This is a genomic window from Micromonospora sp. A200, from assembly GCF_029893845.1.
Lineage (GTDB): Bacteria > Actinomycetota > Actinomycetes > Mycobacteriales > Micromonosporaceae > Micromonospora > Micromonospora purpureochromogenes.
This window is the reverse complement of record NZ_JARXXY010000012.1, coordinates 56774-114444: the sequence shown is the minus strand read 5'-3', so window position 1 is coordinate 114444 and position 57671 is coordinate 56774. Positions and strand designations below refer to the sequence as shown.

42 protein-coding genes (2 of these 42 running past the window's edge) are annotated in these 57671 nt (G+C 71.8%); 19 read left to right on the top strand and 23 right to left on the bottom strand.

Going from position 1 to position 57671, the window contains the following annotated elements; genetic code table 11:
- Both M2302_RS14115 and M2302_RS14110 read right to left on the bottom strand, forming a co-directional pair.
- A protein-coding gene (locus M2302_RS14115; RefSeq protein ID WP_280838347.1) for a nitrate- and nitrite sensing domain-containing protein crosses the window boundary here: on the bottom strand, positions 1-2269 show its 5' portion. 275 nt of this gene lie to the left of the window's left edge; the window shows 2269 of its 2544 coding nt (coding positions 1-2269); the start codon lies at positions 2267-2269; the stop codon falls past the left edge of the window.
- 97 nt (positions 2270-2366) lie between these two features.
- Entirely contained in the window at positions 2367-3767 is a 1401-nt protein-coding gene (locus M2302_RS14110; RefSeq protein WP_280838346.1) for an FGGY family carbohydrate kinase, read from the bottom strand.
- 270 nt (positions 3768-4037) lie between these two features.
- Here M2302_RS14110 and M2302_RS14105 point away from each other — a divergent pair, with 270 nt between their 5' ends.
- Positions 4038-5957, top strand: coding sequence for an anthranilate synthase family protein (locus M2302_RS14105; protein WP_280838345.1), 1920 nt, complete (start codon positions 4038-4040; stop codon positions 5955-5957).
- Positions 5958-6024: 67 nt separating this feature from the next.
- Here the strand turns inward: M2302_RS14105 and wrbA are convergent, their stop codons facing one another.
- Positions 6025-6645, bottom strand: coding sequence for an NAD(P)H:quinone oxidoreductase (gene wrbA, locus M2302_RS14100; RefSeq protein ID WP_280838344.1), 621 nt, complete (start codon positions 6643-6645; stop codon positions 6025-6027).
- Between the two features lie 219 nt (positions 6646-6864).
- Here wrbA and M2302_RS14095 point away from each other — a divergent pair, with 219 nt between their 5' ends.
- Together M2302_RS14095 and M2302_RS14090 are read left to right on the top strand one after the other, a co-directional pair.
- A complete protein-coding gene (locus M2302_RS14095; RefSeq protein WP_280838343.1) occupies positions 6865-7755 on the top strand; it encodes an LLM class flavin-dependent oxidoreductase in 891 nt (296 codons plus the stop codon).
- A gap of 109 nt (positions 7756-7864) precedes the next feature.
- Positions 7865-8752, top strand: a complete 888-nt coding sequence (locus M2302_RS14090; protein ID WP_280838342.1) for an alpha/beta hydrolase — start codon at positions 7865-7867, stop codon at positions 8750-8752.
- 217 nt (positions 8753-8969) lie between these two features.
- Here M2302_RS14090 and M2302_RS14085 read toward each other — a convergent pair whose 3' ends face one another.
- Positions 8970-9344 carry a hypothetical protein gene (locus M2302_RS14085; RefSeq protein WP_210776482.1) on the bottom strand — a complete coding sequence of 125 codons (375 nt, stop codon included), beginning with the start codon at positions 9342-9344 and terminating at the stop codon, positions 8970-8972.
- Between the two features lie 173 nt (positions 9345-9517).
- Between M2302_RS14085 and M2302_RS14080 the strand changes: the two genes are divergently transcribed.
- Both M2302_RS14080 and M2302_RS14075 read left to right on the top strand, forming a co-directional pair.
- Complete coding sequence (locus tag M2302_RS14080) at positions 9518-10240, top strand: YsnF/AvaK domain-containing protein (protein ID WP_280838341.1); 723 nt, start codon at positions 9518-9520, stop codon at positions 10238-10240.
- 168 nt (positions 10241-10408) lie between these two features.
- Positions 10409-11470, top strand: coding sequence for a winged helix DNA-binding domain-containing protein (locus M2302_RS14075; RefSeq protein WP_280838406.1), 1062 nt, complete (start codon positions 10409-10411; stop codon positions 11468-11470).
- Between the two features lie 359 nt (positions 11471-11829).
- Here the strand turns inward: M2302_RS14075 and ugpC are convergent, their stop codons facing one another.
- Genes ugpC through M2302_RS14055 form a run of 4 tightly spaced genes read right to left on the bottom strand, consistent with a single transcriptional unit; the run spans position 11830 to position 16229 of the window.
- Positions 11830-13038, bottom strand: coding sequence for a sn-glycerol-3-phosphate ABC transporter ATP-binding protein UgpC (gene ugpC, locus M2302_RS14070; protein ID WP_280838340.1), 1209 nt, complete (start codon positions 13036-13038; stop codon positions 11830-11832).
- A 9-nt stretch (positions 13039-13047) separates the two neighbouring features.
- Entirely contained in the window at positions 13048-13881 is an 834-nt protein-coding gene (locus M2302_RS14065; protein ID WP_280838339.1) for a carbohydrate ABC transporter permease, read from the bottom strand.
- A 1-nt stretch (position 13882) separates the two neighbouring features.
- On the bottom strand, positions 13883-14878 hold the full coding sequence (locus M2302_RS14060; protein WP_280838338.1) for a sugar ABC transporter permease: 996 nt from the start codon (positions 14876-14878) through the stop codon (positions 13883-13885).
- Positions 14879-14936: 58 nt separating this feature from the next.
- Positions 14937-16229 carry an ABC transporter substrate-binding protein gene (locus tag M2302_RS14055; protein WP_280838337.1) on the bottom strand — a complete coding sequence of 431 codons (1293 nt, stop codon included), beginning with the start codon at positions 16227-16229 and terminating at the stop codon, positions 14937-14939.
- 233 nt (positions 16230-16462) lie between these two features.
- On the opposite strand from M2302_RS14055, the gene M2302_RS14050 reads away from it, so the two are divergent.
- The 4 genes from M2302_RS14050 to M2302_RS14035 all read left to right on the top strand — a co-directional run bounded on the left by M2302_RS14050 (position 16463) and on the right by M2302_RS14035 (position 18967).
- Positions 16463-17041 carry a DsbA family protein gene (locus M2302_RS14050; RefSeq protein WP_280838336.1) on the top strand — a complete coding sequence of 193 codons (579 nt, stop codon included), beginning with the start codon at positions 16463-16465 and terminating at the stop codon, positions 17039-17041.
- 253 nt (positions 17042-17294) lie between these two features.
- Complete coding sequence (locus M2302_RS14045; RefSeq protein ID WP_280838335.1) at positions 17295-17999, top strand: VOC family protein; 705 nt, start codon at positions 17295-17297, stop codon at positions 17997-17999.
- A gap of 213 nt (positions 18000-18212) precedes the next feature.
- Complete coding sequence (locus M2302_RS14040; RefSeq protein WP_210776490.1) at positions 18213-18644, top strand: hypothetical protein; 432 nt, start codon at positions 18213-18215, stop codon at positions 18642-18644.
- A gap of 47 nt (positions 18645-18691) precedes the next feature.
- Positions 18692-18967: a hypothetical protein gene (locus tag M2302_RS14035; protein WP_280838334.1), complete on the top strand. Its 276-nt coding sequence runs from the start codon at positions 18692-18694 to the stop codon at positions 18965-18967.
- A 34-nt stretch (positions 18968-19001) separates the two neighbouring features.
- Here M2302_RS14035 and M2302_RS14030 read toward each other — a convergent pair whose 3' ends face one another.
- Entirely contained in the window at positions 19002-20891 is a 1890-nt protein-coding gene (locus tag M2302_RS14030; RefSeq protein WP_280838333.1) for a BTAD domain-containing putative transcriptional regulator, read from the bottom strand.
- A 600-nt stretch (positions 20892-21491) separates the two neighbouring features.
- Between M2302_RS14030 and M2302_RS14025 the strand changes: the two genes are divergently transcribed.
- Positions 21492-22067, top strand: coding sequence for a hypothetical protein (locus tag M2302_RS14025; protein ID WP_280838332.1), 576 nt, complete (start codon positions 21492-21494; stop codon positions 22065-22067).
- A complete protein-coding gene (locus tag M2302_RS14020; protein WP_280838331.1) occupies positions 22024-22149 on the top strand; it encodes a hypothetical protein in 126 nt (41 codons plus the stop codon). The genes M2302_RS14025 and M2302_RS14020 overlap by 44 nt, the downstream gene beginning before the upstream one ends.
- 47 nt (positions 22150-22196) lie before the next feature.
- Here M2302_RS14020 and M2302_RS14015 read toward each other — a convergent pair whose 3' ends face one another.
- The 9 genes from M2302_RS14015 to M2302_RS13975 all read right to left on the bottom strand — a co-directional run bounded on the left by M2302_RS14015 (position 22197) and on the right by M2302_RS13975 (position 39714).
- A complete protein-coding gene (locus M2302_RS14015; RefSeq protein ID WP_280838330.1) occupies positions 22197-22709 on the bottom strand; it encodes a hypothetical protein in 513 nt (170 codons plus the stop codon).
- A gap of 188 nt (positions 22710-22897) precedes the next feature.
- Positions 22898-23122, bottom strand: coding sequence for a hypothetical protein (locus M2302_RS14010; protein ID WP_280838329.1), 225 nt, complete (start codon positions 23120-23122; stop codon positions 22898-22900).
- A gap of 566 nt (positions 23123-23688) precedes the next feature.
- Positions 23689-24063, bottom strand: a complete 375-nt coding sequence (locus M2302_RS14005; RefSeq protein ID WP_280838328.1) for a hypothetical protein — start codon at positions 24061-24063, stop codon at positions 23689-23691.
- A gap of 69 nt (positions 24064-24132) precedes the next feature.
- Positions 24133-33249 carry a DNRLRE domain-containing protein gene (locus tag M2302_RS14000; RefSeq protein WP_280838327.1) on the bottom strand — a complete coding sequence of 3039 codons (9117 nt, stop codon included), beginning with the start codon at positions 33247-33249 and terminating at the stop codon, positions 24133-24135.
- Between the two features lie 159 nt (positions 33250-33408).
- Positions 33409-34110 carry a L,D-transpeptidase family protein gene (locus M2302_RS13995; RefSeq protein ID WP_210779498.1) on the bottom strand — a complete coding sequence of 234 codons (702 nt, stop codon included), beginning with the start codon at positions 34108-34110 and terminating at the stop codon, positions 33409-33411.
- 466 nt (positions 34111-34576) lie between these two features.
- On the bottom strand, positions 34577-35368 hold the full coding sequence (locus M2302_RS13990; RefSeq protein WP_280838326.1) for a DUF4184 family protein: 792 nt from the start codon (positions 35366-35368) through the stop codon (positions 34577-34579).
- Between the two features lie 28 nt (positions 35369-35396).
- On the bottom strand, positions 35397-36095 hold the full coding sequence (locus M2302_RS13985) for an HAD family hydrolase (RefSeq protein WP_280838325.1): 699 nt from the start codon (positions 36093-36095) through the stop codon (positions 35397-35399).
- Between the two features lie 109 nt (positions 36096-36204).
- Positions 36205-36960 carry a TetR-like C-terminal domain-containing protein gene (locus tag M2302_RS13980; protein WP_280838324.1) on the bottom strand — a complete coding sequence of 252 codons (756 nt, stop codon included), beginning with the start codon at positions 36958-36960 and terminating at the stop codon, positions 36205-36207.
- A 45-nt stretch (positions 36961-37005) separates the two neighbouring features.
- Positions 37006-39714 carry a glucosidase gene (locus M2302_RS13975; protein ID WP_280838323.1) on the bottom strand — a complete coding sequence of 903 codons (2709 nt, stop codon included), beginning with the start codon at positions 39712-39714 and terminating at the stop codon, positions 37006-37008.
- Positions 39715-39759: 45 nt separating this feature from the next.
- On the opposite strand from M2302_RS13975, the gene M2302_RS13970 reads away from it, so the two are divergent.
- The 6 genes from M2302_RS13970 (at position 39760) to M2302_RS13945 (ending at position 48846) form a co-directional block, all read left to right on the top strand.
- A complete protein-coding gene (locus tag M2302_RS13970; protein ID WP_280838322.1) occupies positions 39760-41700 on the top strand; it encodes an amylo-alpha-1,6-glucosidase in 1941 nt (646 codons plus the stop codon).
- Positions 41701-41842: 142 nt separating this feature from the next.
- Entirely contained in the window at positions 41843-43174 is a 1332-nt protein-coding gene (locus M2302_RS13965; RefSeq protein ID WP_280838321.1) for a glycosyltransferase family 4 protein, read from the top strand.
- A gap of 78 nt (positions 43175-43252) precedes the next feature.
- Positions 43253-45136: a serine/threonine-protein kinase gene (locus M2302_RS13960; protein WP_280838320.1), complete on the top strand. Its 1884-nt coding sequence runs from the start codon at positions 43253-43255 to the stop codon at positions 45134-45136.
- Positions 45137-45222: 86 nt separating this feature from the next.
- Positions 45223-47013, top strand: coding sequence for a serine/threonine-protein kinase (locus M2302_RS13955; RefSeq protein ID WP_280838319.1), 1791 nt, complete (start codon positions 45223-45225; stop codon positions 47011-47013).
- Positions 47014-47113: 100 nt separating this feature from the next.
- Positions 47114-47923 carry a metal-dependent hydrolase gene (locus tag M2302_RS13950; protein ID WP_210779445.1) on the top strand — a complete coding sequence of 270 codons (810 nt, stop codon included), beginning with the start codon at positions 47114-47116 and terminating at the stop codon, positions 47921-47923.
- The gene (locus tag M2302_RS13945) at positions 47920-48846 is read left to right on the top strand and encodes an amidohydrolase family protein (protein ID WP_280838318.1); all 927 of its coding nucleotides are present in this window, start codon (positions 47920-47922) and stop codon (positions 48844-48846) included. The genes M2302_RS13950 and M2302_RS13945 overlap by 4 nt, the downstream gene beginning before the upstream one ends.
- 55 nt (positions 48847-48901) lie before the next feature.
- On the opposite strand, the gene M2302_RS13940 is transcribed toward M2302_RS13945, so the two are convergent.
- Together M2302_RS13940 and M2302_RS13935 are read right to left on the bottom strand one after the other, a co-directional pair.
- On the bottom strand, positions 48902-49495 hold the full coding sequence (locus M2302_RS13940) for an NTP transferase domain-containing protein (protein ID WP_154936119.1): 594 nt from the start codon (positions 49493-49495) through the stop codon (positions 48902-48904).
- A gap of 133 nt (positions 49496-49628) precedes the next feature.
- Positions 49629-51338, bottom strand: a complete 1710-nt coding sequence (locus M2302_RS13935; protein ID WP_280838317.1) for a bifunctional 3'-5' exonuclease/DNA polymerase — start codon at positions 51336-51338, stop codon at positions 49629-49631.
- Positions 51339-51573: 235 nt separating this feature from the next.
- On the opposite strand from M2302_RS13935, the gene M2302_RS13930 reads away from it, so the two are divergent.
- Together M2302_RS13930 and M2302_RS13925 are read left to right on the top strand one after the other, a co-directional pair.
- The gene (locus M2302_RS13930; RefSeq protein ID WP_280838405.1) at positions 51574-53301 is read left to right on the top strand and encodes an ABC transporter ATP-binding protein; all 1728 of its coding nucleotides are present in this window, start codon (positions 51574-51576) and stop codon (positions 53299-53301) included.
- Positions 53298-55028 carry an ABC transporter ATP-binding protein gene (locus tag M2302_RS13925; RefSeq protein WP_280838316.1) on the top strand — a complete coding sequence of 577 codons (1731 nt, stop codon included), beginning with the start codon at positions 53298-53300 and terminating at the stop codon, positions 55026-55028. The genes M2302_RS13930 and M2302_RS13925 overlap by 4 nt, the downstream gene beginning before the upstream one ends.
- Before the next feature lie 98 nt (positions 55029-55126).
- On the opposite strand, the gene M2302_RS13920 is transcribed toward M2302_RS13925, so the two are convergent.
- The 3 genes in view from M2302_RS13920 to ngcE are tightly spaced (at most 22 nt apart) and all read right to left on the bottom strand, a layout consistent with a single transcriptional unit that may run on beyond the window.
- Positions 55127-56083 carry a carbohydrate ABC transporter permease gene (locus M2302_RS13920; RefSeq protein ID WP_280838315.1) on the bottom strand — a complete coding sequence of 319 codons (957 nt, stop codon included), beginning with the start codon at positions 56081-56083 and terminating at the stop codon, positions 55127-55129.
- A gap of 13 nt (positions 56084-56096) precedes the next feature.
- The gene (locus M2302_RS13915) at positions 56097-57038 is read right to left on the bottom strand and encodes a sugar ABC transporter permease (protein ID WP_210777556.1); all 942 of its coding nucleotides are present in this window, start codon (positions 57036-57038) and stop codon (positions 56097-56099) included.
- 22 nt (positions 57039-57060) lie between these two features.
- Positions 57061-57671, bottom strand: the final stretch of a protein-coding gene (ngcE, locus tag M2302_RS13910; protein WP_280838314.1) for an N-acetylglucosamine/diacetylchitobiose ABC transporter substrate-binding protein. 802 nt of this gene lie beyond the right edge of the window; 611 of the gene's 1413 nt are visible here — the last part of the coding sequence; its start codon lies beyond the right edge, outside the window — the gene reads right to left on this strand; it ends in the stop codon at positions 57061-57063.

Here is a 57671-nt window from a genome sequence, read left to right as displayed (position 1 = left end):
GCACCGCGGCGGACGATGCGGGCCCCTGGCGGGACCACCAGCCGCCGCCGGCCGCCGGGGCGCCCGCGGCCGGCGACAGCACGTCCTCGGCGCGGACCGGCACCGGCCGCCCCTGCACGGGCACCACCGGAGCCGGGTCGGGACGACGGCCGGCCACCGGCAGCTCCGTCGGCGCCGGCGCGCCGGCCGGCCGTCGCGGCCCGCCGGGCCGGGTCGCGCCGGCGACCGCCGTGGTCAGCATCCGCGGTGAGACCGGCCCGTCCAGCTCCGCCGGGGGCGCGGCGGCCAGCAGCGCGGCGGGCAGCTCGATCCGGGCGAGCAGGCCCTGCGCGCCACCGCTGAGGCGTACCCGGATGCCGTGCCGGGCGGCGAGGTGGCTGACCACGAACAGTCCCATCCGCTCCGAGGCGGCCACGTCGGCGGCCGGCGGGGAGGCCAGCACGATGTTGGCCTGTTCCAGCGCCGCCGGGCTCATCCCCAACCCCTGGTCGACGATCTCCACCACCGCGCCGCCGCCCTCGGCCCGGGCGCCCACCCGGACCACGGTGTCGGGCCGGGAGAAGGCGGTGGCGTTCTCCAGCAGCTCGGCCAGCAGGTGCACCAGTTCGCCGACGGCGTGCCCGACCACGTACAGGTCGGCCACCGACTCGCGGCGGACCCGCTGGTACTGCTCGATCTCGGCGCTGGCGGCCAGCAGCACCGCCCCGAGACCGACCGGGCGGTTCCACCGTCGGGTGGACTCCGTGCCGGCCAGCACCAGCAGGCTCTCGTCGTTACGGCGCATCCGGGCGGCCAGGTGGTCCAGCTTGAACAGGTTCTCCAGCTGGTCCGGGTCGGCCTCCTCCCGTTCCAGGTCGTCGAGCAGCTCCAGCTGCCGCTCCACCAGCACCTGGCTGCGTCGGGCCAGGTTGACGAACATCGCGTTGACGGTGCGCCGCGTCTCCGCCTGCTCCACCGCGACGCTGACCGCGCTGCGGTGCACCGCGACGAACGCCTCGGCCAGCTCGCCGATCTCGTCGGAGGAACGGACGACCGGGGGCGGCACATCGATGGTGGGCACGCCGCCCTGCACCGAGCGGAGCCGGTCCAGCGCGTCCGGCAGCTCGACCTGGGCGATCCGCAGGGCCTGCCCGCGCAGGCGCTGCATGGAGTTGGCGATGGACCGGCCGATGAGGAGGGCGAGCAGCACGGCGAGCCCGAGCACCACCACGATGCCGCCGACCACCAGCAGGGTGGTGCGCAGCCGGTCGCCGCTGACCGTGTCGGCCCGGGTCACCGCGTCGTCCAGCACCCGCGCCTCCAGCTGGCGCAGCAACTCCTGGCGCTGCTCGCTGGCGGCCCACCACTGTGGCGCGGGCAGCACCTCCGCGCGGGCACCGCCGGTGGGTAGGCTCTTCTCCTCCAGCCTCATCGCCGCGACGAACGCCGGGTCGACCGAGGTCCGGTCGTAGAGCCGGACCTGATCGTTGGTGGCGGCGACCCGGAACGCGCCGAGCGCGGCCAGCTGCTGCGCCCGCAGGTCGGTGAGGGTCACCTGGTCGTCCAGGTCGTAGCGGCCGGCCCGGGCGGCGGCGTAGAGCTGCCCGCGGATCCGCGACGACAGCTCCTTGACCCGGGCGAGCTGCACGTACCGCAGCACGGCGTCGGTGAGCACGGGCTGCTGCTCCCCCGGCGAGGGCTCCGCCAGCAGGTTGAGCAGCGCCTCGATGGCCCGGTGGTAGTTGCTCAGGATGGTGTCGCTGTTGAGCACCGCCGGCGGCACCGCGGCCCGGATGTAGACCACCTGGTCGTACGCCTCCAGCGCCTCGCCGTACGCCACCCGCCAGGACGCGTCGGCGTCGACCAGCGGCTGCGCGGCCCCGCGCAGCTCACTGACGGCCTGGTCGGTGGCCGCCTGCAACGGCCGCAGCGCGCTGACCGCCGCGACCCGGTCGGCCTCGCTCCCGGCCCGGCGCAGCTCGGCCAACTCCCCCGCGGAGCGGTCCCGCTCCTGCTGGAGCCGGTCCACCACGCCTGTGATCTGCCGGCCGATGCCGACCTGCCGGGCGAAGTCGCTCAACGCGGTGGTCTGCCCGACCAGCGCCGCGGTCTGCACGCCGGCCAGCACCAGGAAGGCCACGGACGGGATGACCAGCACGGTGGCGAGCTTGGTGCGCATCCGCCAGTCGCGCAGCCGGAACGGCGAGCGCCGCCGGTGGGGTACGACCCGGACGGCCCCCCGGCTCCGACCACCCTGCTCGCCCTGCCTCGGGTCGGGACCTGCGCCCACACCTGCCTCCTCGGTCCCCCGCCTCCCCCGCGTCAGGGAGCGGGGTCCATCCAACCAGGCCCGCGAGCTGTGTCAACGGGCTGTGCCACCGCTCCGGTCAGGAAGCGGCGCCGGAGGGCTCCGGCGAGGATCCCTCGTCGGGCGGCTCGGTCATCGCCAGCCGCCCCGCCTCGGCCACCCGGCCCAGCGCCACCAGCGCCGCGCCGATCGCGCCGATCTCCGGCTCGGCACGGTGCCGCACCGGGCGGGGCGCCAGCGCCGTGGCGAACGCCGAGCGCCACCAGGCGGAGGCCGCCATCGCTCCCCCACCCAGCACCACCTCCATCGGCATCTCGACGGTGGACTCCAGCACGGCCAGATCGTCGGCGACCATCCGGCACAGGCCGGCCATCAGTCCGGCCAGGATCTCCACCCCGGTGGTGGCGAAGCCGACCCCGCGCAGCTCACCGGCACCGGCCGGAGCGAAGCCGGGTGGCCGGTCGCCGCCCAGGCGGGGGTCGGCCGTCACCTCGCCGCCGTCCGGCGGCACCCGGGCCAGCGCGGCCGCCAGCTCCGGGCCCTCGGGCAGCCGCAGCTCCCGCTTGGCCCAGGTGTAGAGGTTGCCGCCGCAGGAGTAGGCCGCCCCGGTCACCACGTACTCGTGGTCCACCCGGTAGCGCCAGAGTTCCTCGGGCAGCGGCGGCAGCGGCTCACCGGCCGGCAGCCGATGCAGCAGCCGGACCGCCGCGGAGGTGCCCACGGTCACCGCCGCGCGCCGCCCGTCCACACAACCGGAACCCACGTTGGAGGCCGCCCCGTCACCGACCGGGACGGACCAGGTCACGCCGGCCAGCTGCGGCCACCGACCGGCGTGCTCCGCGCGCAGTCGCCCGTTCCACCCCGTCGGCGCCAGCTCGGGCAGCTCGCCCGGCCGGACCCCGGCCAGCTCGCAGGCCTCGGCGTCCCAGGCCAGCGTGCGCAGGTCGAGCAGTCCCGTGCCGGAGGCCATGGAGACCGACATCGGCGCGGTGTCGAGCAGCTGGCCGAGGACGTACTCGGCCAGGCCGACGAACCGGGCGATCCGGCTGCCGCACCGCGCCCGGAGCCAGGGCAGCCGGAGCGGCCAGTAGCCGCGGTGCCACCACCCACCGGTCCGTTGGTGGTAGGCGTCCGGATCGGCCGGGCCGGCGTTGCCGGGGGCCGCCATGGCGCGGGTGTCCAGCCAGGTCAGGACCGGCCCGAGCGGCGCACCCGCGTCGTCGAGCGGCACCACCGAGTGCCACTGCGCCGAGACCGCGACCAGGTGCACGTCGGCCAGGTGCCCGGCGGCGGCGAGCTCGTCCAGGCACTCGACCAGGCAGGCCAGGTACTGCGCGGGGTCGAGGGTGCCCGAGCCGCGGTCGCCGATGCTCACGTGCACCTTGCGCCGCGCCAGCGCACCCGGCCGCGGGCCCGCGTCGGCGTCGAGCACGAGCCCGCGTACCGAGGAGGTGCCGAGGTCGAGAGCGAGAATGTTCATCGCCGGTCACGGTACCCGCCGACCGGCCCCGCGAAGCCTCGATCGCGGGCGGGCGCGCGACGCGTACCTCGGACGGCTTCCGCGACCGGCGGCGGCCGCGTAGGGTGGTCGACATGCTCGCGCACCTGTCCTGCTGGTGGCCCGCCGACCCGGCGGCCACCTTCCGCGCGTAGCTTTCCACGCGGCCGCCCGACGAGGCGGCCGCCGGTCTCTCCCCCGGCTCCCGGGCCGCCCCGACGGGCGGCGCCGACGGCCCGGAGGAGACACCGAATGAACCGCCCGCACGACCTGCTCGCCGCCCTCGCGCACGACGCCGACCCCGGCCCGTTCGCGCTCGTCCGTCGCGAGGGCGCCGCGCACCTCGACCTCTTCACGGGTACGGTCCGCACCGCCGACCGGCTCGCCGACCTGCCGCTGCCCGACGGGGCGGCCGGCCCGCGCACGCTGGCCCTGGTGCCGTACCGGCAGATCGCCGAGCGGGGCTTCGAGTGCGTCGACGACGGCACGCCGCTGGAGTACCTGGAGATAGCCGGGCACGCACGGATCGCCCTGGCCGACGCGCTCGCCGCGCTCCCGCAGGCCCCGGTGGTCACCACGGGCGCCGGATTCGACGTCGCCGACGAGGAGTACGCCGACACCGTCGAGCGGGTGCTGGCCGAGGAGATCGGCCGCGGTGAGGGCGCCAACTTCGTCATCCACCGCACCCTGCGGGCGACGGTGCAGGGATCGCCGCTGCGGGCGGGGCTGGCGGCACTGCGCCGGCTGCTGCTCGGCGAGCGGGGCGCCTACTGGACGTTCCTGGTGCACACCGGGCACCGGATCCTGGTCGGCGCGAGCCCGGAGCGGCACGTCAGCGTCGACGACGGGCTGGTGATGATGAACCCGATCAGCGGCACCTTCCGGCACGCCGGCGCGACCCCGGACCGCGCCGCCCTGCTGCGCTTCCTCCGCGATCCCAAGGAGGTCGAGGAGCTGTACATGGTGCTCGACGAGGAGCTGAAGATGATGGCCACGGTCGCCGAGCACGGCGGCCAGGTAATCGGGCCGTACCTGAAGGAGATGGCGCACCTCGCGCACACCGAGTACCTGCTCGCCGGGCGCGGCTCGAAGGACGTCCGGGAGGTGCTGCGGGAGACGATGTTCGCCCCGACGGTCACCGGCAGTCCGATGGAGAACGCCTGCCGGGTGATCGCCCGGCACGAGCGCTCCGGGAGGCGCTACTACTCCGGCGTGCTGGCCCTGCTCGGGCGCGACGACGAGGGCCGGCAGACGCTGGACGCGCCGATCCTGATCCGGACGGCGGAGATCTCCCCCGCCGGTGAGCTGCGGGTGCCGGTCGGGGCGACCCTGGTGCGGCACTCCACCGCCGCCGGCGAGGTCGCCGAGACGCACGCCAAGGCGGCCGGGGTGCTCGCCGCGCTGGGGCTGGCTGCGCAGGCGCCGGCCGCCGACCCCGCCCGGGCGGTACGGCTCGCCGAGGACCCCGAGGTGCGGGCGGTGCTCGCCGCGCGGAACACGCCGCTGGCCCGGTTCTGGCTCGACCAGCGGGTGCCCGGGGCGACCACACTGGCCGGGCTGGCCGGCCGGCGCGCGCTGATCGTGGACGGCGAGGACACCTTCACCGGGATGCTCGCCCACCAGCTCGGGGCCCTGAGTCTCGCCGTGGACGTCCGGCCGTGGCAACGGGCCGCCCCGCTCGACGGGTACGACCTGGTGGTGGTGGGGCCCGGCCCGGGCGACCCGGGCGCGACCACCGAGCCGAAGATGGCGGCGCTGCGGGCGCTGCTGGCCGACCGGCTCGCCGCCGGCCTGCCCACGCTGGCGGTCTGCCTCGGCCACCAGCTGCTCGCCGGCCTGCTGGGGTTGCCCCTGCACCGGCGGGAGGCGCCGTACCAGGGACTGCAGCGGGACGTCCCGGTCTTCGGCACGTCCCGGCGGGTGGGCTTCTACTCCACCTTCACCGCCCTGGCCGACCGCGACCGGCTCGGCACCCGGTACGGGCCGGTGGAGCTGTCCCGTGACCCGGCCGACGGGGCGGTGCACGCGCTGCGCGGCCCCGGTTTCGCCGGGGTGCAGTTCCACCCGGAGTCGGTGCTCAGCCGGGACGGGCTGGCCGTCCTGGCGGACCTGCTCGGGCACCTGCTGGCCCGTCCGGCGCTGACCGCGCATGGACCGGCCGATCTCGGGTAGGGGTTGCGGCGACCGGTGGACCGGACGGGCCGAGAGCCCCCGCCCGGCCACCGGTCGCCGGAGTTGATCAGCCGGCGGCCAGGCCGCGCTTGACCGCGGCGCTGATGCGCACCGCCCGCTTGGCGGTCAGGGCGGTGGCGCCGAGCGCCAGGTGGTCCGGGGCGGTCTCCCCGTTGTTGCTGGTGTGCGAGGCGCCGTACGGGTTGCCCGCGGCGAACTGGCTGGGGTCGGTGTAGCCGGGGGTCACCACCAGGCCGCCCCAGTGGTAGAAGGTCGTGAACAGGGACAACAGCGTGGACTCCTGCCCACCGTTCGAGGTCGCGGTGGAGGTGAAGGCGCTGTAGACCTTGTCCACCAGGGCGCCCTGCGACCAGAGCGGGCCGGTGGTGTCGATGAACTGCTTGAGCTGGGCGGCGATCATGCCGTAGCGGGTGGGTGAGCCGAAGATGACCACGTCAGCCCAGGACAGGTCGTCGAGCTGCGCCTCGGGGACGTCCTGCGTCTCCAGGTGATGGGCCTGCCAGCCCGAGTTGGAGCGGATCGCCTCGTCGGGCGCCAGCTCGCGTACCTTCCGCAGGCGCACCTCGGCGCCGGCCTCGCCGGCGGCCTCGCAGGCCGCCTGCGCCATCTGGTAGGTGATGCCGGTCGCGCTGTAGTAGACCACCGCTACCTTGACCTGGCCGTCCATCGGCACGTCCCTCCTCGGTTCGGATCAGCTCCCGCGACTACCCGTCACATGCCGTGTCAAACTGCAAGATCGAGCGGCCGAGCGGAGCCTGCCCTGGTCGACGCCGGCAATCCGGCACCGAGATCGATGGACTGCCTGCGGCCGCGACGGGAAGGAGAGGCGGATGAGCATCGGAAGACGCCGGGCCTCGTGCCCGCCCTACCCGGAGGCCGAGCGGCGATGAGCGACTACGGTCACCCGCTGCTCTTCGGATCGTTCACCACACCGGCGAGCGACGACCCGGCGGGCACCGTCGCCCTCGCCGTCCTGGCCGAGCAGGTCGGGCTGGACCTGGTCACCTTTCAGGACCACCCGTACCAGCCGAAGCTGCTCGACACCTGGACGCTGCTGAGCTACGTCGCCGCGCGGACCAGCACGGTCGGCCTGTCGGCGAACGTGACGAACCTTCCGCTGCGCCCGCCGGCGGTCCTCGCGCGCAGCGTGGCGAGCCTCGACCTGCTCAGCGGAGGGAGGGTCCGGCTGGGCCTGGGGGCGGGCGCGTTCTGGGACGCCATCGAGGCGATGGGCGGCCGCCGGCTAACGCCCGCGCAGGGGGTGCGGGCCTTGGAGGAGGCCATCGACGTCATCCGCCAACTGTGGGACGCCGACGCGCGCGGCGGCGTGCGGGTCGACGGCGAGTTCCACCGGGTGCACGGCGCCAAGCGCGGCCCGGCCCCCGCCCACCCGGTGCCGATCTGGCTGGGCGCCTACAAACCCCGGATGCTCGCCCTCACCGGCCGCCGGGCCGACGGCTGGCTCCCGTCGCTGGGCTATCTGAAGCCCGGCGACCTGACCACCGGCAACCGGATCATCGACGACGCCGCCCAGCAGGCCGGCCGGTCGCCGCGGGACGTCCGGCGGCTGCTCAACATCACCGGACGGTTCGGCGCGGTCGGTCGCGGCCCGCTGGACGGACCCGCGGAGCAGTGGGCCGAAGAACTGGCGGACCTGGCCCTGAGCGAGGGCGTCAGCGTCTTCATCCTCGGCAGCGACGATGCCGACGACCTGCGCCGATTCGCCGCCGAGGTGGCACCCGCCGCCCGCGAGCTGGTCGCCGCCGACCGGCGCTGAACCGGCGGCGCCAACGGCACGGAATTCCGGGATCCGGGCCATCCGGGGCGGCTCTCCCGCGCCCGGCGGGGCGGGGTTTGCCCGGCTCGGGGGCGGGTAGGGCGGGGCCATGGGAGGCGTTGCCGTGGCGCACCGGGTCGTCGACGTCAACGGCATCCAAACGTTCTACCGGGAAGCCGGGCCGGTGGACGCCCCGGTGGTGCTGCTGCCGCACGGCTACCCGTCCTCCTCGTTCCAGTTCCGCAACCTGATGCCGGCGCTCGGCGACCGCTGGCGGCTGCTCGCCCCCGACCTGCCGGGCTTCGGCTACACCCGGGCCGAAGCGGCGCCGTTCGCCTACACCTTCGACGGGTACGCCGACTTCCTGCGCCGGTTCACCGACGTCCTCGGGTTGCGCCACTACGCCATCTACCTGCAGGACTACGGCTCCCAGTTCGGGCTGCGACTGGCGATGAGCGCGCCGGAACGGGTCGCGGCACTGGTCATTCAGAACGGCGACATCTACGAGGACCAGCACGGGCCCAAGTACGCGCCGCTGAAGGAGATGTGGGCCGACCCCAGCCCGCAGGCGCTGGCCGAGGTGGCCGAACACGTCTCGGAGAGCGGGTTCCGCGCCGAGTTCCTGGGCGAGGTGCCCGGCGAGATCGCCGAGCGGATCAGCCCCGACCTGTGGACGCTCTCCTGGGCGCAGGTGGGCCGGCCGCCGGGCCCCGACCACCTCGTGCACCTGCTCGCCGACCAGCGGAGCACCGTCGACTGGTTCCCGCGTCAGCAGGCGTACCTGCGGGAGCACCGGCCGCCCACGCTGATCGTCTGGGGGCCGCACGACGGGTACATGCCCGAGGGGGCAGCCCGCGCGTACCTGCGCGACCTGCCGGACGCGGAGCTGCACCTGCTCGACGGCGGCCACTGGCTGCTGGAGACCCACCTCGACGAGGTGGTGTCCCTGATGCGCGACTTCCTCGGCCGCGTCCACCGTCCCGGCGCCGGGACGTAGCCGGCTCAAGATTTGCGCAAGTTCCCTGCGGGGAGGTGCTCGCCGGTCTCGCCGACCCGGGATCCTGGTCGCACGGGTGCCGGCGGCCCGGGACGCCGCCGACGCACGATGGACCTGAACGGGGGAAACGGGGGATCGCGCTCCGCCCGCGGCGTAGCGCGATCAGGGCCCGTGTCTGCCGGCGGCTCCGCCACCGGGTCGGCGGCCCGTGTCCGGCTCAGTCGTCAAGTCGGTCGCGCAGGTCGTCGACCTGTTGCTGGAGGCGGTTCACCGCACCCTCGTCGTTGACGAAGGTGCTGATCCCGGCCGCGAGGGCCAACCCGAGCAGCACCGCCAGCACGCTGAGCACCAGCCCGCCGATCGCGACCCCCCGCCCGGTCACCCCCGGGCGGCGGCTCATCTTCAGACCGAAGATCCCCAGGATCACCCCGATGATCCCGAGCAGCAGACCGATCCAGGCGAGGATGGCGGTCAGCACGCTGAACAGCGCCGCCACGCCGAACACCAGAGCGAAGGTGGCGGCGGCACTGGTCTTGGCCGGGGTACCTCCGGTGGAGCGGGCGCGCGGGGCGGGCTCACTGGACGCGGTCATCTCATACCTCGCATTCTTCGCTACGGTCCCGGACGGCGCATCCCCCATGTCCCGACACTTATGCGTCCGCTCCGGCACCTTCCTCCCGCTGCTGCTATCCACGGCCGTCCCCACGAATGCGCTCCGGACGGGCCGGGTAGCCGGGTCGTGACCCACGAGAGGAAGGACGAACGATGCGACTCACCGAACAGCAGGTTCGCTCGCTGTACGGGCAGGACGTCCAGGACCGCTCGGGCGCCAAGATCGGCAGTGTGGGCCAGGTCTGGGCCGACGCCGCCGGCGAGCCCACCTGGGTCAGCGTGAAGACCGGCGTGATGGGCCACCACGAGTCCATGGCGCCGCTGGCCGGAGCCGGGATGGCCGAGGGTCGCCTGCGGGTGCCGTACGACAAAGCGACCGTGCGCAGCGCGCCCGCCGTCGAGTCGGGCACCGAGGCGCCGCTCGGCTCGGGCCAGCTCGCCCAGCTCTACCGGCACTACCAGCTCCAGCAGCAGCAGGAGCAGCCGCAGCGGCGGCCCGGTGCGCCGGAGATGACCCGGTCCGAGGAGCGGCTGCGGGTCGGTACCCAGAGCGAGCCGGCGGGCAAGGCCCGGCTGAGCAAGCACGTGGTGACCGAGGACGTGCACACCACGGTGCCGGTCGAGCACGACGAGGTACGGGTGGTGCGCGAGCCGATCACCGCGGCGAACCGCGGCGACGTCCGGCCGGACATCCGCGACGAGCAGCGTGAGATGGAGCTGCGCGCCGAGCGGCCGGTGGTCAGCAAGGACCAGGTGCCGGTCGAGCGGGTCCGGCTGACCAAGGACGAGATCGTCGAGGATGAGCCGATCGACGCGCAGGTCCGCCGCGAGCGGGTCGACGCGGACGTGCCGGAGCCGGCACGCCGGCGGCGCTGACCGCGACCGCCACGGGCGATGATCGTGGACGTCGGGCGGGTGGGCCACGGCCCGCCCGCCCGGCGGCGTGTCGGGATCGGTGTCGGTGCCGCCGCCTAGGCTGACCGTCGTTCCCCGGCGAAGGGCGGCACTGTGCGATTGACCGGCGACGAGGCGTTGGCGTTACGGATGACCAGCCTGCTGTTGCGGGAGCACCCGCGCGGCCGGCCGCGGGACGTCGCCGGCGTGGTCGAGTGGTTCGGCGCGATGCAGGCGCAGGACGCGGCGAGCGGCCTGTGGTCGCTGGGCACCCGGCTGCCCGGGTGGACGGTGGCGGACGTGCGGGCGGCGCTGGAGCGCCGGGAGGCGTTGCGGACCTGGCCGATGCGGGGCACCGTGCACCTCGTACCCCCGCGGGACGCCCGCTGGATGCTCGAGGTGACCGGCGTGCGGGCGCTGAGCGGCGCGGCGGCCCGCCGGGCCGCGCTCGGCCTCACCGAGGCCGACGCCGACCGGGCGGCCGACGTGCTCGGGGCGGCGCTGGCCGGCGGCGGCCGGCTCACCCGCGCCGAGTGCCTGGCCACCCTGACCGCCGCCGGCCTCGACCCGTCCGGCCAGCGCGGCTACCACCTGCTCTGGTACGCGAGCCAGCGCGGCGTCACCTGCATCGCCCCGCACGTCGGGACCGAGCAGACCTTCGCCCTGCTCGACGAGTGGGCGCCCGAGCCGCGCCGTCCCGAACGCGACGAGGCGCTCGGTCTGCTGGCGCTGCGGTACTTCCGGTCCCACGGGCCGACCACCCGGCAGGACTTCGCCGGGTGGACGGGGCTGACCGCGGCGGACGCCCGGCGGGGCATCGCGGTGGCCGGTGACGACCTGGCCACGGTGGAGGTGGACGGGGTGCCGGCCGTGCTCGACGCGGCGCTGCTCGACGCGCCCCGCACCGCGCGCGACGACGTGCTGGTGCTGCCCGGGTTCGACGAGTACCTGCTCGGCTACAAGGACCGCACACTGATGCTCGACCCGGCGCATCGGCAGGCCGTGGTCCCCGGCGGCAACGGCGTCTTCCAGTCCACGATCGTGCGCCGCGGCCGGGTGGTCGGCACCTGGAAGCGCACCATCGGCCGGGCCCGGGTCAGCGTGACCGTGCGGCAGCTGACCCCGTTCGACGACTCGGTGCGCGGCCGGGTCGAGGTGGCCCTCACCCGGTACGCCGACTTCCTCGGCCTGCCCCTTCGTCACTCCTGGTGACCCCGGCTGCGCGCGACCCTGATCGTCACGATCCGTAACCGGGCTGTCCTCCACCTGCAAGCGGCGGGGTCGGCGCGACACGCACCACCTCCCTGACCTGTCTGCATGCCGAACGCCTTCCCCACCCCGCCACCCTCGCCTCGCACGCTTTGCTCTGCTGCCCTCCCGGCAACAGGCACGGATGGTCACTGTTGCCGGGGCGGCAGCAGAGCAAAGCGTGCCGCCCGGGTGTCGGCGGGCGAAGGCGGTGTGACGGTCGGTGAGGACGCCGAGGCTCGGTAGGTGCTCCGGGACTGGGCTGGGGCGGCAACGCGAGAGGGGCCGGGGGTGCACACCCACCGGCCCCTCGGCGACGACCGTCAGTCGGCCAGCGCGCCCGCGGCCCGACCCTCGTGCAGGGTCAGGTTGCGCCCGCTGGACGGGTCGAACAGGTGGATCTTCTCCAGGTTGAACCAGACCCGGCGGCTCGTGCCCTCCGTCACCGGGGACTCGGCCGACAGGCGGGTGACCAGGCTGGCCCCGCTGCCGGTGAAATCGGCGGCACCAGCGTCGGCGGCCAACTCCTCCAGCTCGGCGGCGCTGGCCCGCTCCCCCTCGACGGTGAAGTAGACGTACTTGTCCGAGCCCATCGACTCGACGATGTCCACCGGCGCCTCGAACTCCATGCCCCGGCGGCGGGTCTCGTCGTCCACCAGCTCGGCGTCCTCGAAGTGCTCAGGACGGATACCGAGGATCAGCTCGCGGGGAGCGTCGGCCCCCTCGAGCTGCCGGCGGACCCGGTCGCCGATCGGCACGTCCCCGAGCGCGGTCCGCAGGGTGCCGTCGGAGACCGCCGCGTGCAGGAAGTTCATCGACGGGGAGCCGATGAAACCGGCGACGAAGAGGTTGCGGGGGTGGTCGTAGAGCTCCTGCGGCGGGCCGACCTGCTGCACCGCGCCGCCCCGCATGATCACCACCCGGTCGCCGAGGGTCATCGCCTCGGTCTGGTCGTGGGTGACGTAGACGGTGGTGGTGCCGAGCTGCTTCTGCAGCCGGGACACCACGGTACGCATCTGCACCCGCAGCTTGGCGTCCAGGTTGGACAGCGGCTCGTCCATCAGGAACGCCTTGGGCTGGCGGACGATGGCCCGACCCATCGCCACCCGCTGGCGCTGGCCGCCGGAGAGGTTGGCCGGCTTGCGGTCCAGCAGCGCGGTCAGCTCCAGGACCTTGGCCGCCTCCTCCACCTTCTGGTTGATGGTCTCCTTGTCCAGCTTCTGCAGCCGCAGCGGGAAGGCCATGTTCTCCCGGACGGTCATGTTCGGGTAGAGCGCGTACGACTGGAACACCATCGCGATGTCCCGGTCCCGGGGCGCCTTGTCGTTCACCCGCTGCCCGGCGATGCGCAGTTCGCCGGAGCTGATGTCCTCCAACCCGGCGATCATGTTGAGGGTGGTGGACTTCCCGCAGCCGGAGGGGCCGACCAGGATGACGAACTCGCCGTCGGCGATCTCCAGATCGACGTCCTGCACCGCCACGGTCCCGTCCGGGAACCGCTTGCTCACCTTGTCGAGCACGATGTCAGCCACGACTACCACCTATCCCTTGACTGCGCCGGAGGTCAGTCCGGAGACGATGCGGCGCTGGAAGAAGAGCACGAACAGGATGATCGGAATGGTGATCACCACGGCAGCGGCGCAGATCGCCCCGGTGGGATCCTCGAACTGCGACTCGCCGGTGAAGAACGACAGCGCCACCGGCACCGTGCGGGCCCGCTCGGTGGAGGTGAGCGTGATCGCGAAGAGGAAGTCGTTCCAGCAGAAGATGAAGACCAGGATCGCCGTGGTGAACAGGCCGGGCGCGGCCAGCGGGGCGATCACCCGCCGGAACGCCTGGCCCTGGGTGGCGCCGTCCATCTTCGCCGCCTTCTCCAGGTCCCACGGGATCTGCTTGAAGAACGCCGACAGCGTGTAGATCGCCAGCGGCAGCGCGAAGGTGATGTACGGCAGGATCAGGCCCGGCCAGGTGTCGAAGAGGCCGAGCTGCCGCTCGATCTCGAACAGCGGCGACACCAGCGACACCTGCGGGAACATCGCGATCAGCAGGGAGACGCCGACCAGCAGCTTCTTGCCGGGGAAGTCCAGCCGCGAGATCGCGTACGCGGCCATCGCCCCGAGCACCACCGCGATCAGCGTGGCAATCAGCGCGATGCCGATCGAGTTGACCAGCGCCCGGACGAACTGGTCGGTATCGAAGATCGTCCGGTAGTTGTCCAGCGTCCACTCGCGAGGGATGAACTTCCCGTCGGTGAGGGTGGCCGGGGTCTTGAACGACAGCGAGGCGATCCAGAGCACCGGGATCAGCGCGAAGACGACGACGATGACGTCCAGCAGACCCCAGCGCAGCTTCGCCCGGGTGGTGGTTTCGGCCATGTCAGCGCCTCTCCCCGTCGTCGCTGCCCGGGGCAGCGGTACCGAACAGCTTCACGAAGACGAAGGCGATGATCGCCACGGTGAGGAAGATCAGCACCGACATCGTGGAACCGATGCCGAGGTTGAGGCCCCGGATCAGGTTGTTGTAGGCGAGCATCGACACCGAGGAGGTCTCATTGCCGCCCGCCGTCAGCACGAAGATGTTGTCGAAGACCCGGAACGCGTCCAGCGTGCGGAACAGCAGCGCGACCAGGATCGCCGGCTTCATCACCGGCAGCATCACCTTGGTGAACCGCTGCCAGGCGGTCGCCCCGTCGGTGGAGGCGGCCTTGAGCAGGTCCTCCGGCACCAGCGCCAGCCCGGCCATCAGCAGCAGGGCCATGAACGGGGTGGTCTTCCAGATCTCGGCCAGCATGATGATCGCCAGCGAGCCGGCCCGCTCGGTCAGCGGCGCGCTGCCGTCGAAGAGGTTGGCCAGGTAACCGGTGCCGGGCGTCCAGGCGTACCGCCAGGAGAAGGCGGCCACCACCGTGACAATGCCGTACGGGATCAGCGCGGCGGTGCGGACGATGCCCCGGCCGACCAGCGTCCGGTGCATGATCAGCGCCAGCCCCATGCCGAGCACCAGCTCGACCGCGACGGTGACCACCGTGATCAGCATGGTGACGCCGAACGCGGTCCACCAGAACTCGTTGGTCAGCACGGTGACGTAGTTCTCCAGCCCGATGAACTCGCGCTGGTCGGGGAAGCGCAGGTCGAAGCGCTGCAGCGACAGCCAGACCGAGTAGATGATCGGGTAGGCGGTCACCAGCAGCATGACCAGCGCGGCCGGGGCGCAGAGCAGCCAGCCCAGCCGGCGCTCGGCCTTCTTGTTCTCGCTCAGCGGGGTCTTCGCCCGGCGGCCGGCCCGCTGGGCGGGCACCGCCGCGTGCCGGCCGGTGGGCCGCTCGGCCTCGGCCGCGACCTCCGCCCCGGTGGGAGTGGCGTTGATGCTCATGCCGTCACCTCCGGACGGTCGCCGCCACCGGTCGGCCGGCGGCGCTGGGTTCGCTCGGTCACGGCAGGACCCCCTTGGACTGGAGGGCGTCGGCGATCGCGTCGCGCAACTCGTCGGCCGTCCGCTCCGGCTGGATCGCCGACGGCGGCGACAGGATCGCCGACATCACCGTGGAGATGCTCTGGTACGCCGGGGTCAGCGGTCGGACCGCCGGCTCCTTGAGCTCGTCGAGGATGGTCTCCTTCATCGGGTACGCCTCGGCCATCTCCGGGTCGTCGTAGACCTTCTCGATGGTCGGCGGCACGCCGTCGTTGATGGCGGAGAACTTCTGGTTCTTCTCGTTGCGGATGCACCTGGCCGCCTCGAAGGACTCCGCCGGGTGCTTCGAGTAGGCGCTGACCGCCATGTTCACCCCGCCGATGGTGACCTTGCTCGGGGTGTTCGCGTCGACGCCCGGCACCCGGGCCCACTTGACCTTCTTGGCCAGCTCCGGGTCCGCCTCCTGCAACGCCGGGTAGACGAAGGGCCAGTTGACCTGGAAGGCGCCGCCGCCGGCCTGGAACTCCAGCCGTACCGGGTCCTCGGTGGCGTTGCTGAACGACGGCGAGGCCACGCCCGACGTGGCGAAGCGCTTGAGCTGTTCGAGCGCCTTGACCGTCCCGTCGTCCATCACGGCCTGCTTGCCGTCGTCGCTGAGGATCTTTCCGCCGGCGCTCTCGGCCAGGGTGTTGTAGAGGACGACCAGTCCCTCGTACTGGGCGCCCATGGTGAGCACCTGGTACGGCTTGCCCTGCCCCTTGAGGTCCTGCGCTGCCTTGATCATGTCGTCCCAGCTGGTCGGGGCCTGCGGCACCAGGTCACTGCGGTACCAGAGCAGCTGCACGTTGGTGTTCTTCGGGGCGGCGTAAAGCTTGCCCTCGTACCGGGCGGTCTCCAGCGGGCCGGTCAGCGTGCCCTGCTCCACCTCGGCCTTCTCCTGGCCGGTCCACTCGCGGATCCAGTCGGCGCTGGCGAACTCCTGGGTCCAGGTGACGTCGAGGCCGAGCACATCCATCCCGGGGTCCTGCGCGGCCAGCCGACGGACCAGCTGCACCCGCTGGTCGTCGGCCTGCCGCGGCAGCACCCGGTAGGCGATCCGGTAACGCCCCTGTGCCTGGGCGTTGCAGTCGTCGACCACCTTCTGGAGGTTCTGCTCGGGCGGGTAGTACAGGTTGATCGTGGGCGTACCGCCGCTTCCGCCATCGGACCCGCACGCCGCCAGTGGCGCGACCAGCGCCAGCGCGGCGGCCGCCGCCCCGAGCCGGACGCCCGCACGGCGCCGATGTCGGGTCGCTTCGGGATCTGTCGTCATCGCCCTCCCCCTTTCTTCGGCGAGACACCGGGGGAAGGCCCGTGCCCCGGCGCACGGCGAGACAGCCCGGGCGGTGGGCGGCGGAATCGCGCCAAGTCCGGGCGTTTCGTGCGCCCACAGTGCCCGACCCGCGACGCCGCGAAACCTCAGCGTGACGATGCGCATTGTCCGGGCGCGGGTGTGCCGGAGATCACCGCAGTGCGGGTCGATCAGCCCCGCCGTAGGCTCGGCCGATGGATGCGACCTTCTTCTTCGACCCCGCCTGCCCGTGGACCTGGCGCACCTCGCGCTGGCTGGTGCGGGTCGCCGAGGCCCGGGGGCTCCGCGTCGAGTGGCGGGCGTTCAGCCTGGCGATCCTCAACGACGGCAACGTCCCGCCGCAGTTCGCCGACGCGATGACCGCGTCGAGCCGGGCGCTGCGGCTGGTGGAGGCGCTGCGCGCCCAGGGCCGTCCCGAGGACGTCGCCCGCTTCTACGCCGAACTCGGCGCGCGCAGCCACGACGCAGGCAACCCGCTCGCCGCGTCGATCGTGACCGCGGCCGTCGACGCGGCCGGGCTGGGCGAGGCGGCGCCGGCCCTCGACGACGAGCGCTGGGACGAGGCGGTACGCGAGTCGCACGCCCTCGCGTACGCCTCGGCGGGCCCGGACATCGGCGCGCCGGTGCTGATGGTGCCCGGCGCGGAGCGCGGCATCCACGGACCGATCCTGACCGAGGTGCCCGACCTCGACGACGCGCTGACCATCTGGGACTCGCTGCTGCCGCTGCTGCGGATGCCGGCCTTCCACGAGGTCAAGCGCGGCCGCCACTGAACTCTCCCGGCCGCGGCACACGGTTCGCGGCTCGCCGGAGTGCCTCGCGCGGGTCGCGCGACTCCGGTCACGGGTCTCAGAGCGCGGCTCGCCGATCACCGCCCCGGGCACGCTGGTCAAGGCCCGCGGGCACGGCTTGCGGCGTGTCGCGGTGTCCTGGCTGCGGGAGACCGCGACACGCCGCAAAGCGCGCCGATCATGACGGCGGGGCGGCCTGCGGCGGGGTGTCGGGGTGGGCGGGCATGATGACCGGATGATCGCGCGCTTCAAGGACCTCTGCATGGACGCCGCCGACCCCCGCTCGCTGGCCGGGTTCTGGGCCCGGATCCTCGGTGGCGAGGTGGTCGACACCGGCGACGGCGACTTCCGGGTCGACCCGCGGCCGGGCGAGGCCGGGCCGGAGTCGATCTGGGTCAACTGGGTGCCCGAGCCGCGCACCGGCAAGACCCGGGTCCACCTGGACCTGCGACTGGCCGACGCCGAGCCGGCGGCGCTGCTGGCCGCGGGCGCCCGGCTGGTACGGGAGCCCGACGCCGAGATCAGCTGGTGGATTCTCGCCGACCCGGAGGGCAACCAGTTCTGCGCGTTCGCGCCGCGCGAGGGCAGGCCGTCCGGGCCGTTCGAGATGGTGGTGGACAGCGCCGACCCGACCGCCCAGGCCACCTGGTGGGCGGGCGTGGTGGGCGGCCGGGTGAAGACCACGGCGGAGGGCCACGCCTCGGTGATCGGCGCGACCGGCTTCCCGTGGGACTACTGGGTCTTCGACCCGGTGCCGGACCGCAAGCGGGTCAAGAACCGGGTGCACTGGGACGTCGACCTGACCGGCCCGGACGCCACCGCGCTGATCGCCGCCGGGGCGACGCTGCTGCGCGAGCCCGACGAGACGGTCAGCTGGTGGGTGCTCGCCGACCCGGAGGGCAACGAGTTCTGCGCCTTCGCCCCGCGCCGGCCGGCCTGACCCGGCGGTCGATCCCAGCAGGTGGGCGCGGTGGGGCTACCCCGCGCCCGCCCGGTCGACTAGCGTCAGGTGAGCTTCACCAGCCAGCGCGTCGCCGTCGAAGTCGATACGCCTCCGGCCGACCCCAGCCCGCCCGAACGGTTGGTTCTCGCGCGAACTTCCCTCCGCCGGTCCACCGGTTGGGCAGGATCGTCCCCACGAGGAGGTGCCGTCGTGCAGGACACCCGCGCTCTCGCCCTGACGTTCGAGGTGAGCGGCCTGCCACCGGTCAAGACCGAGGCGCTGTCCATCTTCGCCGCCGGACACCGGCAGGCGACGAGGGTCCGCGCCCTGCTCCAGGCGGCCTGCGCCGCGGCCCAGCGCACCGGCTGGACGCCGCTGGCCGGGCCCGTCGAGGTCGACCTGATCCTGCGCTGCCCGCCCGGGCACCGCACCTCGGACGCCAGCACCCTGCTCGGCGGGGTGTGCGCGGTGCTCCAGGACAAGAAGCGGGTCGCCAACATCGGGCTGGCCCATCTCGGCGTCCTGGTCGACGTCGCGCTCTACGACGACGACCGGCAGATCCGGCGGCTGTCGTACGCGGAGGAGCCCGCGGAGGACTTCTCGTACCAGGTCCGGGTGGCCGCCGTACCGGCCGGGGTTTGACCGACGACCGCGGTGGGGTACCGCGGACGCCGACGAAGGGAGCGCCGATGTCGGAGCCACATGTCACGCTCGATCCGAGCGCGCTGGATCCCGTGCAGGAGAAGCTGCGCGGCGCGCTGGAGGATCAGCTGACCTCGGCCCTGCAGGCGGCCACCGAACGGATCCGGGCCAGCTACGCGGGCGAGCCGATCGAGCAGGTCTGCCAGCGGCTGCTCGACGAGACCCGCGCCGGGCTGCACCCGGACATCGCGGCCGGGTTCAACCCGGACATGGACGAGTTCTGTCGGGTGGCGGTGGCGATCGTGCGCGGCTCGGCCTCCTGACGTCGGCGCCGCCGGCGCTCTGGGCGGCACCCTGTCAGGCGGCCAGCGGATCCACCCGCCAACCGGTCAACGGATGCGCCGCGACGGGCGGCGCCGCGGTCAGTTCCGCGGCGTACTCCCGGACCAGCCCCGGCAGCCGGTACCGGCCGGGCTCGTCGCGGTGGACCAGGTGCGCGTCGACCAGCTCGTCCAAGGCGCGACGCAGCCGGGAGGCGGAGACGCCGAGCTGCCGGGCCGCCCGGTCGGCCTGGAGCGGGGCGTCGGGCGCCGCGCCGAGCAGCACCAGGAGCTGCCCGGCCACCTCGTCCTCGGCACGCACCGCCGCGACGACGGCCGCGAGGCTGGCCCGCACCGACAGGTCCTCGTAGTCCAGCAGGTCCAACTGCTCCCGCCCGTCAGCGAGCTGGCCGATCAGGGCCTCCACCGACCTGCCCGGCCGGACCGCCAGGCGCATGCCGGCGATGCGCAGGGCGAGCACCGAACCGGCGCAGAGGCGTACCAGTTCGGCGGTGGCCGTCGCGTCGGCGACCAGCCGCTGCGGGCCGGCGAGCGTGCCGAGCAGGTCACGCGCCTCGGCGGCGCCCAGCGGGCGCAGCGTCACCCGCCGTACCCCGTCCAGGCTGCTCAGTCGGGTCTGGCCGACCACCAGGAGGGCCGGACCGGGCCCGGCCGGCAGCAGCGGTCGCACCTGGGCGGCCCGGGTGACGCCGTCGACGACCAGCAGCAGCCGACGACCAGCGACCAGCGACCGGAACCAGCCGGCCCGCTCGTCGGTGTTCTCCGGTACGTCGGCGGGAGCGACCCCGAGCGCGCGCAGCACCCGCGCCAGCACCTCGCCCGGGGTCACCGAGCGCTGGTGGCCGAGGTCGACGAAGACCTGCCCGTCCGGGAAGGCGCTCGCGACGGTGTGCGCGGCGCGTACCGCCAGGGCGGTCTTGCCGCTGCCGAAGGCGCCGGTGACCACCACCGTTGCCGGTGCCGTACCGCCGAGAGCCGTGACCACCTCGGCGGTCTCCCGGGCGCGGCCGACGAAGGTGACCAGGTCCGCCGGCAGCTCTCGGGGGACGGTCCAGCCGACGCTCCCGGCGGGCCACGGCGCAGGCGTCGGCGCGTCGCCCGGCGGCGCCGGCGGCGCAGCGACCGGCCCGGTCGTCGTCGTGACCGGGACGGCCGGCGGCCTGTACGCCAGCTCCGAAGCCCGGTCCAGCATCGCGCGGTGCAGGTTGGCCAACTCCTCGCCCGGCTCGATGCCGAGCTCCTCATCCAGTATGGCCCGGGCGTCCCGATACACCGTCAGTGCCGCCGGGACGTCCCCGCAGCGGTAGAGAGCGAGCATGAGCTGCCCCCAGGCACGCTCGCGCAGCGGGTGCGCGGCAAGGTGTACGCGTAGCTGGGGCAGGAGCTGCCCGTGCTCGCCGGCGGCGAGCCGCGCCTCGGCGAGTTCCTCGAACACCTGGAGCCGTTGCTCGTCGAGGCTCGCCCACCGGCTGTCCAGCACGGTGCCACGAGGCAGGCCGTCGCCCGAAGCCCCGCGCCAGTGCGCGAGCGCGGCGGTGAGAGTGGTGACGGCACCGGCTGGATCGGCCGTGGCGAGCAGTGCCCGCCCTTCTCCCGCCAGCCGGTGGAACTCGGTGACGTCCAGCTCGTGCGGCGACAACCGCAGCTGGTACGCGTTGGGCCGGGCGACCAATCGGTCGCCCAGCTCCCGGCGCAGGCCGGCGGCGTGGGAACGCAAATTCGCCACCGCGGAGGCCGGTGGGATGTCGGCCCACACCATGTCTGCCAGCCGTTGCAACGAGACCGACTGGTTCGCCTCCATCGCCAGGCCGGCGAGGACGGCTTGCCGCTTGGCCGCGCCCGGCGTGACGACCTGGTCGTCCACGCGCAGCTCCATGCTGCCCAGAAGCCGAATCTGCAGTTTCATCGCCGCTCCCCCGTTGAACCCGAGCGCGCCCAGGTTAGGTGGACGGTTGCGGGTGCAACAAGGGAGAAATCGGGCAATGGAAGGTGACGAATATCAATGGCCGCGGACGGTGTGTCACCGTAACGAAAGGGTGGCGGAGAGCGCTCCCGGCGCACCGTCACTTGGTGTGACCGTCATCGCCGCACGCCTGCTCGGTCGCCAATCAGTGAACTACCGCAATGTTGCCAGGTTGAAACAACGAAGGGAGCGGTCCAGATCAGTCCACACCGGAGGAGGCCGGCCGCCAAGCAGCCGGACGGGCGAGGGGCGTGCGACTCCGGTGTGTCACGATCTACGTTCGGCCGGTCTGGTGATCCACTCGATGAAGCCCCGCTGACCTTCGGTGTGGCCCGCCTCATCCGATCGGCGGAGCAGGAAGTTTGCGCCGCGTCCGTCCCGGCACTCCTGCCGACTCGGCCGACGGCTTCCCGGCGACGGCCAGCGGACGTAGAGGGCAGAACACCCTTCGCACTCGGCGTCCGGGCCCCGTCCATCACCGGCAGGTACTGCTCAGCAACCGACCACAACCTCAGGTCCGGTGCCGATTCGTAGGCTCGCCGGGTGACCGTCTACGACACTGCTGCCAAGCTGCCACCAATCGATGTGGTCCGCGACCGCTCCCGAGCCCTGGCGATGCTCGACTCCATCGTCGACGGCGTCTACTACGACTACAGCCGCAGACGGGGCGAGAGCGAAGCGGCGTCCATGCGCAACGGCAGCGGCGAGGAGTACGACATCGTCTTCACCGCCGACGGTGCTTTCATCCGCGGCGTCTACCACGATTCCCCCATGCACAACTACACCGGCGGCCAGCTGTGGCCCGGCCTGCTGAAGGGGTTGCCCCCACAGTTCGCGCCGCTGGTGCACAAGCCCACGTTCTGTTACGAGGACGGCACGCTCGACGCCACGTTCGTGCTCTGGCGGCGCGCCGGGGACGACCGGTGGCAGGCCGGCGAGGGGGTCGACCTCTCCCCCGCCGACGACGAGGAGACTGATCCCGACGGGGCCTGGCTGCTCGACATCCTGTGCGACGGCGGCGCCGAGGAGTACCTGGAGTACGCCTGGTCGCTCTTACGACATCGAGCTGGACAGAATGGTGGTCGAGCAGATCCTCGCGCTGCTGCCCCTGACCGATGAAGTCATCCAGGAGCTCAATCCGCAGAAGCGACTGGCGGATCTGCGGGAGCGGGCGGCGGAGCTGGACTACCCGATCGAGTAGGCACCCGTCCCCACCGGGGGGACGGGCACCGCTTAGATCAGCCCTCTTTACGGGCGACCCGCATCTTCACCCGAATAGCATTTCTCGATTACCTCAGCGTATTGCCGAGCGAAAGACTCACTGCGGGAAAGCAGGTTGGCAGGGTTCGGATCACGCCCGCCCTGCTGGGCGCTCCGCAATTCGGCGAGATCAGCATTCCTGGCTTCATTCTCCAGGCCGACGAAATCCACGACCTTCCACTCACCACCCGGGAAGTCTCTCTCTCCCATCTCCCTCGCAGCTTCCGCCAACTCCTCCGCACGCTCGAATACTTCCTGCAACTCATCCAACTCATCCGGAGCAGCCACAAAGTCCAGCACTTCGGTAGCCAGGACCAGATGATCAACGACCTCCGTCTCAAACGGCGGCCCGTCCGGGTCACTTCCGTCGATCGCTTCTCCCAAGCTGCCTCGGAGGGCAGCCACATGGTCCTCAATCTCGGCAGATCGTTCGGTGCCCTGCCGGCAGATACGCGTGGCGAGGTCGACCGACCTGGGCAAGAGCTCTCGATGCTGCTCCAACCAGGGGGAAACTTCGGATCCTGGTGGAAATTGCAGTACCGAACGAGAACCAACGCTGCCGCGCTCTGCCGAGCCAACGTGTCGAGCAGGGAGGCCTGACGCATATCATCCGTCAAACTCATCTGAACCTTCTCTCACCCATGAAGGCGAACTTACCCCAAGGCCTGCACGAAGCCGAGAAAACGACCTCAGTACCAGACCTGAAAGCGAAGCACGGTCGGCAGCGATTCGTAGTCAGCCGAGATTCGCAAACGAGCCGGACCTGGACGGTCGGTGGTCACCTGCAACTTGACCTCTTCGAGTGGGTCATGGATAACAAATTGCCCCTGCAGAGATGAGATGGCGCCGTCGAACAGTTCAGCGCCTTCGATCGCCAACTCCGAGGGCTCTCCTTCGTGCAGGTCAACCACCACTGGGCCGTCGATGGAGTACTGAACACACACATAAATTTAATCCGGGGCGGCATGGACGACGGCACCCCAAGCAAAATCGGCATGCGTATCCACAGAATTGACATCTCTAAAGATGAGCAAACCGTTACCGACGAACGCACGAAATGATCCAAGGAAGCCATCAGGCGGCTCGACTGTAATTGATCGTCTACGCAACCCAAACGCCGTGTTGTCGTCAATGTACGTCAGGGCGGTCATCTCGCGTGCCCCGACTCTGGCGTCAACCTCTCCAGCGTCCATCCCATCCATGATGGCCCTGCCTGCCGGATCGAGGGCCTTCCACTTGCTTGTGGCAGCAGTTGCACGGGTTCCCCTTGATCACCACGTAGCTTCAGGAGCCACCGGATGAGTTCCCGAATTAGTGCATTCTCGATTGCGTTGCCACGCACCCAGGACGGGGCACCGGTCATCCGGCAGACTCGACTCCATATTGTCCGAACGGCCTAGCACCCGCTCTGGGCTGACCCCAAAGGGACGGCGGCCGCTAAGATCAGCCCTCTTTACGAGCAACTTTCATTTGTTACCGCTCAAACTGCTTCCACTTTGAATGCAAATTCATGAACTCCTACCGTTTCCGTATCGATCTTGAAACCTGCTGCAGCAACGATCGCGCGCAATGCGGACTCCATCGCACCCTGAGCAGACTCGATAAAGGAAAGACGGGGACTACTCAGATCCCCCTCCGCGGCAAACTGCATCATCACGTGGCGCAGTTCTTCGCTCAAATTCCACTCGACGAAAACGCCGCCTGACTCATCCGTAGATTCATCGACGTAAACATATGCGCCTGCGTCGGAGCGGTCTCGAGCGGTCGGAACGCCGACGAGCCGGAGACTGCGCGTGACACTTTCGGCCAGGTCAGCCAGAGAAGCGGGACGGGGGAGGTCGACATTGTCAGGCATGGCGGTCATCGTAACAGGAACGCGGGCTGACCGACCCGATGGTACAACTGGTCGGCCAGCCCGCTTGCACTACTGGAGTCGGGCCCGTTCCCGTTGAAGCAGGCTTACGAGCAATTCCCTCGCCCCCCTGTTCAGGGCTCGACCGCCCTTTGCCTTCTCGCTGTAGTACGGGACCGTATACGTGATCCTCGCGTCACTCGCCATGCGGTCGCTACCGGCCAGCATCGGACCACACCTATCAGGACACGGCAGCCGCTCGCTGTACAACTCATGGATCATCTCTCCGTCTTTCAACTGATCCATGATGGAATCTTCCGAGTGGTAATCCTTGCGCTTGCTGACGCCAGCGACGAGCCGTTCCCCTTCAGGCCCCTTCACCCTAGCCACCGCAACATTGCGGTCACCGTCCCAGAGCCCTGCTTTCTGGCGCGTCTCAAAGGCCTTCTTGCTCAATTCATCGCTGTTGAGATCGATCTGCTCAGGGCACTCGTTGTGAACCAGGATCGTCTGGCCACCGGCCAAGACGTAATAGTTGTGGTCAGCGTCGACGGTGAGGTTGAAGACACGCTCATGGCGCCGCTCATGGTCCACCAGACTGATCTGGACCCAGACGCCCGACGAGGTCCTTAGCCACATGCCTGGCTTGAGGGTGTCGGCGGTCACCCAACGCCCGACGTCCGGCAGCCAGTAGTGGTGACCCCCGGTGGAGGTGACCTTGCCGGTGGCATCGCCGTTCTGACCGTCGAGGTCGATGGTCAGGGTGACCAGCTTCTTGTCGCCCTTGTTGTTACGGGTGTCCGTGACCTGACGGTCCCGGGTGTCACCGGTCTCAACATCCGTGGCCTTGATCCAGTCGCCCTCCCGCAGGTCCTCAATGGCCTTTGTCGAACCGTCGGCCATCAGCACCTTCGTGCCAGGGACGAAACTGTTCACCTTGCAGCTCGGACCGGACTTCGGCGTGCCGGTGGAGGGTTCTCCTGCCTTCGCGGCCTTGCGGGTGTCGTTGGTCGTGTCGATGCCGTCGGCGATCTTCTTGCCGGTCTTGGCCAGCTTCGCCGCGGCCACCGCGTTCCCCGCCAGCGGGATAGCGGAAGCCATCGACATCGCTGCGTCGACGTAGTTGCCCTCGGCCAGGTACCAGATGCCGTTGGCAACGTCGGCAACCTCACCGATCACCGGCACCATGCCCGCCACGTCCAGGGCGGCGTGACCGACATCGGACCACGACATCCCGAACAGGTGCCCGTCCAACTCCACGAAGCTGACCGGGTTACCACCGGCGAACGCATACCGGTTGCCGGTGAACGGATCCGTAGCCAGGCCCATGTCCGCCATGGCCCCGCCGTAGGAATCCCGCGTCAGGAACCGGTTCAGACCCGGGTCGTAGTTACGGAACCCCATGTCGTACGTGCCGGAGCCGACGTCCCACCGGGAGGCGTTGAACCGGAACGCGTTGTACGGCTCCTCACCCTCGGCCTGCGCACCCGGCTTGTCCACACCCGTGAACTGCGACTCGTCATCCTTGCCGTACGCCGTGTAGCCGTACGTCGCCCGAGTCTTACCGTCCTCCTTCGTGATACCGACGACATCGCCACGCGGGCGGTAGATGAACTGCGAGTACTCCCGCGATCCATCGTCCTTGTGCTTGATCTGCGTGAGCTGCTGACCCCACGGCGCGTACTGGTAGGACTTGGTCGCCTTACCCTCGACCTCTTCCCGCAGCACCTGGTTGTCCATCCCCAGGTACGTGAACGCCGTCGTCTTCGACCCCGTCGTCTGCGACACCGTCCGGTCGAACGGGTCGTACACGTAGGTCGTCGACTTCGCCGTCGCACCGATACCCGCAGTCGTCTTCGCCGTCCGGTCGAACCCGTCGTAGTAGTACTTCTGCGCCCGCTGCCCACCCATCGACACCGTGTCGAGGCGACCCAACGGGTCGTAGTTGTACGTCGACGTCACCCCACCAGAGGTGGTCGAGTGCAACCGGTTCCGGTCGTACTTACTGGTGCTGGTCGCGCCCTCGATCGTCTGCGCCACCGTGTTGCTGTTGGCGTCGTAGGTGTACGACTCCACCGAGCTGCTGTCACCGGTCTTGTCGAGCCGGCTGATGCGGTCCTGCGGGTCGTAGGAGAAGACGTACGTGTTGTCGATGTGGTCCGCCGAGTTGTCGGCGTTCATCAACTTCATGACGTCCCGGGACGGGTGCCCGTTGGCCGAGTACTCCAGGTTGTGCTCGGCGACCGTCGCCCCGCCGGAGGTCTTCTCCAGCTGACGCTTCGTGGCGCCGTCCAGGTAGTACTCGAAGTCCACCGTGTTGCCGTTGGGCTTGGCCTGCTTGAGCATCTGCCCGCGGGCGGTGTAGGTGAACGTCGAGATCTGCTGGTTACCGGCGGTCGCCGAGTCGGCGTTGGTCACCTTGGCAACCATGTCGCGCTCGTCGTACTCGATCTTCGACCAGGTCAGGTCGTGGGTCGAGGTGAGCGGGTTGCCGTTCGGGTCGTACGTCAGCGACGTGGTGTTCTTCGGGGTGGTCGCCGTCCCGACGAACTCCTTGACCGAGTCGATCTGGTTGAGGTCGTCGTACCCGATCTCGTACCGGTTGATCTGCGCGCCCGGGCTGAGGTCCTTGACCTCGACCATCATCCCGTTCGGGTTGTACTTGTAGGTGAACTCCTTCTTCTCGTTGTCGACGTCGGTGGCGTTGTCCCGCACCAGCTTCACCGCGTCGGCGACCACCTTGCCCGTCGCCTGGTCGGTGAGGGTGACCTTCTGGACACCGTCCTCGACGAACGCGTACTTGCCGAGGTTGATCCAGGTGCCGGCGCCCTGGGTCTGGTTCACCGTCCTGGTGACGCTGGCGCCACCGCTGTAGGTGATGGTGAACTTGGCGTCCGTCGCCGCACCGCTGACCTGCGGATACCGCACGAAGACGTCGTAGTTGCCGCCCTGCGGGATGTTCAGCTGCCAGTTGAACTGGGCCGTGCCGCTACCCGCCGGCGCGGTGGCCACGTCGTAGCCGTAGTTGCCCTGGGCGGCGCCGCTCGTCCAGGTGCCCTGTGTGGCGGTGTTGTGGGTGTCGGAGTTGTCGACCAGGACCACGTCCTTGCCGACCGGCAGGCCGTCCTCCGACCTACCCCTCTGGTTGCCCGAGGGGAAGTAGTCCCAGGTCATCGTCCGGGACTGCGACCCACCGGCCGAGGTCAGCGTGGTCTTGATCTGCTGACCCAGGTCGTTGTAGTCGTACGACGTGGTGATGTCCCACGGGTCGGCCGTGGTCTTGGTCCACCCGTTGTCGTAGTACGTGTAGGTGGTGTCGTTGCGGACCGTCTGCCCGTCCGACGGCGGCGCGCTGACCTTCTCCAGGTTGCCCACCGAGTCGTACGTGTAGATGGTCTTGTTGGGCGTGTTGTAGCGGCTGTCGTCCTTGTCGTAGGCCGACCACTCCTCCGCGACGCGGTTGAGCTTGTCGTACACCTTCTGGGTGGCGAAGTCGTCGGCGTCGACGGCGTCGTCGGTGTTCACGCCGCGCGGGCTGATCACCTTCGTCTGGTTGCCGACCTGGTCGTACTCGTACTTTGTGGTGCGGTAGGTGATGGTGCCGGCGCCGTCCTTGCTGTGCGGCACCTTCGACTCCACCAGCGCGCCGCGGGCGTCGTACTTCGCCAGCGACTCGTTGGCGTCCGCGTCGGTGCTGCCGACCGTCAGGCCGTCCTTGTCGTAGCGGGCGGTGGTGAACTTGCCGAGCGCGTCCGTGGTCTTGACGACCCGGTGGTTCCAGTCGTAGTCGAACTTCGTGGTGAAGTCGTCCGCGGCGCTGGCGTTCTTCTTGGCGTCGTAGAGGACCTTGACGTTGCCGACGTTGTCGTACTCCGAGCTGACCTTCTGGCCGAGACCGTTGGTGACCTCGATCGGCTGGTAGATCACGTCGTACTTCGTGGTCGTCGTGAAGTCGCCGACCGTCGCGGTCAGGTTGCCCTGCGGCTCCGTGACGGTCAGGACGTTGCCGACCTTGTCGTACGTCGTGGTGGTCTTCCGCTCCGGGTCGGTCGCCTCGTCCTTCGGAGCCAGCGTCTCGAGGACCTGGTCCGCCCGGTCGTAGACCGAGGTCGACGCCGTCCCGTTGGCCGCGTATGCCTTAGTGATGTTGTCGTTCTGGTCGTACTCCGGGGCCGTGGTGGTGATGTAGCGGCCGTTGGCCGCGTCCACCGGCTCGACCTTGGTGGTCGGGCGGCCGAAGGTGTCGTACGCCTGGGTGACCTTGGCGTTCTTGCCGTTCTTGACCTCGGTGACGTTGCCCCGAGCGTCGTACGTGAAGTACGACAACCCGTCGCCGGCGTCCTTGATGGTCGTCGGGTAGCCGCTGACGTGGAAGGGGCCGTACTGGGTGATGTTGCCCCTGGCGTCCTTGGCGGTGAGGAGCTGACCCCACTCGTCGTAGGTGTTGGTGCTGGTGTAGTCGCCGACGGTCGCCGTGGTGTTGCCCAGCGGGTCGGTGACCGACTCGATGTCACCCTCGGCGGTGTACGCGAAGCTCCACTTACGACCCTCCGAGCTGGTCTTGGTGAGCACCTCCGCGACGTAGCCGTTGAGCTGGCGCTGGTAGGTCAGCACCGTGCCCGGCCAGCCGTTCCTGACCGCCTCGGCGTCCTTCACCACCGTCGGGTAACCGGTCTTGGTGTCGTACTCCCAGGTGGAGACGGCGGTGTTGGCCTCCTCGAGCCGGGTGACGTTGTGATCGTCGTCCCAGCCGAGCTTGGTGACCTCGTTCTTGGCGTTGGTGGTCTGGATGGACCGTCCGTAGCCGTCCATCAGGTAGGTCGTGGCGTGGTTCTCCGCGTCCGTGACCGTCGTCTGGATGTTGTTGGTGGCGTCCGGGTCGACGTAGCCGAACGTCGTCGGGTGGCCGAGCCGGTCGGTGTAGGACTTGGTCCGCCAGTGCCACTTCGGGTCGTCGCCGGCCTGCGGGTAGTTGTAGACCAGGTCGGTGGAGTAGGCCTGACCGGTGGCGCTGGCCCGCGGGTCGGTGACCTTGACCAGCTTGACGTTCTTGTTCCCCTGCGTCATGTCGTAGCGGAACTTGAACGTCTTCGGCGTGCCGTTGGTGGAGCCGGCGCCGTCGATCAGCTCACCGAGCAGACCCTTGTCCGTGTAGGTGAAGGTGAGCTTGCGCCCCGAGATGTCGGTGATCTGCGAGACGTGGTCGATGATCTTCGGGTTGGTCAGGTTGGTCGCACCGGACACCCGGGCCCAGGTGGTGTCGTTGATGTAGTCGTAGGTCTGGCCCTTGGCGTAGTAGTCCAGGGTCAGGGTGATCCGGCCCGTCGGGTCGGTGATGTACTTGAGGAACTTGGTCGGCTTGTTGTTGCTCTTGCGCTCCTCGTAGGTGAAGAGCATCTCGTTGCCGTTGTTGTCGACCGTGCTGGAGAGGAAGCCCTCGCAGTCGTAGAAGAACTGCGTGCGGTCCGGCTTGGTCAGCACCCAGGCCTTGCGCTCCTGCACGTTGGGCTTGCAGTCGACGGTGCTGTACTTCTGCAGGTAGAGGTTGACGCCCTTGGGGCTCTTCCACTCCGAGGTGGCCGCGTCCCAGGTGAACCAGTGGCTGGTGCCGTCGCCGTCGGTCAGGGTGACCTTCGTCGGGTTCGGGTTGGGGTGGAAGTCCAGCGGGGTGCCCAGGCGCATCATCGACGACGCCTGCAGCGACCAGCCGAAACCGGCGACCGAGTCGGTGGTGTCCAGCGAGTTGTAGGACATCCGGACGAACGTCGACAGGCCACGCGACGGGTTGTTGATCGCGTTGTACGACCAGACGGTGTTGCCGGCGTACAGGTTGTTCATCAGGGTCCCGCCGGCGCCGGTGTTCTTACCCGCGTACGAGTAGAACTTCTCCAGGCCGAGCTGGTCGGAGGTGGGCTCCTCCACCGCCACGTTCTGCGGCAGCCCCTTGATCGGCGAGGACGCCGACAGCTTGCTGCCGTCCAGCTTCTTACGCAGGTCCCAGTTCAGGACGTACTCGGTGCGCTTGTTGCCGTCGGTCGACGACGGCGGGGTCTTCACCTGTGCGGTGACGTCGACCGTGGCACCGGCGAGCACGTTCTTGGGCAGCGGGGTACGTAGCTCGTAGCTCTCGTCGGTGGCGTCGACGAGGGCACCGGTCTCGTTGAGCCGCTTCCAGTCGTAGGTCAGCTCCCAGTCGGTGGTGTTCCAGGGCGCCAGGGTGGGGTTGGACACGGTCACCGGGAGGGTGTACGTGGCGTTCGGCGTCAGCGTCTGCGGCGTCGAGGCGGCGTAGTACGTCGACTCGGCGGTCTGCTCGAGGTAGGTCACCTCCAGCGTCGGGCGCAGCAGCGGCTCGGCGCCCTCGGCGGAGAGCAGCATCGCCCGCGCGGTCTGGTTGACCTCGTCGCGCTGGCGCAGCAGCAGGCCGTAGTTGGTCGTCGGAGTGGTGTGCCACCCCTTCACCGCGGTGGTGACGTCCCAGTTCTCCCACTCGGGGTCGTTGGTGAAGCCGTTGAAGCTGGCCTTCCAGGCAGTGTCGTAGTCACCACCGGCCGTGGTCCACGCGTTCACCCCGTCGTAGCTGTTCCAGGTGGCCTTGGTCTCGTTGAAGGCCCGCTTGAGCTTGTAGACGTCGACGTACTCGTCGGTGTCGGTGCCCGGATACAGGGCGTTGTTGTACATCCGCAGGTCGGCGTCGACGATCTGCGCGTCGGTGGGGATGCCGGCCAGGGCGGGGAACTTGATCAGGCCCCGGGTGTCGCCGAACCAGCTGGAGTTGTTGCCCGGGCTGACGTACGGGTCGCCGTCGTAGGAGTCGACGTTCTCGGTCGGCCGGGCCGCCGAGAGCGTGGTGTCGATGACGCCGTTGGAGCCGGTCGCGTCGGTCGCCGCGCTGCGGTAGATCCGGGTGATCTGGCCGGCCTTCGGGAGCATGGCCTGCTGGGTGGGGCCGGCGATGACCTGACCGTCCTGGGTCTTGACCGCGACCATGTAGTAGTAGAACTTCCGGGCCATCGGGTCGGTGTTGTCGGCCGCCGTCGGCACCGCGGTGGTGTCCTGGTACGAGCGGGTGGCCGAGGAGACCGGCGAGATCAACGTCGTGGCCGAGGGCTCGAAGTTCTGGTGGACGCTGCGGTGCACCTGGTACTCGACGATGTTGTCGCCGATCGCCGTCGACGGGTCGACGTACCCGGGCCAGTCCAGCACCGCACCGGTCGAGGTGATCGTCGTCGGCGGGTTCACCGTGACACCCGGCCGGCCGTAGGTGACCACCAGCTTCGGCAGGTTGAAGTCCCGCCGGTCGTTGTTGTAGGCGTACTCGGACGCCTCGTAGACCGGCCCGCCCTTGCCCTTGGTCGCCTCGTCGAGAGCCTTGACCATGAACCCGTAGTTGGAGGTGCCGTTGACCCATTCCTGGACCAGGTTGCGCACCGGGAACGAGTTCCACACGCTCGACTGGGCGTACTTCTTGACCGCGCCGGCCTTGGTGAACCGCACCGCGTCGGCGTTCGCTGACGTGCCGGGCACGCCGTTGAGCACCACCTTGCCGGTGGTGCCGGCCACGAAGGGATGCGTACCCAGCGTCACCCACTTGCCCTGGCTGTCCGGCGTGGTCTGGTTGACCTCGTACCTCTTCGAACCGCCGGAGAAGTGGACCGTGTACGGGGCGTTGGTCGGACGGTCCGAGGCAGCCACGTAGTGGACCTCGACCTGGTAGTCACCCGACTCGGTGATGGTGGGCACCCAGGTGTGGGTGTCCGTCGCGAGGCTGCTGCCGTGGAAGCGGTAGTCGCTGTTGACCGCCTTCGGCGTCAACGTCGTGTTTCCCGAGTACGGCCACGACCCGGTGACCGACGTCCCGGAATCGCCGTCGTCCTTCGTCACCACGTTGGCCGCCGGCGCACCGGCGAACTTGGTGCTCATGGTTCCCCACGTCGCGGACCCCTCGGTCCAGTCCGCGGTCACCCGGTGCGCCTGCATCGGCACGTCGGCGGCGTAGGTGGTGTGCGTCTGCGAGTAGTACAGCTGCAGCTGCGCGTCGCTGATCGGCGTGTTCGCCGGGATCGAGTCCAGGTTGAACTTCAGCAACGACCGCCAGGCCTGCGTGTCGGTCGTGCCGACCTTCAGCTGGTAGGTGTCGTTGTAGTTCGTGGTGGTGGCGCCCGAGTAGATCTGCACGTCCTGGGCGTCGGTCGGCACCGGCTGCACCTTGATGGTCGGGTCGATGACCACCGGGTACACCCGCGCCGGGTCGGCCAACCAGCCGGCGTCGGCGGACAAGGTGACCGACGTCTGCCCGTACATCTGCTGCACCCGCTGGGTGACCTTGTCGCTCCACACCTTGCCGTGCGGGGACGACTTGTCGTCCTTCGCGTCGTACATGAACGGCGCGGGCATCACGAAGGCGGGCTCACCGCCACCCGGACGCACGAAGGCGATCGAGCCGTCCGCCCGCTGCTGCGCGGTCAGGCCGGCGGTGTCCAGCGTGAAGGTGTACGACACCGGCCCGGTCGGGGCGCGGTGCAGGACGATCTTCTCCTTGAGTGCGGTGGAGGTGACGTCGTAGACGACGTCGGCGCCGCCGGCGAGCCCCGGGTAGGTGACCGTGGAGCCGGAGACCTTCGGCGTCACAGCCTTCGCAGCGCCGGCCAGGCCCAGCTCGATGCTCCGGCCGTCCTTCTCGAAACGGGCCAGCTCTTTGGAGCTGTCACCGAAGAGGCTGGTGAAGGTGTTGGTCCTGTTGCCCTGGACGTACCCCTTCTCCGTGGCCGGGCGGACCTTCGTGTCGATCGGCTGGAACTTGCCCTTGGCGTCCCGGTAGTGCAGCGGCACCGCCGAGATCTCCGCCTGGGTGCGCCCGTCGGAAAGCTGGTAGACCTTGGTGTTCGCCGTCCGCTTCCCGGTGAGCTCCTTGACCCGCTTCTGCGCCGGCCAGTTCTTCGCCGGCGGCGGCTGCTCGCTCACCGTCAGGCCAGCGCCGACCACTTCCGGCCTGGCCTTGCGCGGCCCACCGTCGACCAGGTCCCGCGCGGCATTGTCCAGCTTGGAGAAGAAGCCGTCGTCCTCCTCGGCTTTCGCCACCGGGACGGCACCGCCGCGCTGGTCGTCCGGCACCTCCATCCAGCCCACCGTGGCCACCAACGCCAGCACCAGTCCCCCGACGAGGGGACCTCGTGATCGTCTCTTCACCGTTACCCTCCGGTCCTCTACAGACACGTCGGGTGGAGGCTAGGAACGATCGATACGCGGGCCGCTATCGCTGAGGTATCGCCCGGTGACAGTGCGCTGGTGCGCGCGACGGAACGAGCCCCCGGCGTGGGCGCCGGGGGCTCGCGGGGTGATCGAGGGCTAGTAGCGGCCCAGGTTCTGCACCGGGCACATGACGATGCGCGGCGAGCGGGCCGGGTCGAGCCACTTCAGCACCGAGACCAGGTTGGCGTGGGACATGCTCACGCAGCCCGCGGTGGCGTTGCCGCCGGAGGTGCTGTACTCGTGCAGGAAGATCCCGCTGCCCTTCCCGGGGACGGGCGCGGCCACGTTCGGCGACATGTTGTACGTGATCACCGCGAAGTGGGTGTACGCCGGCTTCTCGGTCCACAGCGCCTCGCTCCAGCCACCCGGGTTGGTGGTGGTGTGCTGGAACGTGTTGTACGCCGGCGAGTCCGGGTTCTCGTTCCACCAGTCGTACTGCACGACCTGGTGGTAGGGGTAGCGCACGCCGGGATTCGCGCCGATGCCGTACATGGTCGGGCCGAACGAGTAGACCCCGGTGGGGGTGTTCGGCACGCCCTCCAGGTGGTTGTCGCTGAAGCCCTTCGAGCCGATCCGGGCCGGCAGCGGCGCCGACACCGCCACCCAGTGGCCGTTGACCTTGTGGAACGTCTCCAGGGTGGCGTAGGTGGTGCTGTAGCCGTCGCCGGTCACGACGACCACCTGCGTGGTCGCGGCGGGCAGGGTGGTCAACCGGGAGGCCCGGTTGGGCGGCGGGATCGGCTTCGCCCGGCCCGTCGTCGTCCCGACGGGGCCACCGGCGATAGGAGTCGGTTCCATTCGCCAGATGATCGCATCCCGGCCGTCTTCCCGGTGTCCCGGAAATGGTGACGGATCTCGTCGCACAATTTCGGCGGGTCGATGTAACGCGGGAGAGGCTCGCGACGCTTTCTCTTTCCGGTGGAGAAGAGGATCGACGCGTCAACAGTTCTGGTGGCGGGTCAGGACCGGGTCCGCAACTCCCCGGCCCTGACCACCAGCCGTCCGGTGTGGTAGCGGAATCGCCGCTGCGAGCACGGCGGGCGTGGCACGCCGCCCACGCCGGGCTCAGCACGGCGAGCCGGCCCGCCTGCACTCAGCTCCACGGTGCCCAACTACCGGACTTCGGTGCGCTCCCGACTCACCCCGAAGAGCCGTGAACGCGCGCCCAGGTTAGGCATCCGGCCGCCGCTCGGACAAGCATTCCGGGGCTCCGCCGAATGTGATTGATACCAATCCTGAAATGCGGCATGTCCGCGTAACGCGGCTAACCGGGTTGACGCTGTTTCTCCTCGAAGCGACCCGTCCGGCCAGGGGCCGTCCGGCCGACGGAGAGCGCTCCCGCCGCGGCGGCGCCGGCGATGAGCGCGAGGGCCCCCAGGTGCAGCAGCCGGACCCCGGCGGGAGCGGGCACGGTGGCCGCCGGCAGCAGCGGCAGCACCGTCGCCCCGGCGGCGGTGACCGGCAGGGCCACTGCCCAGAAGACAGCGGGCCGCGCCGGCGGCGCGGGCGGTCGTACCCCTTGGAAGATCTCACCCCGGCGGGCCGCCCGCAGCGCCAGGGCGACCACCACGACGCCGCCGACGGCGGTGCTGACCAGGTCCGAGAAGAACCACCAGTACATGCCGGTGTGCGCGTGGAAGTCCTCGATCCCGACCAGCCGCAGCCAGCGCTCGGTGTGCGTGACCCGGTCCCAGAGCACGTGACTGGCCGCGCCGATCAGCGCCGAGCAGACCGTGACCTGCCAGGGGTGCCGGACCGCGCCGAGGGCGGCGAGATCCCGCCAGGCGAAGAGCCGGTCGCCGGGCAGGTGCACCGCGATCCCGGCCACCGTGCGGCGGACGATCCAGGCGTAGGCCAGCGCGACGGGCAGACCCCACCAGAGCACCCCGCCCGCGGTGTGGGTGTGCCCGCCCAGCTCGATGCCGGTGCCGGTGAACAGGTAGGCGACGTCCGGCGACACCGCGCCGGTGGCCAGCGCGACCCCGTCGAACCAGCGCGGTCGCCACAGCTTGAGCGGCAGCACCGGCGCCAGGTGCGAGGGGAACGTCAGGGGCACCTACCGGACGTTACCGGCCCGTGCGCGTTCAGAAGTGCCGAAGCAGGTCGGTGAACTCCTTCAGGCGCAGCACGCCCTCGTCGGCCGGGTCGAGTTCGTCGTACTCCAGCACCCAGGTGTTGTCGTTCGGGATGAACACCGCGTTCATGCCCGCGGCCCGGGCGGGCAGGATGTCGGACTTCGGGGAGTTGCCGATCATCCAGGCGCGGGCCGGGTCGAAGCCGTGCTCGCGGGCAAGCCAGCGGTAGGTGTCGACGTCCTTCTCCATCACGATGTGCGCGGCGTCGAAGTGGTGCAGCAGCCCGCAGGCGTCGAGCTTGCGCTGCTGCTCCTCCCGGTCGCCCTTGGTCAGCAGCAGCAGGTCGTACCGGCCGGCGAGGGCGTCCAGCGTGTCGGCGACGCCGGGCATCAGCTCCACCTGGTGGGCGACGAGCGCGGCGGCCAGCTCGTCGATCTCCCGGCGCTCCCGCTCGGTGGCGGGCCGCTCGCGCAGCCGCTCCAGGCACTCGCCGAGGCTGCGCAGGAAGACCTTGCTGCCGTACCCGTGGGCCACCGCGTTGGCGCGTTCGATGTCGTCCAGCACCGCCCGGATCTGCGCCCGGTCCAGCGTCGGGTGCTCCAGCCAGTCCAGGAAGTCGTCGATCACCCGCTCGAAGACGACGTTGTTCTCCCAGAGCGTGTCGTCGGCGTCGAAGACGAGCACCACCGCGTCCCGGCGCTGTTCCATCGGTCCCCCTCCCGGTCTGGCGTCCGGGACACGCTACTGCGCGCCGCCGGCGAAGGTCATCCGGGTTACGCCGCCGCGTGGCGCCCGGCACGAGGCCGACCCCGCCCCGTCAGGGCGTGGCGAACAGCCCCGCCGCGATCAGCTGCTCCCGCTGCTCCTGGGTCTCCGGCCGCAGCCGGCCGCCCCGGGTCAGCATGACGGTGCCGTGCAGGAGGGCCCAGCCGATCTCGGCGAGCGTGTCGGGGTCGCGTCCGGCGGCCAGCGGCGTCAGCACGGCGCGCAGTTCGGCGAAGGCGGCACGGGGCGCGCCGGGCGCCGGGTCGCGGCCGAGGGTGAGGTCCGGGGTGTGGGCGAGCATGGCGTCGTACACCTCCGGGTTGGCGTACGCGAAGTCCAGGTACGTCGTCACCACCGCCGGCCAGGCGCCGTCCTCCCCGGCCGCTTCCCGGGCGGCGGCGAGGGCGACCGCCAGGTCGGCGAAGCCGCGCAGGGCCACGGCGGCCACCAGCGCGGCCGGATCGGGGAAGCGGCGGTACAGGGTCTCGATGTCGATCCCGGTCCGCTCGGCCAGCCGGCGGCGGGTCACCGCCGCCCACCCCTCGGCCTCGGCCAGCAGCCGGGCGGCCGCCACGACCCGGGCCGGCTCGGCCGGCTCGTCCGTCGCGGCCGGCTTGTTGGACTCGGCCGGCTCGGCCGGCGCGTTCGACTCGGCCGGCTCGGCCGGCGCGTTCGACTCGGCCGGCTCGGCCGGCGCGTTCGACTCGGCCGGCGCGTTCGACTCGGCCGGCGCGGCCGGCTGGTTCGGCTCGGCCGGCTCGGCGTCCGGGTCGGTGGGCGACACCCGGTCGATGCTAACGACGGTCACCTGCGGTCATCGTCCGGTGACGGATTGGCGACTCTCCCCGGCCGGTCAGCGTCGCAGGGTGAGGATGAGGTCCGCGACCAGCGCGGTCCACCCGGTCTGGTGCCAGGCCCCCAGGCCGGCGCCGTTGTCGCCGTGGAAGTACTCCGGGAAGCAGATCAGGTCCCGCCAGTCGGGGTGGGTCTGGAAGAGCTGGGCGGCGCCGTAGATCGGCCGCCGCCCCCAGTCGTCCCGGGTGAACAGCGAGATCAGCCTGGCCGACAGGTCGTCGGCGATCTCGTCCAGCGTGCACTTGCGCCCGGAGCGGGTCGGGTACTCCACCTGGAGGTCGTCGCCGAAGAACGCGGCGTAGTCGCGCAGCGCGCTGATCAGCAGGAAGTTGGTCGGCATCCAGATCGGGCCCCGCCAGTTGGAGTTGCCGCCGAACAGGCCGCTGGTCGACTCGGCCGGCTCGTACCCGACGGCGAACTCCTGCCCGCCCAGGGTCACCGAGAAGGGCTTGTCCAGGTGGGCGCGGCTCAGCGTGCGCAGGCCGTAGTCGGAGAGGAACTCGTCGGGGTCCAGCATCCGGGCGAGCAGCCGGACCACCTGCTCCGGGCCGACCATGGAAAGCAGCCGCTGCTGGCGGCCGTCCGGGCCGAGCCGGCGGGCGCCGATCACGTCGGCGTACTCGGGGCGGTGGGTGAGGAACCAGCGCAGCCGGGCGCCCAGCTCGGGCAGGCGTTGCAGGGTCTTCGCGGTGAGCCGGGTGGTGGCGGCCAGCGGCAGCAGGCCGACCACCGAACGCACCCGCAGCGGCACCTGACTGCCGTCGGCCAGCCGCAGCACGTCGTAGAAGAAGGCGTCCTCGTCGTCCCAGAGCCCCTGCGAGTACGCGGCCGCCGCGATGTACGCGAAGTGCTCGAAGAACTTGGTGGCGGTGTCGACGTAGGCGTGGTCGTGCTCGGCCAGCACGATGGCCATGTCCAGCAGGTTGAGCGCGTACATCGCCATCCAGCCGGTGCCGTCGGACTGCTCCAGCACCCCGGCCACCGGCAGCGCGGCGGACCGGTCGAACGGGCCCACGTTGTCCAGCCCGAGGAAACCGCCCTCGAAGACGTTGTTGCCGCCGGTGTCCTTGCGGTTGACCCACCAGGTGAAGTTGAGCAGCAGCTTGTGCATCACCCGGGCCAGGAACTCGTGGTCACGCCCCCCGTCGATCTCGAACACCTTCAGCGCCGCCCAGGCGTGCACCGGCGGGTTGACGTCGCCGAAGGCCCACTCGTACGCCGGGATCTGCCCGTTGGGGTGCAGGTACCACTCGCGGAGCAGGAGCAGCAGCTGGTCCTTGGCGAAGCCCGGGTCGACCCGGGCGATGCTCACGCAGTGGAAGGCCAGGTCCCAGGCGGCGTACCAGGGGTACTCCCAGGGGTCGGGCATGGAAAACACGTCGAAGCTGTTCATGTGCCACCAGGCGCTGTTGCGCCCGTGCCGGCGACCGGCCGGCGGCGGCGCGGAGCCGGGATCGCCCTCCAGCCACCGCTTGACGTCGAAGTGGTAGAACTGCTTGCCCCACATCAGCCCGGCGATGGCCTGCCGGGCGATCAGGGCCTCGTCGGCGCTGGCCGCCGCCGGAATGATCCCGGCGAAGAAGCGGTTGGCCTCGGCCCGGCGGGCCCAGAGCACCGCGTCGAAGCCGTCGCGCAGGTCCGCCGGGGGTGGCGGGGAGGTGCCGGGCGGCGGGGCGGTACGGGTCAGCCGCAGCCGGATCTGCCGCTGGCCGCCGGCGGGCACCTCGAGGACGTAGTGCAGCGCCCCCTTCGTCCCCTCCCGCGCCGGGTTGACCGTGGCCGCGCCGGTCACGACGTGGTCGTTGATGCCGTCCTTCGGGTACGGCGACCGCCCCGGCAGCCCCCAGAGCCGCTCGGCGTTGGTGTCGTTGTCGCAGAGCAGCGGGGTCGGCGCGCCGTCGCCCTCCAGCAGGACCTGGCCCAGCACCCAGTGCTCACCGACCAGCCGGGAGCCCTCGCCGACCAGCCGGGGCACCCGGTCGGCGCCGGGCAGCCTCCAGGCCCAGGTGTTGCGGAAGAACAGGTGCGGCAGCACGTGCAGGGTGGCCGCCTCGTCGCCCCTGTTGGCGACCGTGACGAGGATGCACATGTCGGTCGGGGACGCCTTGGCGTAGTCGACGGTCACCGCCCAGTACCGGTCGTCGTCGAAGATCCCGGTGTCGACCAGCTCGTACTCGGTCTCGTCCCGCGCGCGCAGCGCGTTGACCGCGACCAGCTCGTCGTACGGGAAGGCGGCCTGCGGGTAGTGGTAGCGCCAGCGCATCCAGGAGTGGGTGGGCGTGGAGTCCTCGTACCACCAGTACTCCTTGACGTCCTCGCCGTGGTTGCCGCCGTCGCCGCCGAGGCCGAACATCCGCTCCTTGAGGATCGGGTCGACGCCGTTCCAGAGCGCGAGGGAGAAGCAGAAGGTCTGCCGGTCGTCGCAGACGCCGGCCATGCCGTCCTCGTTCCACCGGTAGGCTCTGGACCGCGCGTGGTCGTGGGGGAAGTAGTCCCACGCCGTGCCGTGCTCGCTGTAGTCCTCCCGTACCGTCCCCCACGCCCGCTCGGACAGATAGGGACCCCATGCGCGCCAGTCCTGCTCCCGGGCGTCGGCCTGGGCCAGCCGGAGCCGCTCGGCGTCGGGGGACGGTGCGTCGGAGGGCGAGGAGTCGGTGAACACGTGCACATCTTCGACGCCGCCCGGGTACTTCACCACAAGGGCCATTGTCGTCGTGGCGCGTCACACCTCGCGGCCGCAGGAGGAAAGTAGTTGATCGAGATCGGTTTCGGTCCGCAGGTCTGCGGCGAACTGGCCGGCGGGGCGACCCGGGAGTGGCTGGTCACCGACGGCCTGGGCGGGTACGCGATGGGCACGGTGAGCGGGTTGCGCACCCGGCGCTACCACGGTCTGCTGGTGGTGGCCGGCGAGACGCCGGCGTCCCGGCGGGTGGGACTGGTGAGCCTCGACCCGGCGGTCACCCTGCCCTCCGGGGCGCGGGTGCGACTCGGCGCGCACGAGTGGTCCTCGGGCGTGGTCGACCCGCGCGGCTTCGAGCTGCTGGAGCGCTTCGAGCTGGTCGACGGGCTGCCGCGCTGGCGCTGGCGGATCGGCGACGTGGTGATCGAGCGGGAGCTGGCGATGACCCACGGCCGCGCCGGCGTGGCGGTGGTGCACCGGCTGGTCGCCGGCGGCCCGGTCCGGCTGGAGCTCTCGGCGGCCTGCACCTGGCGGGACGCGCACGGCGAGCGCCGTGCGGACGGCCCGGCGCCCCGGATGGAGCCGGTCGACGGCGGCGCGGTGGTGGAGGGCTCGTTCCGGCTGGCCGGGCCGGACTGGACGCCCGAGGGGCAGTGGTGGCTCGGCGTGCACCACCGCGAGGAGGCCGCGCGCGGGCTGCACCCGGAGGAGGACCTCTGGTACGGGGGCCGCTTCGCTGGCGCGCTGGACCGCCCCGGGGACACGGTGTCGGTGCTGGCCTGGGCCGGTGACCTCGCCGACGAGCCGCCGCCGGCGACCGAGGTGGTCGCGGCGGCCCGGCGGCGGCACCGGGCGGTGGTGGCGGCGGCGAAGCCGGCCGACCCGGTCGAGGCCACTCTCACCCTGGCCGCGGACGCGTTCGTGGTGCGCACCGGCGCCGGGCCTGACGTGGTGGCCGGCTACCCCTGGTTCGGGGCCTGGTCGCGGGACACGATGACCTCGTACGAGGGGCTGTTCCTGTGCACCGGGCGGGCCGACGAGGGGCGGGCGCTGCTGCGGTCGTACGGGGCCACGCTGTCGGAGGGGATGTTGGCGAACACGGCCGACACCGGCCGGGTGGAGTACAACACCGTCGACGCGACGCTGTGGTTCCTGCACGCGGTGAGCCGGCACGTCACGCTCACCGGCGACACCGACCTGGGCGACGAGCTGCTGCCGGCGCTGCACGCGGTGGTCGAGGCGCACCTGGCCGGCACCCGGTACGGCATCGCGGTCGACCCGGTCGACGGCCTGCTCACCCAGGGCGGCACCCCGGGCACCGCGCTGACCTGGATGGACGCGCGGGTCTACGGGGTGCCGGTGACGCCGCGCACCGGCAAGCCGGTCGAGGTGAACGCGCTCTGGGTCAACGGCCTGGCCGGCCTGGCCGAGCTGACCGAGCTGGCCGGTCGGGACGCGGCCGAGCTGTGGCGGCTGCACGCCCGGGCCCGGGAGGCGTTCGGCAAGCGGTTCCCGTCGCCGGCCGGCTGGCTGCACGACGTGGTGGACGCGCCGGCGCCGGCCTATCCGCTGGGCGGGGCGGAGTACCACGACGACGACCTGCTGCGCGCCAACCAGCTGCTGGCCTGGTCCCTGCCGTACGCCCCGCTGGAGCCGGACCCGGCGGTGCTGCGCCGGGTGGCGGCCGGGCTGTTCACCCCGCTCGGCCCGCGCAGCCTCTCCCCCGACTCCCCCGACTTCGCCGGCCGGCACCGGGGCGGGCCGGCCGAGCGGGACACCGCCTACCACCAGGGAACCGTCTGGCCGTGGCTGATCGGACCGTTCGTCGACGCGTACCGGAAGGGCGGTCTGCCCACCGATGACCTTTTGGTCGGACTTGAAGGCCATTTGGGGGATTATGGCCTAGGATCGGTGAGCGAGACGGCCGAAGGCAACCCGCCGCACGCCGCCACCGGCTGCCCGTTCCAGGCGTGGTCGGTGGCCGAGCTGCTGCGGGTCCGCAGGCCCCGCTAAACAGGCGTTACAAACCGGCAACGACGGCGTCTCCGCTGGTTATCCAGCGGTCGGAAGGATGGGCCCCGACCCAGGCGAGACGGCGGGCACCCGGTGGGGTGCCTTCCGCCGCACGTACGGGGGACAACTCAAAGGGGGCTTCATGTCACCTGACGCCGACGTGATCGACATCCACCCCGCCCGGCACCAACGGGTGCTGATTCTCTCCTGGGAATACCCGCCCGTGCTCGTCGGTGGACTCGGCCGGCACGTGCACGCGCTCTCGGTGGCCCTGGCCGCCGCCGGGCACGAGGTCACCGTCGTCACCCGGCACGCCGAGGGCGCGCCCCTGGAGGAGTACGCCGACGGCGTGCGCGTGCTGCGCGCCGCCGAGGATCCGGTGACCTTCCCGCTGGCCACCGGCTCCCTGCTGGCCTGGACGATGGCCTTCAACCACACCCTGACCCGCACCGCGCTGCGCGCCGCCGAGTCCGGCGACTACGACGTGGTCCACGCCCACGACTGGCTCGTCGCGCACACCGCGATCACCCTCGCCGAGCACCTCGACCTGCCCCTGGTCACCACCATCCACGCCACCGAGGCCGGCCGGCACCAGGGCTGGCTGCCGGAGGAGATGAACCGCACCATCCACGGCGTCGAGCACTGGCTCAGCAACGCCTCCGCCCGGGTGATCGCCTGCTCGGGTTACATGCGCCACCAGGTCACCCGGCTCTTCGAGGTGCCGGCCGGACGGGTCGACGTGGTGCCCAACGGCGTCGACGACCGGGCCTGGCACGCCCGTCCCCGGGCGGTCGCCTCGGCCCGCGCCCGGTTCGCCGGGCACGGCCCCCTGGTCGGCTACGCCGGCCGACTGGTCTACGAGAAGGGCGTCCAGCACCTGGTGCACGCGGTGCCGCACCTGCGCCGGCGACACCCCGGGCTGCGGGTGGTGATCGCCGGCGACGGGCCGTACCGGGAGGAGCTGGTGGACCAGACGCGGCGGCTCGACCTGGGCGACACCGTCCGCTTCGCCGGCTTCATGGACGCCACCCAGCTCCCGGCGGTGCTGGCCGCCACCGACGCGACCGTGGTGCCGAGCCTCTACGAGCCGTTCGGCATGGTGGCCCTCGAAGCCGCGGCGGCCGGCGCGCCGCTGGCGGTGGCCAGCACCGGCGGGCTGGCCGAGATCGTCGAGCCCGGTGTCACCGGGGTGACCTTCCCGCACAGCGACCCGGACGCCCTCGCCGGCGCGGTGGACCAGCTCCTGCGGGACGAGGTCTTCGCCCGCCGGGTGGCCCGCCGCGCCCGGACCATGGTCAGCCGGCGGTACGGCTGGGCGACCATCGCGGCCCGCACCGCGGACAGCTATGCCGCCGCCCGGCGCGAGCACGGCACCTTCCAGGCCCGGCGGGCCGCCACGCTGCTGGCCGGCGGGCGGCCCCGCATCGCCATCCCCGAGGGAAACCTGCTGGCAATGGACGGGGCGGCCTGCTGAACCGCCCGATCCCGACGACGGATAGGTCTCCCCCGATCCATTGGCTACGGTGTACGTCGGCCAACGGTGAGGAGAACCGTGCAGCAGGTAGTGATCGCCGGCCGGTACCGCCTGGTGGAACTGGTGGGTCGGGGCGGGATGGGCCGCGTCTGGCGGTCCCGGGACGAGATCCTGCACCGCGAGGTGGCGGTCAAGGAGGTCGTCCCGCCACACTGGCTGGCCGAGGCGGAGCGCGACGAGCTGCGGCTGCGGACGCTGCGCGAGGCGCGCACCGCGGCCCGGCTCAACCACCCCAACGTGGTCCGCGTCTACGACGTGGTGCAGGTCGACGACCACCCGTGGATCGTGATGGAGTACGTCCCCTCCCGGACGTTGCAGGCCGTCCTGGAGGACACCGGCCCGGTCGACCCGGTGCGCGCGGCCGGCATCGGGCGGGCGCTGCTGGCCGCGCTGCGCGCCGCGCACGACGCCGGGGTGCTGCACCGCGACGTCAAGCCGCAGAACGTGCTGATGGCCGACGACGGGCGGGTGATGCTCACCGACTTCGGGCTGGCCACCTTCGACGGTGGCGACGGGTTGACGACCCGGCCCGGGATGATCCTCGGCTCGCCGCAGTTCGTCGCCCCGGAACGCGCCGCCGAGGGCGTGTCCAGCGTGGAGGCCGACCTGTGGTCGCTCGGCGCCACCCTGCACGCCGCCGTCGAGGGGCGCGCGCCGTACGCCCGCAGCACCGCGATGGCGACCCTGGCGGCGCTGGCCACCGAGCCGCCCGACCCGGCGCCGCACGCCGGCCCGCTCGGGCCGGCGCTGGAGGGGCTGCTGCATCGGGACCCGCGCCGACGGATCCGCCACGACGAGGCCGACCGGCTGATCGCGGCCGCCGCGCACCCGCCGGCGCCCGCCGCCGAGCCGCCCACCGTGGTGCGCTCCGTCGCCCGCTCGGCGGCCATCGTGACTCCACCGCCGCCCTGGCCCGGCATGCCGGACCGGTCCGGAGCCGGCGGTGGCGGCACGGGATCGTCCGGTGGCCGGTCGTCGCCGTACGCCCCGCCGGGCCGCTCCGGCGCCGCGCTGCCCGCCGCCGAGAAGAGTCCGGCCGGGTCCGGCGAAGCGGAGGGCGGGGCCACCCGCGCCGCCCGGGAGGCGGCGGCCGGTGAACGTCCGGCCGCGTGGGTCGACCTCGGCGCCGTGCTCGCGCGCGTCCTGGGCTGGCTGCGGCTCACCCCGCGCCGGGTGGCGCTGGTGGTGACGGCGCTGGGCGTGGCGGCGGCCACCGGGATCGGCACCGCCTTCGCGATCGTCGACGACGAGTCGGACGGCTCGCCGACCAGCGGCTCCACCTCCACTGGGGACGGAGGGCCGGACCGACCGTACGGCCGGGAACCGGGCCGGCCGCCGCCGCCGGACGGCGGCCCTCCGCCGAACCCACCGCCCTTCCCCTGTCTGCGCCCCCACCCGATCGGCGAACCGATCGTCGCCCGGCCCGGCACCGCCGACGGCGGCTTCCGCCCACCGGCCGGCTGGACCTGGCACGTCGAGGAGGGCTGGCGGGTCACGGTGCCGGTCGGCTGGCTCCGATTCACCGAGAACGGGGTCGCCTGCTTCCGGGACCCGTCCAGTCGGCGCACGCTCAGCGTCGAGCCGGTCACCGCCGAGCACCCCGACCCGGTCGCCTGGCTGCGATCGGAGGAGCGCCGGCTCGTCGACGCCGACACGCTGCGGCACTACGCCAAGGTGCGGATCGGCGCGGCCGCCGGCCGGGGCGCGCAGTGGGAGTGCCGCTGGACAGCCCCGTTCGGCGAACGGCAGCACGTGCTGCGGCTGCTGCCCGGCGACGAGGCCGGCGGGTGGTTGCTCGGCTGGAGCACGGCGGATGACGACTGGGCCGCGGCGACCGGGCAGTTCGCCGTGGTGCGGCAGAGCTTCCGCGGCCGGGTCACCGAGGAGGTCTCGCCGACCTGACGGCACCCCCGGACCGGACCGCGCTGTGGATGAGAAACCGCAGGCCGCTGGATATCGTGTACCGGGGGTAGCCGAGGGGGAGCGTCGTGCAGCAACTGCTGGTCGCCGGGCGGTACCGGTTGCTCGAGCTGGTCGGCAGCGGCGGGATGGGCCGGGTCTGGCTGGCCCGCGACGAGATGCTGCACCGGGAGGTCGCGGTCAAGGAGGTCGTCCCGCCCAACTGGCTCGACGAGGCCGAACGGGACGAGCTGCGACTGCGGACGCTGCGCGAGGCGCGCACCGCGGCCCGGCTGAACCACCCCAACGTGGTCCGGCTCTACGACGTGGTGCACGACCGGGACAGCCCGTGGATCGTGATGGAGTACGTGCCGTCCCGCTCGGTGCAGCAGATCCTCACCACCGACGGACCGCTGGAGCCGGGGCGGGTCGCGGGGATCGGGCTGGCGGTGCTGGCCGCGCTGCGCGCCGCGCACGCCGCCGGGGTGCTGCACCGCGACGTCAAGCCGCACAACGTGCTGGTCGCCGACGACGGGCGGGTGATGCTCACCGACTTCGGGCTGGCCACCTTCGACGGTGGGGACGGCCTGATGACCGGCCCGGGCCTGGTGTTCGGCTCACCGCAGTTCGTCGCCCCGGAACGGGCCCGGGAGGGCGTCTCCGACCCGCGCACCGACCTGTGGTCGCTGGGCGCGACGTTGTACGCGGCCGTGGAGGGCCAGTCCCCGTACGCCCGGTTAACCGCGATGGCGACGCTGAGCGCGCTGGCCACCGAGCCGCCCGACCCGGTCCGCCGGGCCGGGCCGCTCCGGCCGGTGCTGGAGGGGCTGTTGCAGCGCGAACCGTGGCGTCGGCTGACCGCGGTCGAGGCCGAGCGGCTGCTGCGGGCGGCGCTCGCCGCCGCCGACGCCCGGTTGCCGCTGGCGGGCCGGCGCCCCGAGGCGATCGACCGGCCGGCGCCTCACCACACCCGTCCCGCCACTCCGGATCCCCGGACGCAGCCGGGTGGCACCTCGGCCGCCGCGCTGCCCGCGTCGTGGGACGCCGGCCGACCGGCGGCGGGCGGCGCACCGACGTCGACGAACGCCCCGACACACGCGCCGGCCGGGGACGGCGGCAAGGGGACGGCAGGCCCGCCGGCACGGGGAGACGCCGCCGTGCCGTGGGCCGCCGCCACACCCGCCCCGGTCGTGACGCCGCGCCGGGGCGGCGCGCGCCGCCGGCGGCAGGGGCTGGTCGCGGTGGCCGTGGCGAGCACGCTGCTGGTCGGCGCCGGGATCGCGGCGGCGCTGCGCGGCGGCGGCGACCGGGCGTCGCCCTCCCCCGGCGGCGGCGGGGGCGCGACCACCGTCCGGCCCGTCGCCTTTCCGTGCGGCACGCCCGCCCCGGCGGACGCCACCCCGGTCCCCTCCGTGCCACCGCCGACCGGCGAGCCCGCGCTGGTTGCGGGGTGGACCTGGTACGAGGACGCGACCGGCTTCCGGATCGCCGCCCCGGCCCGCTGGCTGCGCTTCACCGACGGCCCGGTGACCTGCTTCCGGGAGCCGGGCGGCGGACGGGTGCTCAGCGTGGCTCCCGGCGTCGCGCCGGCGGACCCGGTCGCCCACTGGCGAGCCGAGGAGCGACGGTTGACCGGCGACGGGGCGCTGCCCGGCTACCGCCGGGTGGACATCTCCCGGCTGGACATGTTCCGGGGCGGGGCGCTGTGGGAGTGCTCCTGGCTCAACGCCGCCGGCGTGCAGGTGCACACCGCCCGGTTGATCGTGGCGGTCGCGGCGGGCCGGGCCTACACCGTCTCATGGTTGACAGAAGAGTTCGACTGGCAGGTCAACGCGACATACTTCCTGATGATCCGGCAGAGCTTCCGACCCGCCGCCTGACGCCCTCCCCTGTGGACCGTCCGGGTGATTGCCCCTCGGCGGCGGCTCTGACACAGTGGCGTAGCTTTGTCGATCAAGAACCTGGGGAGGGCGACGCGACATGATGGGACCGTCCCACGCGCTGTCCGGCGCGGCGGTGTGGCTGACCGGCTCGTGGGCGCTGGACCAGTTCGCCGACTACCACCAGTCGCCACTGGCGCTGGCCGTCGGCACCGCGGTCTGCGCCGGCGGGGCGCTCTTCCCCGACCTCGACCTTTCCGGCAAGGTCACCCGCAACCAGGGCGGCGCGACGGTGGCCCGCACCTTCGGGGTCTTCTCGCTCTTCATCGCCGAGGTGATGGAGAAGATCTCGCTCGGCGTCTACTACGCCACCAAGCTGAGCCGGGACCCGCGCCGCAGCAACGGCCACCGGACGCTGACCCACACCCTGCCGTTCACCGTCCTCGTCGGCTGGGGCACCACCGCGCTCTGCGCGGCGTACGGCAAGTGGGCCGTGGTGGGCATCCTGTTCTTCATGATCGGTCTGGCCCTGCGCGGGCTCTTCGACGAGTGGGCCGAGCGCGCCGGCTGGGTCATCGTCACGCTGGCCTCGGCCGCCGCCGCCTGGTTCACCTTCGCCAACCTGCCCGGCGACCGGGGCTATCCGATGATCGGCCTGGCCGTCGGGGTGGGCTGTTTCGTGCACATCCTCGGCGACATGATCACCAAGGCCGGGGTGCCGATCCTGTGGCCCATCCCGATCAAGCGGCGGATGTGGCTGATGGTCGGCCTGCCGAACGGCATCGCCCTGCGGACCGGCAGCAAGGCCGAGGTGATCGTGCTGCGCACCGCGCTGACCGTGCTCTCCGTGCTCGCCGCGGTCGGGCTGGTGGCGCCGTCGGTGCTGCACCGGTTCAATATCGAGGTGTGACCACCAGCGGGCCGGTGCCGGCCGACGACGACGACGTTCCGGCGTTCTGCCGGCACCTGGGCATTCCCGGGCTGGCCGACGTGCACGTGCACTTCCTGCCGCCCCGGCTGCTGCGCCGGGTGTGGGCGTACTTCGACGCGGCCGGGCCGCTGGTGGGCACCGAGTGGCCGATCCGGTACCGGTGGAGCGACGACGACCGGGTGGCGCACCTGCGGCGGATGGGCGTACGGGCGTTCAGCGCGCTGGCGTACCCGCACCGGCCCGGGATGGCGGCGGAGCTGAACCGGTGGACGCTGGACTTCGCCCGGACCACGCCGGAGTGCCTGCCCTCGGCGACCTTCTTCCCTGAGCCGGACGCGCCCCGGTACGTCGCCGAGGCGCTGGACGGCGGCGCCCGGGTGTTCAAGGTGCACGTCCAGGTCGGCGGGTTCGCACCGACCGACCCGGCGCTGGACAAGGTGTGGGGGCTGCTCGCCGACGCGGCCGTGCCGGTGGTGGTGCACGCCGGGCACGCCCCGGTCGGCACCACGCACACCGGGCCGGCGGGCTTCGCGGCCCTGCTGGCCCGGCACCCGCGGCTGAGCGCGATCGTGGCCCACCTCGGCGCGCCCGACTACGCCGCCTTCCTCGACCTCGCGGACCGGTACGAGCGGGTGCGGCTCGACACCACCATGGCGTTCACCCCGTTCTTCGACCGGTTCATGCCCTTCCCGGCCGGTGAACTGCCCCGGCTGCGCGAGCTGGGGCTGGCCGGCAAGGTGCTGCTGGGCAGCGACTTCCCGAACATCCCCTACCCGTACGCCGAGCAACTGGCCGGGTTGGCCCGGCTCGACCTGGGCGACGACTGGTTGCGCGCGGTGTGCTGGGACGGCGCCGCCGCCCTCTTCGACCTGGACCGAACGATGGTGCCACCCGTCGCGTGATCCGCCGGATCGGCGAGGCGGCGCTGCCGGGCGCGCGGGATGCGCGACGGACGGATCAGACGCCGACGCGCTGCGGCGGGACGGTCAGGCCGTAGAGCGCCATCAGCTCGGGCGTGTCGACCCGGCTGCCGTCGGCCACCGAGTCGCACGCGATGTCGACGATCTGGTCCTTGTGCGCGAGCAGGTACGGCCGGGCGCCGACGTCGGCGCTGGCCAGGGTCGCGATCCCGGACCAGTGCCGCCGGCCGAAGAGCATCGGGTAGCCGCGCAGCCCGTCGTAGGTGGCGCAGACCAGCACGTCCGGATACGGCAGCGCGGCCACCCGGCGTACCGCGGCGGGCGTGAGGCCCGGCATGTCCACCGGGACGACCACCACCGCCTCGACCCCCTCGTCGGTGAGCGCGGCCAGGCCGGCCCGGATCGAGGAGCCGACCCCGGTGCCCCAGGCACGGTTGACCACCACCGTGACGCGGCTCAGGTCGGCGGTCTCCCGCACCTGGTCGGCGGCCGCGCCCAGGACCACCACGATCTGCTCGCAGCCCGCCTCGGTCATCGTGTCGATCATCTGGTTCACCAGGGGCGTGCCACCCTGGTGCAGGAGCGCCTCGGGTCCGCCGATCCGGCGTCCCCCGCCCGCTGCGATGATCATCCCTGCGATCCGGTTCAGCTGCGCCACCTCCGTCGTGAAGACGGACCGAGCAGAGCTGCCCGGCCCGTTGCGCACACCGGACCCAACGAGCGCCCCCGGCACCGGGTAGCGGGGCAAATAGGAAAATTGTGCGCTATGCCGCGTCGGCGTAGCAGTCGACGATGGACAGATCCAGCGGGAACCGGACCGGCGTGTCCCCGAACAGCAGCGCCGAGGCCCGCTCGCCGGACCGGCCGACCGCCGCGGCGACCGCCTCGGCCTGCTCGGCCGGGCAGTGCACCATCACCTCGTCGTGCTGGAAGAACACCAGCTCGGCAGCGGTGCCGGCCAGCTCGCCCCGAAGCGTGGCGAGCAGCGTCGAGGCCCACTCGGCGGCGGTGGCCTGGATGACGAAGTTGCGGGTGAACCGCCCCCGGGACCGGGCCGCCCGGGCACGCGGGGACTGCGGGTCGGCGCCGACGTCCGGGTCGACGCCCGCCTCGTCGCCGTCGACGAACCCCGCCGTGCCGGGCGGGCAGGTGCGCCCGAGCCAGGAGCGGACCAGGCCGCCCGCCTCGCCGGTGCGGGCCGCCGCCTCCACGTAGCCGAACGCGGTCGGGTAGCTGCGCTTGAGCACCGCCAGCGCGGGCACGGCCGACCCGCCGGTCTGGCCGTACATCGCGCCGAGCAGGGCCACCTTGGCCCGGGCCCGGTCGCCGGCGAAGGCGTCCTGGGCCAGGGCCGCGTAGAGGTCGCCCGCCCCGCCGGCCGCGGCGAGCCGGACGTCGCCGGAGACCGCCGCGAGCACCCGAGGCTCCAACTGACCGGCGTCGGCGACCACCAACCGCCAGCCCGGATCGGCCACCACCGCCCGCCGGATCACCTTGGGGATCTGCAACGCGCCACCACCCCGGGTGGCCCACCGGCCGGAGACCACCCCGCCGGGGACGTACTCCGGCTGGAAGCGGCCGTCGGAGACCCAGGCGTCCCGCCAGGCCCGGCCGTGCGCCGTCCAGATCCGGTAGAGCTCCTTGTATTCCAGGACCAGCGGCACCGCCGGATGGTCGACGCCGCGCAGCACCCAGGCCCGGGTGTTGGGCAGCTCCACCCCGGCCCGGGCGAACGCCCGCAGCAGCTCCGCCGGGGAGTCGGCGTGCACCTGACGTACGCCGAAGGCGTCGGCGATCCGGGCGGCCAGCTCGGCGAGCCGACGGGGCGGCCCGCCGACCGGGGACGCCTCGCCGAGCAGCTCGTCGAGGATCGCGTCGTGCACGTCGGCGCGCCAGGGCAGGCCGGCGGCGCCCATCTCCACCGCGATCAGCACGCCGGCCGACTCGGCGGCGACCAGCAGCCGGAACCGCCCCGGGTGCGGCGTGGCCGCGATCCGGGCGAGCTGGTCGGCGTACACCTCGACCAGGGCTTCGATGCCCGGGCCCGGCGGCCCGGGGACGGCGTCGAAGAGCGCGCCCTGGCCGTGCCCGGGCGGCGCGGGCGGCCGGGGCGGCGGGTCGGGCGGCACGGCGGCCCCGGTGAGCCGGGCGTGCGCGGCGGCGAGTGAGCGCGGCTCGCCCCAGCGACCGGCGTGGCCGAGCAGCAGGGCCTCGGTCAGCTCGACGTCGTGGCAGCGCTCCACCCGCACCCCGGCGCGCAGCAGCGCCGGATAGAGCGTGACACCCGAGGCCCAGACCCAGCGCGGGTGCTCGGCGGCCTCCCGCGCGGCGATCGCGGCGGCGAGGTCGGCGACGGCGCCGGCCGCGCCGGCGGGACGCCCCTGGGCGTCGAGAGGCTGGATGACTCCCCCGCCCCGCTCGTCCGCCACCACCGCCACCAGCACGGATGCGATTCTGCCTCGCCCGTGTGACACCGACCGATCCGCCCGCCCGCACCGCCGCCCCCGGCCCTCGGCGAGCCCCGCCCCGGCCGGCCGGACAGGCCCGGCGGTGCGGGCCGGGAAGCCGACGGACGGGTCGGTGGATCATCGCGCCGGTCGGTAGCGTGGGCGGGTGCCCCCGCAGATCCCCCATTCCGAGCCCGGCACTCCGGACACCAGGGGGCCGTTGCGCTACATGTGGTGGCTGGTCCGCTGCCAGCCCTGGCGGGTGCTGCGCGGCAGCCTGCTCGGCACGGCCTGGATGGTCGGGCTGTCGGTGCGGCCCTGGCTGATCGCCCGCGCGGTCGACGACGGGCTGCGCGCCCACGACAACCGCGCCCTGTGGCTCTGGGTCGCGGCGATCGTCGTCGCGGGGGTGGGCCTGTCCTACCTGGGCATCATGCGGCACCGCACGATGACCTTCATCCGGGAGGACGCCAAGGCCCGCTCGGCCGCCGTCGTGCTGCGGCAGCTGTCCCGGATCGGCGCGGTGCTGCCGCGCCGGGTCGGCGCGGGCGAGGTGGCCACCGTCGGCGGCTCCGACATCGACTGGACGGCGCAGGTACTGACGCTGACCGGCCCGGGGGTGGGCGCGGTCGTCGCCTACGCGGTCATCGCCGTGGTGCTCTGGTCGATCTCCCCCTTCCTCGCCCTCTGCGTGCTGGTGGGCGTGCCGGCGGTCGGGCTGGTGGTCGGGCCGTTGCTGCGCCGCCTCGACCGCGCCGAGTCGGTCTACCGGCAGCAGCAGGGCGCCCTCACCGCCCGCTCCGGCGACATCGTCGCCGGGCTGCGCGTCCTCGCCGGGGTCGGCGGCCGGGACCTGTTCGCCCGCCGGTACGCCGCCCGGTCCCGGGACCTGCTCGCCGAGGGCTACCGGGTCGGCGCCGTCAACAGCTGGATCGACGCGGCCACGGTCGCCATCCCCGGGCTGTTCCTCGCGGCGGTGGTGTGGCTGGCGGCCCGGATGGCGGTCACCGGCGAGATCAGCATCGGCGAGCTGGTCGCCGTCTACGGATACGTGGCGACCCTCGTCGTGCCGGTCTGGTTCCTGCTGGAGGGCAGCCACGAACTGATCCGCGGCCGGGTCGCCGCCCGCCGGATCGTCGCCCTGCTCGACCTGGTCCCGGCCGACGTCGGCGGCCCCCGGACCGCGCCCGGCGAGCGGGGTCGGGTGCCGGCGGCCCGCCGGTCGGAGGCGGTGCCCACACCCGATGGTCCCGCCGACCTGCACGATCCGGTGACCGGGCTGACCGTGCGCGCCGGGCGGCTGACCGGGGTCGCCGCGGACGACCCGGCCGAGGCGCTGGCGCTCGCCGACCGGCTCGGCCGGTACGTCGCCTCCGACGTCACCTGGGGTGGCGTGCCGCTGACCGGGATCGCGCTGGACGAGGTCCGGGCCCGGATCCTGGTCGCCGACCACGACTCGTACCTGTTCGCCGGGACGCTGCGCGACGTCCTGCGCCCCCGATCCGGCGAGGACGACCGGGGCGGGCCGGGGAGCGGCGACGAGCGGCTGGTGGCGGCGCTGCGCGCCGCGTCCGCCGAGGACGTGGCCGAGGCGCTGCCGGACGGGCTCGACACCCCGCTCGACGCCCGGGCCCGTACGCTCTCCGGCGGCCAGCGCCAACGGGTGCGCCTGGCCCGGGCGCTGCTCGCCGAGCCGGAGGTGCTCATCCTCGTCGACCCGACCTCCGCCGTGGACGCGCACACCGAGGCGCGGATCGCCGAGCGGCTGGGGGCCGCGCGGGCCGGCCGGACCACCCTCGTGCTGGCCACGTCGCCGCTGCTGCTCGGCCGGGCCGACACGGTCGCCCACCTGCAGGGCGGCCGGATCGTCGGCACGGGCGGCCACGCCGACCTGCTCGACCGGGATCCCGGCTACCGGCGGCTGGTGGCGCGGGACAGCGCCGACCCGGACGTCGACCGGCCCACCGACGCCGAGGGGGCCCTCCGGTGAGCCGACTGCCGGTGGCCGACCGCGGCGCCGTACGCCGGGCGCTGCGCGACCTGATCGGCCGGCACCGGCGCGCCGTCCTGGGCGTGCTGGCGCTGCACAGCGCCGCCGCGGTCGCCGGGCTCGCCCCGCCGTGGCTGCTGGGCCGGATCGTCGACCGGGTCACCGGGGGTGCCGGGGTGGCCACCGTCGACCGGCTGGCGCTGGCGATCGGCGGAGCGGTCCTGGTGCAGGCGGTGCTCTCCCGGTACGCCCAGTACGCGGGCCACCGGTTCGGGGAGCGGGCCGTGGCGGAGCTGCGCGAGGACTTCGTCCACCGCACGCTCGAGCTGCCCGTCTCCGTCGTCGAGCGGGCCGGCTCCGGGGAACTGGCCACCCGCAGCTCGGTCGACGTGTCCACCGTGGGCACCACCGTCCGGGACGTGGTGCCCACCATGGTGATCGCCTCGGTGCAGCTGGCGCTGCTGTTCGGGGCGGTCTTCCTGCTGCACCCGCTGCTCGGCCTGGCGGCGCTGGCCGGGCTGCCGTCGATCGGCGTGGCGACCCGCTGGTACCTGCGCCGGGCCAGCCCCGCGTACCTGGCCGAGGGCGCGGCGGCCGCGGCGCTGACCGAGACGCTGACCAGCACCGCCGAGGGCGCCCGCACCGTCGAGGCGTTCCGCCTCGCCGACGAGCGGATCGCCCGCGGCACCACCCGGATCGCCCGGCTGTGGGCCGCGCGGCGCGCGACGCTCGGGCTGCGGACGGTCTTCTTCAGCGTGGTGGAGGCCAGCTATCCGCTGCCGGTCGCCGCGGCGCTGCTCGTCGGCGGGTACCTGCTGTCCCGGGGGGACGTCTCGCTGGGCGCGGTGGTGGCCGCCGCGCTCTACCTGCAACAGGCCATCGAACCGCTGGACCGGCTCCTGCTCTGGACGGAGCAGGCGCAGCGGGGCTTCGCCTCGTTCGCCCGGGTGCTCGGGGTCGGCCTGGTGCCGCCGGAGGCGCCCGGCACCGCGCGCGCCCCCCGCGACGAGCGACTCGTCGTACGCGGGGCCCGCTTCTCCTACGCCGCCGGCCACGACGTGCTGCACGACATCGACCTGGAGGTCCGGCCCGGCGAGCGGCTGGCCGTCGTCGGCCCGTCGGGGGCCGGGAAGTCCACCCTGGCCCGGCTGCTGGCCGGGATCGACGCGCCCCGCCACGGCGTCGTCAGCATCGGCGGCTGCCCGGTCACCGACCTCGACCCGGCCGAGCGCCGCCGCCGGATCGCCCTGGTGACCCAGGAACACCACGTCTTCATCGGCTCGGTACGCGACAACCTCGCCTTCGCCGCGCCGGACGCCACCGACGATCAGATGCGCTCCGCGCTGCGCACCGTCGGCGCCGACTGGTACGCCGCGCTCCCCGACGGCCTGGACACCCCGCTCGGCGACGGGGCCCGGCAACTCGGCGCGGCCGAGGCCCAGCAGCTCGCGCTCGCGCGGCTGGTGCTCGCCGACCCGCACACGCTGATCCTCGACGAGGCGACCGCCGCCCTCGACCCGACCACCGCCCGGCGGACCGAGCGGGCCCTCGCGGCCGTGCTCACCGGGCGCACCGTCATCGCGATCGCGCACCGGCTCAACACCGCGCACGACGCCGACCGGGTCGCCGTGCTGTCCGACGGCCGGATCACCGAGATCGGCAGCCACCACGACCTGGTCCGCGCCGACGGCGCCTACGCCGCCCTCTGGCGCTCCTGGCACCCCTGACCCCCGGCACGGCCCCTCTTTCACGAAAAGAGTGGCTGTCCGCGGCGGGACAGCCACTCTTTCCGGGAAAGTGCGTCGAGACCGGAGGTGGGGCGGGGTTACTTGCTGACGCCGGCGGTGAGGCCGGACTGGACCTGGCGCTGGAAGACGATGTAGACGATGAGCACCGGCAGCATCGCCATGGTCACGCCGGCGAACAGCCCCGACCAGTCGGACTTGTAGCCCTGGTTGACCGAGAGCTCGATCAGCCCCTGGGCGATCACCTGGTGCTTCGGCTCGCCGGCGACCGACTGCATGAGCAGGGTCGGCAGGTACCACTGGTTCCACTGGCCCAGCACGTTGAAGATGCCGATGCTGATCAGACCCGGCTTGGCCATCGGCAGCATGACGCTGAAGAAGGTCCGGGTGTGCGAGGCCCCGTCGACCTGGGCCGCCTCGGCGATCGAGTCGGGCAGCGTCCGGAAGAACGAATGCATGAAGAAGACGGTGAACGACATCGACCAGGCCACATAGACCAGGATCAGCGTGAGGTGCTTGTTCGGGCCGAGCAGCGGAAACACCAGGTTCATGTTGTAGACGCCCTTGAACAATGGCACCGCGGCGAGGTAGATCGGCAGAGTCAGCCCCGACAGGAACAGCCAGTAGATCAGCCGGTTGCCCCGGAACTCGTAGCGGGCCAGCGCGTACGCCGCCATCGAGCCCAGCAGCATCGTCAGGGTCACGCTGAAGACGAGCACGAGCAGCGTGTTCAGGAAGAAGCTGTCGATCCCGGCCGTCCAGGCCCGGGCGAAGTTGTCCCACTGCAGCGACTCGGGGATCAGCGACAGCGGCTTGCGGATCACCTCCGAGTCGGTCTTGAGTGCGGACATCACCACCCAGAACAGCGGGTAGACCACCATGATCGCCCACACCGCGAGAAACAGGTGCGAGAAGCCGTTGAAGATCCGGCCGCCGATGCTGTTGGCGGCGGCTCCCGCCCGTCGGCTCGCGGCCGGACCGGCCGGCGGCACCGCATCGGGTCGCCTCTGGCCGGAGGAATGGGTCACCGTGCTCATCGTCCAGGCCTCCTCAGTACTCGATCCGGTCACGACGGGTAATCCTCAGCTGGAGGGCGGCCAGCAGGATGGTGAAGATGGCCAGCGCCACGGCGATCGCGCAGGCGTAGCCGAACTGGCCTTTCTGGAACGCGTTGAACTGGATCACCGAGGCGAAGATCTCGCTGGCGTGGTTCGGGCCGCCCTGGCTCGGCGTCATGACGAAGACCAGGGCGTACATGTCCAGGGCGATGAAGCCCAGGTAGACCCAGGCGACCGAGATGGTGTCCCGGAGCAGCGGCAGGGTGACCCGGAAGAAGGTGTGGAACCGGCCGGCCCCGTCGAGGATGGCGGCCTCGTAGATGTCCTTCGGGATCGACTGCATGGCCGCCGAGAAGAGCACCATGTAGAAACCGGCGCCGCTCCACACCGCGATCAGCAGCAGCCACCACAGCACCGCCGGGATGCCGAGGAAGGGCTCCGGGTCGGCGGTGAAGGCGATCGGGTTCTGCGGGTCGACCAGGCCGACCTTGGTCAGCAGGCCGTTGATCAGGCCCTGCTGGTCGGACCGGTAGATCTGCTGCCACATGACGGCGATGACCACCAGCGACAGCACCTGCGGGAAGAAGAAGATGACCTTGTAGATGCTCGACCCGAACACCCCGCGGATGCCGGCCCTGTCCTCGCGTCCGCCCACGTTGAGCAGGAACGCGAGGAACAGGGCCAGCGCGATGGTGAACAGCGGCACGGTGACCAGGAAGAAGACGTTGTGCCAGAACGCCTTCCTGATCAGCTCGTCGGAGAACAGCCGGACGTAGTTGTCCAGCCCGACGAAGCGCTGGGAATCCGAGTACCCTCCCCAGTCGGTCAGCGAGTATCCCGCCGCCTGCGCGAACGGCCACACCACGTAGAACAGGTACAGCGCAACGGGCAGGGCCAGGAAGCCCGTGACGAAACGCGCGACTCCGTGCCGCATTGGACTCACTCTCTCCGTCGGATCAGGCGGTGCGGGTCTGCTTCTTGATCGACGAGTCCTTGGCGACCTTGTCGGCGGCCGCCTGCATCTTGTCGACGAACTGCTGGGCGGTGAGCCGGCCAGCCATCAGCTCCTCGGAGAGGTTCTGGCTCTCCTTGTCCAGGTCGGCGTAGAAGTCCGGGAACTTGAACGAGATGAGGTCCGAGGTCCCGTTCTTCATCAGGGTGTTCGCGCTGGAGAGCGCGGAGTCCTGCACGTTGTCGCCGGAGCCCTTGGTGGAGGCCAGCGACTTGGTCAGCTCGGCGAACTTCGCCGAACCGGCCTTGGACAGGATCGCCCGCAGGAACTCCTTGGCGGCCTCCTTGTTGGGGGCCTTGCTCGGGACCACGAAGCCCTCACCGGAGGAGGCGAACACGTCCTTCGCCGCCTTGTCGTCGGCGTTGGTCCAGTAGTCGGAGAGCGTCATCTCGAAGCCCGGCGGGATGGTGGCGGCCATCTCGTTCTTCAGCCAGGTGCCGACCTGGATGAACGCCGCCTTGCCGTCGAGGAAGGCCTGCTGCGACTGGGTGTGGTCGAGCTTGCCCGGCAGGAGCAGCTTGTCCTTGACCAGCTTCTCCCACGGCTCGAGCGCCT

Bases quoted from the DNA above. Each gene is read 5' to 3' on its own strand.
- M2302_RS13975 (WP_280838323.1), bottom strand. From the start codon at position 39,714: ATGGCCCTTGTGGTGAAGTACCCGGGCGGCGTCGAAGATGTGCACGTG.
- M2302_RS14035 (WP_280838334.1), top strand. From the start codon at position 18,692: ATGTCGGAGCCACATGTCACGCTCGATCCGAGCGCGCTGGATCCCGTG.
- M2302_RS13920 (WP_280838315.1), bottom strand. From the start codon at position 56,083: ATGAGCACGGTGACCCATTCCTCCGGCCAGAGGCGACCCGATGCGGTG.
- wrbA (WP_280838344.1), bottom strand. From the start codon at position 6,645: ATGGACGGCCAGGTCAAGGTAGCGGTGGTCTACTACAGCGCGACCGGC.
- M2302_RS14085 (WP_210776482.1), bottom strand. From the start codon at position 9,344: ATGACCGCGTCCAGTGAGCCCGCCCCGCGCGCCCGCTCCACCGGAGGT.
- M2302_RS14075 (WP_280838406.1), top strand. From the start codon at position 10,409: ATGACCAGCCTGCTGTTGCGGGAGCACCCGCGCGGCCGGCCGCGGGAC.
- M2302_RS14045 (WP_280838335.1), top strand. From the start codon at position 17,295: ATGATCGCGCGCTTCAAGGACCTCTGCATGGACGCCGCCGACCCCCGC.
- M2302_RS14060 (WP_280838338.1), bottom strand. From the start codon at position 14,878: ATGAGCATCAACGCCACTCCCACCGGGGCGGAGGTCGCGGCCGAGGCC.
- M2302_RS14105 (WP_280838345.1), top strand. From the start codon at position 4,038: ATGAACCGCCCGCACGACCTGCTCGCCGCCCTCGCGCACGACGCCGAC.
- M2302_RS14080 (WP_280838341.1), top strand. From the start codon at position 9,518: ATGCGACTCACCGAACAGCAGGTTCGCTCGCTGTACGGGCAGGACGTC.
- M2302_RS14065 (WP_280838339.1), bottom strand. From the start codon at position 13,881: ATGGCCGAAACCACCACCCGGGCGAAGCTGCGCTGGGGTCTGCTGGAC.
- M2302_RS13985 (WP_280838325.1), bottom strand. From the start codon at position 36,095: ATGGAACAGCGCCGGGACGCGGTGGTGCTCGTCTTCGACGCCGACGAC.
- M2302_RS14050 (WP_280838336.1), top strand. From the start codon at position 16,463: ATGGATGCGACCTTCTTCTTCGACCCCGCCTGCCCGTGGACCTGGCGC.
- M2302_RS14005 (WP_280838328.1), bottom strand. From the start codon at position 24,063: ATGCCTGACAATGTCGACCTCCCCCGTCCCGCTTCTCTGGCTGACCTG.
- M2302_RS14030 (WP_280838333.1), bottom strand. From the start codon at position 20,891: ATGAAACTGCAGATTCGGCTTCTGGGCAGCATGGAGCTGCGCGTGGAC.
- M2302_RS13915 (WP_210777556.1), bottom strand. From the start codon at position 57,038: ATGCGGCACGGAGTCGCGCGTTTCGTCACGGGCTTCCTGGCCCTGCCC.
- M2302_RS13950 (WP_210779445.1), top strand. From the start codon at position 47,114: ATGATGGGACCGTCCCACGCGCTGTCCGGCGCGGCGGTGTGGCTGACC.
- M2302_RS14110 (WP_280838346.1), bottom strand. From the start codon at position 3,767: ATGAACATTCTCGCTCTCGACCTCGGCACCTCCTCGGTACGCGGGCTC.
- M2302_RS13940 (WP_154936119.1), bottom strand. From the start codon at position 49,495: ATGATCATCGCAGCGGGCGGGGGACGCCGGATCGGCGGACCCGAGGCG.
- M2302_RS13995 (WP_210779498.1), bottom strand. From the start codon at position 34,110: ATGGAACCGACTCCTATCGCCGGTGGCCCCGTCGGGACGACGACGGGC.
- M2302_RS14020 (WP_280838331.1), top strand. From the start codon at position 22,024: ATGGTGGTCGAGCAGATCCTCGCGCTGCTGCCCCTGACCGATGAAGTC.
- M2302_RS14095 (WP_280838343.1), top strand. From the start codon at position 6,865: ATGAGCGACTACGGTCACCCGCTGCTCTTCGGATCGTTCACCACACCG.
- M2302_RS14055 (WP_280838337.1), bottom strand. From the start codon at position 16,229: ATGACGACAGATCCCGAAGCGACCCGACATCGGCGCCGTGCGGGCGTC.
- M2302_RS13965 (WP_280838321.1), top strand. From the start codon at position 41,843: ATGTCACCTGACGCCGACGTGATCGACATCCACCCCGCCCGGCACCAA.
- M2302_RS14090 (WP_280838342.1), top strand. From the start codon at position 7,865: ATGGGAGGCGTTGCCGTGGCGCACCGGGTCGTCGACGTCAACGGCATC.